The organism is Desulfuribacillus stibiiarsenatis (assembly GCF_001742305.1).
GTDB classification, from domain to species: domain Bacteria; phylum Bacillota; class Bacilli; order Desulfuribacillales; family Desulfuribacillaceae; genus Desulfuribacillus_A; species Desulfuribacillus_A stibiiarsenatis.
The window spans coordinates 173,015-230,685 of the sequence record NZ_MJAT01000035.1 but is presented as its reverse complement, the minus strand read 5'-3'; the positions used below and the strand labels follow the sequence as shown (position 1 = coordinate 230,685).

49 protein-coding genes and 1 tRNA gene (2 of these 50 running past the window's edge) are annotated in these 57,671 nt (G+C 37.7%); 7 read left to right on the top strand and 43 right to left on the bottom strand.

All coding sequences use genetic code 11. The features are described from left to right. From BHU72_RS11485 to BHU72_RS11450, 8 genes are all read right to left on the bottom strand, one after another. Window positions 1-531, bottom strand: partial view of a branched-chain amino acid ABC transporter permease gene (locus BHU72_RS11485; protein ID WP_069702756.1) — the 5' portion only. Its footprint begins 420 nt before the window's first position; only the first 531 of its 951 coding nucleotides appear in the window; it begins with the start codon at window positions 529-531; its stop codon lies beyond the left edge, outside the window. Window positions 532-539: 8 nt separating this feature from the next. Then, window positions 540-1,430: a branched-chain amino acid ABC transporter permease gene (locus BHU72_RS11480; RefSeq protein ID WP_069702755.1), complete on the bottom strand. Its 891-nt coding sequence runs from the start codon at window positions 1,428-1,430 to the stop codon at window positions 540-542. A gap of 138 nt (window positions 1,431-1,568) precedes the next feature. Then, entirely contained in the window at window positions 1,569-2,774 is a 1,206-nt protein-coding gene (locus tag BHU72_RS11475) for an ABC transporter substrate-binding protein (protein WP_245671895.1), read from the bottom strand. 176 nt (window positions 2,775-2,950) lie between these two features. Beyond that, window positions 2,951-4,528 carry a coiled-coil domain-containing protein gene (locus BHU72_RS11470; RefSeq protein WP_069702754.1) on the bottom strand — a complete coding sequence of 526 codons (1,578 nt, stop codon included), beginning with the start codon at window positions 4,526-4,528 and terminating at the stop codon, window positions 2,951-2,953. 37 nt (window positions 4,529-4,565) lie between these two features. Next, window positions 4,566-4,985: a PPC domain-containing DNA-binding protein gene (locus tag BHU72_RS11465; protein ID WP_069702753.1), complete on the bottom strand. Its 420-nt coding sequence runs from the start codon at window positions 4,983-4,985 to the stop codon at window positions 4,566-4,568. Window positions 4,986-5,068: 83 nt separating this feature from the next. Continuing rightward, on the bottom strand, window positions 5,069-6,124 hold the full coding sequence (selD, locus tag BHU72_RS11460) for a selenide, water dikinase SelD (RefSeq protein ID WP_083248429.1): 1,056 nt from the start codon (window positions 6,122-6,124) through the stop codon (window positions 5,069-5,071). Continuing rightward, complete coding sequence (gene selA, locus BHU72_RS11455) at window positions 6,117-7,508, bottom strand: L-seryl-tRNA(Sec) selenium transferase (RefSeq protein ID WP_069702752.1); 1,392 nt, start codon at window positions 7,506-7,508, stop codon at window positions 6,117-6,119. Before selA ends, selD (BHU72_RS11460) begins: the two co-directional genes overlap by 8 nt. Beyond that, the gene (locus BHU72_RS11450) at window positions 7,508-8,479 is read right to left on the bottom strand and encodes a stalk domain-containing protein (RefSeq protein WP_069702751.1); all 972 of its coding nucleotides are present in this window, start codon (window positions 8,477-8,479) and stop codon (window positions 7,508-7,510) included. The genes selA and BHU72_RS11450 overlap by 1 nt, the downstream gene beginning before the upstream one ends. A gap of 120 nt (window positions 8,480-8,599) precedes the next feature. Between BHU72_RS11450 and BHU72_RS15905 the strand changes: the two genes are divergently transcribed. Next, window positions 8,600-8,695: transfer RNA gene (locus tag BHU72_RS15905), tRNA-Sec, on the top strand. Window positions 8,696-8,791: 96 nt separating this feature from the next. Here the strand turns inward: BHU72_RS15905 and BHU72_RS11445 are convergent. The 7 genes from BHU72_RS11445 to BHU72_RS11415 form a co-directional block, all read right to left on the bottom strand. Then, on the bottom strand, window positions 8,792-9,346 hold the full coding sequence (locus BHU72_RS11445) for a class I SAM-dependent methyltransferase (RefSeq protein WP_069702750.1): 555 nt from the start codon (window positions 9,344-9,346) through the stop codon (window positions 8,792-8,794). Window positions 9,347-9,379: 33 nt separating this feature from the next. Further along, window positions 9,380-10,453, bottom strand: coding sequence for an MBL fold metallo-hydrolase (locus tag BHU72_RS11440; RefSeq protein ID WP_069702749.1), 1,074 nt, complete (start codon window positions 10,451-10,453; stop codon window positions 9,380-9,382). A 50-nt stretch (window positions 10,454-10,503) separates the two neighbouring features. After that, a complete protein-coding gene (locus BHU72_RS11435; RefSeq protein ID WP_069702748.1) occupies window positions 10,504-11,655 on the bottom strand; it encodes a methyltransferase family protein in 1,152 nt (383 codons plus the stop codon). A gap of 38 nt (window positions 11,656-11,693) precedes the next feature. Continuing rightward, the gene (locus BHU72_RS11430) at window positions 11,694-12,128 is read right to left on the bottom strand and encodes a Fur family transcriptional regulator (RefSeq protein WP_083248428.1); all 435 of its coding nucleotides are present in this window, start codon (window positions 12,126-12,128) and stop codon (window positions 11,694-11,696) included. Window positions 12,129-12,182: 54 nt separating this feature from the next. After that, complete coding sequence (locus BHU72_RS11425) at window positions 12,183-13,172, bottom strand: NAD-dependent epimerase/dehydratase family protein (protein WP_069702747.1); 990 nt, start codon at window positions 13,170-13,172, stop codon at window positions 12,183-12,185. A 68-nt stretch (window positions 13,173-13,240) separates the two neighbouring features. Then, on the bottom strand, window positions 13,241-13,855 hold the full coding sequence (locus BHU72_RS11420; protein WP_069702746.1) for a TetR/AcrR family transcriptional regulator: 615 nt from the start codon (window positions 13,853-13,855) through the stop codon (window positions 13,241-13,243). 304 nt (window positions 13,856-14,159) lie between these two features. After that, complete coding sequence (locus BHU72_RS11415) at window positions 14,160-17,447, bottom strand: leucine-rich repeat protein (RefSeq protein WP_069702745.1); 3,288 nt, start codon at window positions 17,445-17,447, stop codon at window positions 14,160-14,162. A 313-nt stretch (window positions 17,448-17,760) separates the two neighbouring features. Here BHU72_RS11415 and BHU72_RS11410 point away from each other — a divergent pair, with 313 nt between their 5' ends. Genes BHU72_RS11410 through BHU72_RS11400 form a run of 3 tightly spaced genes read left to right on the top strand, consistent with a single transcriptional unit; the run spans window position 17,761 to window position 20,473 of the window. After that, window positions 17,761-18,909 (top strand): coiled-coil domain-containing protein, encoded by a 1,149-nt coding sequence (locus tag BHU72_RS11410; protein ID WP_069702744.1) that lies wholly within the window; start codon window positions 17,761-17,763, stop codon window positions 18,907-18,909. Further along, a complete protein-coding gene (locus tag BHU72_RS11405) occupies window positions 18,906-19,580 on the top strand; it encodes a cell division ATP-binding protein FtsE (protein WP_069702743.1) in 675 nt (224 codons plus the stop codon). The genes BHU72_RS11410 and BHU72_RS11405 overlap by 4 nt, the downstream gene beginning before the upstream one ends. After that, window positions 19,577-20,473, top strand: a complete 897-nt coding sequence (locus BHU72_RS11400) for a cell division protein FtsX (RefSeq protein WP_083248427.1) — start codon at window positions 19,577-19,579, stop codon at window positions 20,471-20,473. The genes BHU72_RS11405 and BHU72_RS11400 overlap by 4 nt, the downstream gene beginning before the upstream one ends. Before the next feature lie 98 nt (window positions 20,474-20,571). Here the strand turns inward: BHU72_RS11400 and BHU72_RS11395 are convergent, their stop codons facing one another. Beyond that, window positions 20,572-20,790 carry a hypothetical protein gene (locus tag BHU72_RS11395; RefSeq protein ID WP_069702742.1) on the bottom strand — a complete coding sequence of 73 codons (219 nt, stop codon included), beginning with the start codon at window positions 20,788-20,790 and terminating at the stop codon, window positions 20,572-20,574. Between the two features lie 150 nt (window positions 20,791-20,940). On the opposite strand from BHU72_RS11395, the gene BHU72_RS11390 reads away from it, so the two are divergent. Then, window positions 20,941-21,669 carry a stalk domain-containing protein gene (locus tag BHU72_RS11390; protein WP_069702741.1) on the top strand — a complete coding sequence of 243 codons (729 nt, stop codon included), beginning with the start codon at window positions 20,941-20,943 and terminating at the stop codon, window positions 21,667-21,669. Window positions 21,670-21,948: 279 nt separating this feature from the next. Here the strand turns inward: BHU72_RS11390 and BHU72_RS11385 are convergent, their stop codons facing one another. After that, a complete protein-coding gene (locus BHU72_RS11385; RefSeq protein ID WP_069702740.1) occupies window positions 21,949-22,857 on the bottom strand; it encodes a LysR family transcriptional regulator in 909 nt (302 codons plus the stop codon). A 129-nt stretch (window positions 22,858-22,986) separates the two neighbouring features. Between BHU72_RS11385 and selD (BHU72_RS11380) the strand changes: the two genes are divergently transcribed. Continuing rightward, window positions 22,987-23,973 (top strand): selenide, water dikinase SelD, encoded by a 987-nt coding sequence (gene selD / locus BHU72_RS11380; RefSeq protein ID WP_083248425.1) that lies wholly within the window; start codon window positions 22,987-22,989, stop codon window positions 23,971-23,973. 96 nt (window positions 23,974-24,069) lie between these two features. On the opposite strand, the gene BHU72_RS11375 is transcribed toward selD (BHU72_RS11380), so the two are convergent. From BHU72_RS11375 to BHU72_RS11350, 6 genes are all read right to left on the bottom strand, one after another. After that, the gene (locus BHU72_RS11375; protein WP_069702738.1) at window positions 24,070-24,720 is read right to left on the bottom strand and encodes a response regulator; all 651 of its coding nucleotides are present in this window, start codon (window positions 24,718-24,720) and stop codon (window positions 24,070-24,072) included. A 1-nt stretch (window position 24,721) separates the two neighbouring features. Further along, a complete protein-coding gene (locus tag BHU72_RS11370) occupies window positions 24,722-26,155 on the bottom strand; it encodes a sensor histidine kinase (RefSeq protein ID WP_069702737.1) in 1,434 nt (477 codons plus the stop codon). Beyond that, window positions 26,142-27,074: a substrate-binding domain-containing protein gene (locus BHU72_RS11365; protein WP_069702736.1), complete on the bottom strand. Its 933-nt coding sequence runs from the start codon at window positions 27,072-27,074 to the stop codon at window positions 26,142-26,144. The genes BHU72_RS11370 and BHU72_RS11365 overlap by 14 nt, the downstream gene beginning before the upstream one ends. Window positions 27,075-27,214: 140 nt before the next feature. Beyond that, a complete protein-coding gene (locus BHU72_RS11360; RefSeq protein ID WP_069702735.1) occupies window positions 27,215-30,304 on the bottom strand; it encodes a molybdopterin dinucleotide binding domain-containing protein in 3,090 nt (1,029 codons plus the stop codon). Between the two features lie 17 nt (window positions 30,305-30,321). Beyond that, window positions 30,322-30,981 (bottom strand): 4Fe-4S dicluster domain-containing protein, encoded by a 660-nt coding sequence (locus BHU72_RS11355; RefSeq protein WP_083248422.1) that lies wholly within the window; start codon window positions 30,979-30,981, stop codon window positions 30,322-30,324. 202 nt (window positions 30,982-31,183) lie between these two features. After that, entirely contained in the window at window positions 31,184-31,732 is a 549-nt protein-coding gene (locus tag BHU72_RS11350) for a polysaccharide deacetylase family protein (protein WP_176720471.1), read from the bottom strand. A 290-nt stretch (window positions 31,733-32,022) separates the two neighbouring features. Between BHU72_RS11350 and BHU72_RS11345 the strand changes: the two genes are divergently transcribed. After that, a complete protein-coding gene (locus tag BHU72_RS11345) occupies window positions 32,023-32,724 on the top strand; it encodes a class I SAM-dependent methyltransferase (protein WP_069702734.1) in 702 nt (233 codons plus the stop codon). A gap of 121 nt (window positions 32,725-32,845) precedes the next feature. On the opposite strand, the gene BHU72_RS11340 is transcribed toward BHU72_RS11345, so the two are convergent. From BHU72_RS11340 to BHU72_RS11240, 20 genes are all read right to left on the bottom strand, one after another. Further along, the gene (locus BHU72_RS11340; RefSeq protein WP_069702733.1) at window positions 32,846-35,986 is read right to left on the bottom strand and encodes a molybdopterin-dependent oxidoreductase; all 3,141 of its coding nucleotides are present in this window, start codon (window positions 35,984-35,986) and stop codon (window positions 32,846-32,848) included. Continuing rightward, window positions 35,952-37,223, bottom strand: coding sequence for an NrfD/PsrC family molybdoenzyme membrane anchor subunit (gene nrfD / locus BHU72_RS11335; RefSeq protein WP_083248420.1), 1,272 nt, complete (start codon window positions 37,221-37,223; stop codon window positions 35,952-35,954). The genes BHU72_RS11340 and nrfD (BHU72_RS11335) overlap by 35 nt, the downstream gene beginning before the upstream one ends. A 15-nt stretch (window positions 37,224-37,238) precedes the next feature. Continuing rightward, window positions 37,239-38,111, bottom strand: a complete 873-nt coding sequence (locus BHU72_RS11330; protein ID WP_069702731.1) for a 4Fe-4S dicluster domain-containing protein — start codon at window positions 38,109-38,111, stop codon at window positions 37,239-37,241. Window positions 38,112-38,270: 159 nt separating this feature from the next. Next, complete coding sequence (locus tag BHU72_RS11325; protein WP_083248419.1) at window positions 38,271-40,532, bottom strand: molybdopterin-containing oxidoreductase family protein; 2,262 nt, start codon at window positions 40,530-40,532, stop codon at window positions 38,271-38,273. After that, window positions 40,501-41,739 carry an NrfD/PsrC family molybdoenzyme membrane anchor subunit gene (nrfD, locus tag BHU72_RS11320; RefSeq protein ID WP_069702729.1) on the bottom strand — a complete coding sequence of 413 codons (1,239 nt, stop codon included), beginning with the start codon at window positions 41,737-41,739 and terminating at the stop codon, window positions 40,501-40,503. The genes BHU72_RS11325 and nrfD (BHU72_RS11320) overlap by 32 nt, the downstream gene beginning before the upstream one ends. Further along, a complete protein-coding gene (locus tag BHU72_RS11315) occupies window positions 41,739-42,545 on the bottom strand; it encodes a 4Fe-4S dicluster domain-containing protein (protein ID WP_245671894.1) in 807 nt (268 codons plus the stop codon). Before BHU72_RS11315 ends, nrfD (BHU72_RS11320) begins: the two co-directional genes overlap by 1 nt. Window positions 42,546-42,556: 11 nt before the next feature. Continuing rightward, entirely contained in the window at window positions 42,557-43,207 is a 651-nt protein-coding gene (locus BHU72_RS11310) for a response regulator (RefSeq protein WP_069702728.1), read from the bottom strand. Next, complete coding sequence (locus BHU72_RS11305) at window positions 43,182-44,627, bottom strand: HAMP domain-containing sensor histidine kinase (protein WP_069702727.1); 1,446 nt, start codon at window positions 44,625-44,627, stop codon at window positions 43,182-43,184. The genes BHU72_RS11310 and BHU72_RS11305 overlap by 26 nt, the downstream gene beginning before the upstream one ends. Then, a complete protein-coding gene (locus BHU72_RS11300; RefSeq protein ID WP_069702726.1) occupies window positions 44,620-45,519 on the bottom strand; it encodes a PhnD/SsuA/transferrin family substrate-binding protein in 900 nt (299 codons plus the stop codon). The genes BHU72_RS11305 and BHU72_RS11300 overlap by 8 nt, the downstream gene beginning before the upstream one ends. Before the next feature lie 170 nt (window positions 45,520-45,689). Beyond that, window positions 45,690-46,262, bottom strand: a complete 573-nt coding sequence (locus tag BHU72_RS11295) for a DUF5714 domain-containing protein (protein WP_069702725.1) — start codon at window positions 46,260-46,262, stop codon at window positions 45,690-45,692. Window positions 46,263-46,305: 43 nt separating this feature from the next. Next, window positions 46,306-47,469 carry a selenoprotein TsoY gene (gene tsoY / locus BHU72_RS11285; protein ID WP_376797738.1) on the bottom strand — a complete coding sequence of 388 codons (1,164 nt, stop codon included), beginning with the start codon at window positions 47,467-47,469 and terminating at the stop codon, window positions 46,306-46,308. A gap of 81 nt (window positions 47,470-47,550) precedes the next feature. Beyond that, window positions 47,551-48,816 (bottom strand): MFS transporter, encoded by a 1,266-nt coding sequence (locus BHU72_RS11280; RefSeq protein WP_069702723.1) that lies wholly within the window; start codon window positions 48,814-48,816, stop codon window positions 47,551-47,553. Between the two features lie 344 nt (window positions 48,817-49,160). Beyond that, window positions 49,161-51,011 (bottom strand): asparagine synthase (glutamine-hydrolyzing), encoded by a 1,851-nt coding sequence (asnB, locus tag BHU72_RS11275; protein WP_069702722.1) that lies wholly within the window; start codon window positions 51,009-51,011, stop codon window positions 49,161-49,163. Window positions 51,012-51,137: 126 nt separating this feature from the next. Beyond that, entirely contained in the window at window positions 51,138-51,872 is a 735-nt protein-coding gene (locus tag BHU72_RS11270; RefSeq protein ID WP_069702721.1) for a glycerophosphodiester phosphodiesterase, read from the bottom strand. 149 nt (window positions 51,873-52,021) lie between these two features. After that, entirely contained in the window at window positions 52,022-53,293 is a 1,272-nt protein-coding gene (locus BHU72_RS11265; RefSeq protein ID WP_069702720.1) for an ATP-binding protein, read from the bottom strand. A 161-nt stretch (window positions 53,294-53,454) separates the two neighbouring features. Then, entirely contained in the window at window positions 53,455-53,853 is a 399-nt protein-coding gene (locus tag BHU72_RS11260) for a LytS/YhcK type 5TM receptor domain-containing protein (RefSeq protein ID WP_176720470.1), read from the bottom strand. A gap of 215 nt (window positions 53,854-54,068) precedes the next feature. Further along, window positions 54,069-55,127, bottom strand: a complete 1,059-nt coding sequence (locus BHU72_RS11255) for a sulfate/molybdate ABC transporter ATP-binding protein (RefSeq protein ID WP_069702718.1) — start codon at window positions 55,125-55,127, stop codon at window positions 54,069-54,071. Between the two features lie 15 nt (window positions 55,128-55,142). Continuing rightward, the gene (gene cysW, locus BHU72_RS11250) at window positions 55,143-56,003 is read right to left on the bottom strand and encodes a sulfate ABC transporter permease subunit CysW (RefSeq protein WP_069702717.1); all 861 of its coding nucleotides are present in this window, start codon (window positions 56,001-56,003) and stop codon (window positions 55,143-55,145) included. A 12-nt stretch (window positions 56,004-56,015) separates the two neighbouring features. Beyond that, a complete protein-coding gene (cysT, locus tag BHU72_RS11245) occupies window positions 56,016-56,849 on the bottom strand; it encodes a sulfate ABC transporter permease subunit CysT (protein ID WP_254006244.1) in 834 nt (277 codons plus the stop codon). 82 nt (window positions 56,850-56,931) lie between these two features. Next, window positions 56,932-57,671 carry the 3' portion of a sulfate ABC transporter substrate-binding protein gene (locus BHU72_RS11240; protein ID WP_069702715.1) on the bottom strand. Its footprint extends 301 nt past the window's final position, so only the last 740 of its 1,041 coding nucleotides appear in the window; its start codon lies beyond the right edge, outside the window; the stop codon is at window positions 56,932-56,934.

The following is a 57,671-nucleotide window of genomic DNA, read 5'->3' as shown; positions in this document are numbered from 1 at the left end:
GCGACCGTGGGATGAGTTAATGAAGTTACTAATTACCACAACACTTAGAACCATTAACCAAAATGCCCATGTCCAATCGATAGTCTTCGGTACAGAAAATCCGGTTGCACCGCCAAGATAGTCTACATTCAAAAAGGTAATACGAACAATTTCACCAAAACCTAGGGTCGCAATCGCAAGGTAATCCCCCCTGAGCCTTAAGGTCGGAATTCCTATCAACATTCCAGCAAGGCCGGCAAGAACCGCACCAAATATTATCCCTACAAGCATTGAGCCTTGAAACTTCACAACAACCATCGCCGACATATATGCACCGATTGCCATAAAGCCAGCATGCCCAATTGCTAATTGACCTGTAAAACCTGTAATCAAGTTTTGGCTGACTGCCAAAATAATATAGATACATACAAGTATCAATGTCATCATATAAAACTGGTTCAACGATTGAGTAACAAATAAATATTCAACAATACCATACACAGCGAAAAGACATAGTAGAATCACAGCGTTTTTCTTATTCAATAATCTCATGACCCCACCTACACTTTCTCGCGTGTATTCTTGCCTAGTAAGCCTGATGGCTTTACAATAAGCACGAGAATTAGTATGAAGAATGCTACCGCATCACGCCACATTGAAAATCCAAGACCACTTACTAGAGACTCAATAAGACCCATGAATAATCCACCAATCATAGCCCCAGGTATAATTCCAATCCCACCAAGTACTGCTGCCGTAAAGGCTTTTAGACCTGGCATAATACCCATCAACGGATTAATTGTATTAAAATACACTCCCATTAAAACCCCTGCAGCTGCCGCTAAGCAAGAACCGATAGCAAAAGTCGCAGAAATTGTGTTATTCACATTGATTCCCATTAAAGCAGCAGCTTCTTTATCGTGAGAAACGGCACGCATAGCTTTTCCAACCTTCGTGTACTTCACTACAAAATGCAAAAGTGCCATTAACGCAACTGCTGTAATGATAATGACGACATCTCCATATTTAAAAGTAATTGCCCCAAAAGGATTGTACACAGTTTGCGGGAAAACCTCAGGGAACGTGCGAACCTGTGGTCCCATAACAAGAATTCCGCCGTATTCTAAAAACAACGACATCCCAATTGCAGTGATTAAAGCTGCTAATCTAGTAGCATTTCTAAGAGGTTTATACGCAATTCTTTCAATAATCACACCAAGTAATGCTGTTAATATCATCGCCACAATTAGCGCTGGTAAAAACATCATTTTCAGCGTAGTTGTACAGAACCACCCAATATATGCACCAACCATCATAACGTCACCATGGGCAAAATTAATTAATTTAATGATACCGTAAACCATCGTGTATCCCAAGGCAATCAGTGCATATATACTCCCTAATGAAAGGCCATTGATAAATTGTTGCAATATCAAATCGACACTTTCCATCCTTCCACTCCCATTCTCTAGTAATTCATTTAGTGTATGTAGTAATAAAAGAGGGGGATAAGTCCCCCTCTTCAGTTTGAGATGTAAATTGATAATAGTAGTTTAATAGCTATCTTAAAAAACTTATCTTAAGATACTTTACTTAGGGTCAACCCTTGTAGCGAATACCTTCTCGCCATCTTTAAACTCTAGGATTGTAGCACTCTTCTTCGGGTTATGTGTAGCCGCATCGATATTGATTGCTCCACTTACACCTTGGAATCCGCTTGTAGTCTCTAAAGCTAATCGGATTGCCTCAGCATCTGTACTTCCAGCCGCTTCAATTGCAGCAATCAACATTTTCGTAGCATCATAGCCAAGTGCGCCGAAACTGTCTGCATCTTGATTGTATTCTTTCTTATAGTTCGCATTGAATTCAGCTATCGCAGGGTCATCTGATGCTACATGGTCAACATAATACGTGTTGTTCATCGCATCTTTGCCAGCAACATCTACGATTGGCCCAGATCCCCATCCGTCTCCACCTAAGATGGCAGCTGTAATACCTAATTCACGAGCTTGCTTTACAATCATACCAACTTCACCATAGTAACCAGGAACGAAGATGATATCAGGATTTTTAGAACGAATATTTGTTAAAATTGAACGGAAATCTGTATCTTGCCCAGCAACATATAGTTCTGAAGCAACAACTTCTTTTCCAGCAGCTTCAAAAGTCTTCTTAAAGCTATCAGCTAAACCTTTTGCGTAGTCACCTTTTTGATCGATTACTAATGCAGCTTTTGACACTTTTAATGTATCAAGTGCAAAGTTAGCAGCTACTTCACCCTGGAAAGGATCGATAAAGCATGCTCTGAATAACCATGCATTCACAGAACCATTGTCATTCACAGTAACCTTTGAATTGGTTCCTGTAGGTGTTACAAGAGGGATTTTATGTTCAGTTACAACTGGAATTGCTGCTAATGTATTTCCTGATGTCATCGGACCAACAATACCTACAACTTTATCCATAGTGATTAACTTCGTTGTAGCAGCAGTTGATTCTCCTGCCTCTGACTTATTATCAGCGCCTACATACACGATTTTCTTTCCGCCAAGGATACCACCTTGCTCGTTAATTTCTTTAATTGCAAGTTTTGCGCCATTTTCACCTTTTTTACCGAATTCAGCAACTCCACCTGTTAATTCGAAGTTACCACCGATTTTAATTACTTCTTCTGCAGTGCTCTTTCCACCTTGGTCTGGTTGAGAACTTGGAGTAGTTTTTGATCCACAACCGACGATTAAGACTAAGCTCATTACAACTACTAAAGCGTACAATAAAATTTTCTTTGTTTTCACTTTTTTCTTTCTCCCCTTTTAAGTTGCGATTTACTTTAATCCATTCACATGCTAAAGCACTGAATATTCTTAATATTATAATTATACGACTGTTGTGTCAATACAGTTTTTCTTCATTATTAGCTGATTTCATAGGGTTTAAGGCGTTAAACTTAATTCTTTTCTAAATTTTCCTATTATTTAGATATATTTTCTCTGCTTTGCTGCAATTTCACTATTTTTGCAGCTTGATTTACAATAATTTTCAAATTCGTGTGTCTAGTAAAAAGGACAGGGACACTACGCGATGAAGCGTGCGCTTTGATTGTCCACATGCAATTATGGGATATATGTTGCGTAAGTACGACGAGAACATCGCTTTTTTTCATAAGGCTTAGACCTTCAATGTCTTGAACAGATATAGAATTTAATATTCTAAAAGGTGCTTCGCCAGTATCTAAATCATCCTGCGAGAATTGAATATCGCCAAAAACCCCAATCGTTTTCCCGCGCAGTATTTCCTCATTAGATTCAATAGTAGACCCAAGAATATCCAATTCACGGACCTTCTCATCCAAAGTGTCTAATAATTCTTTCTCTGAATCTTCTTCCATCTTACGCACTACATCTTCTTTTAACTCTCGTAGTGGTACGAGGTCCGCGCGCAGTTCATCAATGATTCCTTTGAGTTCTTTAATTTTTCGTGTTTGTGCGGCGTCTGTACCTTGTTCTTCCCTAGCTTGTAATTGCTTAGTTATCGCATCATTTTTACTTTCGAGTTCTTTCACTTTATTTTCAAATAAAATAATTGATTCCTTCTGTCTAAGAATCGTATGTTTCATTTTCTCGATGGTTTCATTTGCTTTATCTAAATTCTTCTGAACTATATCGACAACCTCAGATTTCTTGCGATGACTACCTTTTGACTGGATGAGCTTTGATAATGCTTCTTCACGAAGGTAAGAGAAATAACTTGTTAATGGGAATTGCAATATCATATATAAAAGTAGTTTCTTGCCTATCATTTTCTGGTATTTCGGCACATTCCAATGCAAATAATAGATTCCTTGGATAAGCTCCCATTCCACAAAATACTTTACAATTAAGTAGTAAACAACCCTTGTACCTTCTTCGCCTTCATGTTCTATGATGGAACGAATTTGTTTTTTCACCCAATTCAAACGTGCTTTCTTGTCTTTTTTGTTTTTTGGATATTTTGTTTCTTTTATATGGATACCGAATGGCGTCTCAGCAATTGTATGAAATACATCGACAATTTCAGTTCCATCAATTTCTTGAATGATTTCCTCAAAGTGTATAGAAAAGTACGTGTAGCAAGTCTCATAAAACTCTTGTTGTTTTCGTGCAAGTAGACGATTTTGCTGATCTAACTGTTTCTGTATGTCGATTTGCTCCAGGTACGACCTTGTTATCGGGTACCCTAATGGCTCATTCGTGATGACAGGAACTTTAAGCGTACCAATGTGGTAACTTTGATGGTCTGCAAATAGCTCATCTTCTAGTTCTTTACTTATAACCGCTGTGTGCTTAATACGAATATGAGTTGGATACATGTTCTTACCACAGCAAACTAGCCCTGGCAATATATATAAATCCTTAAAAAAAAGCACCCACGGCAAGCTAGAAATTGGTAGCTTTTCAGGTGTTTTTTCGAGGCTTATTTCGTGTACCCCACCACATTCTGGACAATCCACATAAGCAACAGGGGTAACACCATAGAATTCTAATATATCTTTTGCAAACGTGTTGTCCATGAGCACCCCTCCATTCCATAAGCTTTCTCTTATTTTGTTAAAATTTCAATAAATTCAATCCGATTTCTTCACTAAATGCTCGATCAACAGAACCATTAAAAGTAATGATCACAATTTCCGCTGTTGCACTTACAGTAGCTGCATTTAAATGCCCTCCATACGTCGCATATTTATCATCTGATAAACATGCATGGAAATGCAAATAGGTCTCCCCATTCATCGTGGAAATGTTTCCAGTCAAGCTAGCAATTTCGAAATCCCCTGTAAGTTCTGTAGAGTGATATTTCTTAGTGCCTGTTTCAAACAAACCAATGGTAGCCTTGTTCACAGCACCAAGACCACTGACAAGACCTAATTTTATGTTTTGCTCTGTGCAGAATTTTTTCAAAGTCTCAATAATTTCTTCGCCTTTGTCAATTCTAACGACATAGGTGTTATCAATTTTTCTGAATTCCATGTGGATTTCCCTCCATTTTTTCTCATTCTATACGTCTATATATAAAGAAAACTTGGCATTCGCCAATTGGTCACATTTAAACCCTATACTACTTCAATCCAACATGGATTTGTTTTCGGAAGAACTTTCCCAATAATCGCCGCCTCAATCCCTTGTTCCATTAGCTCCTGCATTGCTTGTCCTGCAGCTTCAGGAGTTACACTTAGTAGGAGACCGCCAGAAGTTATGGCATCACACAATACATGCTGAAGTGGTAAATCGATATGTTGTGCATACGATACAAATTCGTTGAGCCACTCATGATTTGCTTTTGACCCACCAGGCACGATTCCCTCAGCCGCGTATGTCAGTGTATTTTCTAAAACAGGAACTTTAGCAGCCTCTATTTCCATAGAAACTTCACTCGCTTTAGCCATCTCATAGCTATGTCCAAGTAAACCAAAGCCAGTAATATCAGTACATGCGTGAACCTCATATTTCCGGAATACTTCGCTAGCTACTTTGTTTAAGAACGCCATAGTTTCGCTTACTCTCGCAATGTCATGCTGTGAAGCCCTACCGCGTTTAATGGCTGTCGTTATAATCCCAACACCGATAGGCTTCGTAAGGACTAGTACATCTCCTGCTACTGCACCTTTATTGGCCCAGAATTTTTTCGGATGGCAAAGGCCCGTCACAGATAGTCCGTACTTGGGTTCTGCGTCATCTATAGAGTGCCCTCCGACAATCACTGCACCTGCTTCTCGAACTTTATCCGCTCCTCCGCGAAGGATATCCGCTAACACATGAGCACCAATCGCTTTAATTTGGAAGCCAACAATGTTCATAGCCGTAATCGGCTTTCCACCCATTGCATATACATCACTGAGTGCATTGGCCGCTGCTATCTGTCCGAACATATACGGGTCATCGACTACGGGAGTGAAATAGTCTAATGTTTGAATCAAAGCAATCTCGTCGGTCAGACGATAAACCCCTGCATCATCAGAATAATCGATCCCTACTAATAAGTTAGGGTCTTCTAGGTTTGGTGGTAAATGACACAATACTTGTGCCAAATCGGCTGGGCCGATCTTACAGCCTCAACCAGCTTTGCTCGATAATGAAGTTAGTTTTATAGGCTCTTGCTCTTTATTCATTAGAACACCTCTTTTCAACAAATTTGAGTGTTTCAACCACTAACGGAAACTCCTCAGGCAAAATGGTACGTACGTCTAATTGAATTCTATCTTGGAATACCCTTGGAACCACAGGATTCGGGGCTTGTCTCATGAAATCCACTGCTCGTGATACACTATGATTCGGATATGCAATCGACACTAAATGGGTAGGTAGCTGCTCTAGCGGCAAAGCGCCACCCCCTATTTGTGAAAATCCAGGTATAATCTCGCATTCAATTGCTAGTTTACTTTCCTTAATTTGATTCACCAACATATGAGCTTTTTCTAACTGTTGCTCTTCTGTTTCTGTGATTAACTGTAAAGTAGGAATCTTCTCATATTCTTCTTTGACATAATGAAGTAACGTTCCTTGCAAGGCTGCCACTGTGAATTTATCAACACGCAATGCGCGATTGAGTTGGTTTTTCTTGATTCGATCTATGTACTTTTTCTTTCCGACAATAATACCTGCTTGGGGTCCTCCTAATAGCTTGTCTCCACTAAACGAAACAATGTCTACCCCTGATTTTACTACTTCCTGCACAGTTGGTTCATCACCAATTCTCCGTGCCTTCAAGTCAAACAGCATCCCACTGCCTAAATCCTCATAAACAGGAATACCCTTTTTGTTCCCAAGCTCTACAAGTTCCTCAGAGCTAACACTTTTCGTGAAACCGACAACTCGAAAATTACTCGTATGAACTTTTAATAAAAGCTTCGTTGCTTCAGTAATATGATTTTCGTAATCGTATAAATGCGTCTTGTTCGTCGTTCCTACTTCCACCATGGTGGCTTGACTTTCCTTCATCACTTCTGATACACGGAAGGAACCACCAATCTCAACAAGTTCACCGCGGGATACAATGACTTCCCCGCCCATTGCCATCTCTCGCAAGACAAGTAACACGGCAGCTGCATTGTTATTGACAACCATTGCCGCCTCTGCCCCAGTTAATTCACACAATAAATCTTCAACATGGGAGTATCGAGACCCACGCTTTCCTGAGTCAAGATTTAGTTCTAAGTTATTGTAGGACTCAGCCACTTGAACAATCATATCAGTTGATTCTTTAGATAAAATAGCTCGTCCTAAATTCGTATGTAAGACAACGCCCGTAGCATTGATGACCCTTTTGAGATTTGGTTGAAGATCCTTTTCCAACATTGCCTTTAAACGACGCAATACCACACTCTCTTGAAAATCATCTGGTAGCAATTCTTCAATCTCGCATCTCATTTGATCGACCAAAGAACTAGCTGCCTTCGAAATTTTAGAGAGTGGGTATTCTGATAGCCAACTTTTCACAATCGGGCTCTGCAACAACTTTCCTACTGCCGGTAATTTCCTATATTTCTGACTCATTATATTCCGCCTCCATATTTACCCGTTCCATTCTCTTTATTGTCTACTAATTGATGAGTAATTTCAACTATTATCCATTGTTTGTTGATCAGTTGAAATTCATACAAGGAGTGAACTTTATATGTGGCAAACATTTTTTGTTTCTTTACTACTGATAAAAAAAAGCTTTCTCCCGTTCTATCGTTGTTTTTTTGTAGTTTTATAGTCTCGATTTGATGAACAGGCGTGATTGAGATAGGGGCATCCGTTGGAACAATTGTATAGACTCCATTTGGACTTTTATGATAATAATATTCTATAATTGCATTGGACACTTTTGTGGAATAGTACGTTCTTAGTCGATCCTGGAGTTGCTTCAACTGCGTAGTTCGGAGGGTTTTCAAAGTATTCAAAAGGTGTTGATCTGCATCTGCTGCTCTCTTTAATAAGTGTTCCAACTGATGCTCTTGGGAAGGCTTTACATGTAGTAATTGCAACTCGGGGTCTTGATATATTTTTGAATTAATTAACTTTTCTACAACTTGGATTGGAACCATTGTACGTCCTGATTGCAAATGAATGTTTGCAACATTTGTTGGCAAGTCTTTCTCATTCATTTTGAACGTTACTACTTGGTGGGTAAGGGTATCAAATTGAATGTGAAAGGTTTGGTCTTCAATCTTACCAGTTACTACTTTGGTATAGGGCTCCCAATTCACAGTACCGCCTAAATTCTCAACAACAAAGCGTACAGGTATTGCAATATCTTCATTAGTGGGGCTAGGTGCTACATCAGGAAAAACATTTGTTCCATCAACAAACAGCGACCACTCATTCTCCTCAGTGGCATAGATAACATAGGAAGAGAATAGGAACATAATTCCCCATATAAAAATGCTGATTGTAATCATTTGCCAACTGACGATTCTACTTATTCTACTTTGAAGGTTCACAATATCATCACCCCAATATCTTTCTTTTTGGTACATCATATAGAACTTTCTATTGATTTATGCAGATTTTTTTAGAATGTTCCCAAGGTTTACAGGTTGAATAAGCATTATAAATATGGTATATTAAAAATTACTCTCATTAAACACATTCACCATTATGGGGGCGGTTAGGGTACTGGTGTCTCTCCCGGTCTTCAAAACCGCGCGTACGGCATGACTGTCGTAGCTGGGTTCGATTCCCAGACGCTCCCGCCAAATTAGTAGTACCAAAGCTTCAAGAGGTTTCGGCAAGTATGCCGAAACCTCTTTTTTGTGCCTGAAAAATAGTTGTCAAGCTATAATCTACTATGATTAACTCTTGCTTTTTAATACGATAGAACGACACATAAACATATTTGGTTCTTCTATAATCTCGAATCCCATATTACTTACTATTTCTTTTGTTTTTTGAAAGGATCTATTGCTGACATGGAAGAATGGCTCAACTACAAGGACCTTGCCATCTAGCTTGATTAATGATTTAACTTCTTGAAAGAATGTTTTTTGACAAGGAACTTCATGCACCATATAGAAAGCTAATATAAAATCTGCTTCAGCAGATAGTTCTAAACTTCTTTCTGAACATTGATGCGTTATAATGATTTCTTCAAGTTTTGTCCCGCGAATTTTATCCTTTAGGAATTCTAGCATTTTTTCTTGCAAGTCGATTGCAATAACTTTGCCTTTATCTCCAACTAGTTCTGCCATGGTAGTGGTAAAAAAGCCTGGACCACAACCAATATCTATTACCAACATACCTTTATTAATGTAATTCCCCAGTATTTTATTTGGGTTCTGGATGATTCCCCTCAATTTATTATCTAGGCTCTTTGCATGATCAATAGAGCATACTTGATGATTATTCATTGATAAGACCTCCCTATGTTTGGGTATACAAAATCACTCTACTTCTCGTTCATCTTCATCTACGGTTATTACATATCTACCTTCTCCAAACCCAAGTACCCAAAACTTTGCTTTTGGTAAGCCGTATTTTTCTAGCGCAATGAGTAAATCTTTCTCATGAGCATCGACAGCTTGTTCAGGATGTTCATTAAATGTGGCGTAATGTATTCCAATGCTTTGTAGTGATTCAAGTGTCATATGTGCTCGGACAGCATCATCTGGATTCATATGATGGTGAATCATATACCACCTTTTCTCATAGCTGCCTATAGGTAATATCGTTAATTGAAAGCTACCAAAACGTTTATTGATTTCCAAAAACAATTCATCATACCCTGTATCCCCTGCAAAATAGATGTTTCCCCCAGAACCTTCAATCACAAATCCTCCCCATAATGTGCGATTACGTCCAATAATCGACCTCCCAGAATTGTGTCGGGCAGGAACAAATGTGAACTTTATGTCCGTATAAGGCAATGTCCAATCTTGCCACCAATCCATTTCTGTGATCTTCGATGAACGTTTCGTACCAATTACCGATTTTACGCCTAATCCTACTAATATTTGAGGGTTATACTCTTTTATTAACTGGTTAATTGTAGGTAAGTCTAAGTGATCAAAATGATCATGACTAATCAGAATCACATCAATTCTAGGCAAATCCTCAAATGCTATTCCTGGTGCGCGAATTCGCTTTACTCCTACTCTGCCATCCCAACCGGCCCTTTCCGACCAGATTGGATCGGTAAGAATGTTAACCTCATCCACTTGAATCAATACGGTTGCGTGATTAATATACGTAACTTTTATTTCACCCATCTTCACATATTCTTCTGGAGCCTTTTGCAGTGGGTCATTAATCCAATCTGGCCAAATAACCATCTCCATTTCCCTAAGCCATTTTATAGTATCTCTAAATGTATTACTTTCTTTATAGTAGAATTGCCTCCCATCAAAATGTGCAGATACTGGTCCTATATAAAGTGGGCGCGTATAATAATACCAAATCACAATTCCGAAGAGTACAATCATAACCAATACTAATATTCCAATCCTATACCAACTCATCTTATGCTTTCACCACCTTGCTAATAGGGTAGTTCGAACGACTTGTAGCTTTAGTAAATGGCTACGGGTATATTGATATAAAACCTTTGTGTTAATTCTTCTACCAGTGACACTTCCCCACTTGCTGTGTTGACCCATACTTCCATAATCGGTGTCAGATTTGAAACTCGCGTTATGATGTCTTTTCCAATAGCTTCTGTTTCTCCACGTATTTCCGCCTTTATGAAGATTACCTTATACAAATCACGATCATAATCTCTAGGTGACAGATGGGGAGTAACGCCTTCTCTACCGTCTATTCCTTTCATTGGAATCTCTGATACATACCACTCCTTAGGTAGTATGTAGTTTAAATATTTTGTCTTATCTTCATCATTCGTACGTTCCAGCATCTTAAGTACTTGTTTATTTGATGTCACTATTTCAATAATTTTTTTCATTTTCTGTTCATCAATCTCACTTATAGATATATAGGCAGCATCAACTGTATAGTAGGTATATAGGCTATTTAATGTCATGTTGTCTAGCATTCTTGCCAGTCCAATCGCCCCTATAACCGTAATTATATAGATTGCAAATATCACAGCAATTCTCGCCAGCAATGGCCTATGAGCAAATTTTATTTTTCTAAATAAGTTAAATTTAATTGGAATAAACATATTTGTTTTGTTCTTATAGTCAAGATAGGATTGACCGAATTTCGCTTCACATTCCCTTTCCTCAACCCTAGCCAAAAGATAATAGGCAAATAGCATCGTGACAAACATGATGAGAATGATGTATCGTGGCCATAACAAAAGTAATCCAAAGCTACACACGATAAACGATGTGTATTGAGGGTGTCTTATATAGCGATAGATTCCCCCAGTTACTGCCCCTTTTTTAGCTAATTTGTAGTAATATACTTGTATTGCTCCGATACAGAAGAATAAGAAACCTAAAGTAGCCAGAAACCCTCCTATGAACGGGATAATATTAAATATAGGTATTGAGGTCTTAGCAATATGTGGCAAAAAGAAACTAATCATCCATGACCATGTAACGGACTGATTAAAAAAATCTAACGCTGGATTATATGCGGAATAAAAATAGATAGCGAAGGGGCTTGCCATATATAAAAACTCAAATGCTATGAAAACATAAAATATAGTTGCACCCCAAAAACTCCCCTTAATTGTTGCGTCTTTGTTATTACCACTCATACTAAGCACTTCCTCTCTCAACGTTAATATTTAAAAACTTAGCAACTTGCGCACAATCCATAAAAAACTATCTTTTTATCAACAATCATAAAGTCATGCTCTTTCTTAACGATTTCCTCAACATACTTTTTTAAGATATTTTTCCCCTCAATAACTCTCCCACACTTTTTGCATACTAGATGATAATGATCATATTTAGAAAGTTTAATCTCATAATAATTACGAATATCATCCAAAATTATTTTTGACACTACCCCTAATTTCATTAACATGCTTAGGGTTCTATACACTGTTGCTAATCCAATATCCTCACTTTTTTCCTTCACTAACTCATAGATTTCATCTACGGTAAGATGTTTATCATGATTCATTACCATGATTTCTATAACAACTCTACGTTGAGGGGTCATTCTGAAACCACCATTACTTAATTTACCTGCAATATTTTCACAAAACATTGCTAATGCCGCCACCTTAAGCACCTCCAATATACACCTATAGTTTGCGTTGCTATTATTACTTTAAGATTACTTAGTTTCGTGCTTAAACCAATACACCGTATCGCGTATCGTTTCAGGAAAAGGTCGGAAGGATATCCCTAGCTCACTCTTTGCTTTTTCCGACGAATAGCCTTTTGGGTCCTTCATCTTAAGTAGTTCGTCTCTTCTCGGAAGTGGAGAAGTCTTTCCTGTAATTTTAGAAATTGCTGAGAGGAAACCAGATAATATATAGACTACAGAGAAAGGCGGTTTTCTTTTAGGCAAGGGTTGCCCTGAAGCTTCCGATAATGTTTCGCAAATTTGTTTCATGGAGTAAACATTCCCACCAATGATATATCGTTCACCGCTTTTTCCATTTTGAATTGCTGAGATAATCGCTTTCGCAACATCTCTAGCATCTACAAGTACCATGTTAACGGGTAGAATAATAGGCAGTTTGTTACTTAAGAAGTTTTGTACAAAGGCTCCCATTCTGGTAGGTGTATAATCATTGGGGCCTATCATAATCGCTGGTAGAATCGTTAGTACTCGGACATCAGGATGGTCTTTGATGAATTCTTTCACTTTCATTTCGGCTTCTATCTTGCTATTAAAGTAAGGATTATCCGTTTCTGTATATGCTGTATTCTCCGTAGCGACAGATTTAGCTGACGTTTCTAAAACGCCCGTTGAGCTAACATAAATAATGTTTTTTACACCACGTTTGTACGCCTCTTGGAATAGCATTTCTGTAGCTTTAACATTGATTTCGTAAAGCGCATTATCTCTATTTCCCGATTGAAAAAATTCAGTGAAATATGCTCCTGCATGAATCAATACATCGCAACCTTCTAGCTTTTGTGCAAATCCCTTTACGTCTCGCAAGTCTCCCTTAACTATTTCTACATCCTTACCGTTTATTCGCTGTTCACTAACAAAAGACCTCACAAGCGCCTTCGTGTAGTAGCCCTTTTCCTTTAGCTCTTTAACAATATTACTGCCTAGCAATCCCGTACTACCAGTAAGAAATACCTTCATAAAAAAAACCTCCTTTTTTTAACCGAACATTCGGTTGATAAAATTGACAAAAAAATTTGATGCCAGTGCTATAATCTATGTGACTTGATATGCGAATCGATAAAGGATTCCATAAAGTACTCTAGCACTTTATCTTGGTCACAATTGAAATAGTTACACCACTTATCCTTTAAGGTAACAAAGGATATAACTGGCATTATCCCAGTGAAAAATTCATGGACCATATATCTTTGTAAGTCTTCTTCCGATAGACTTTCTACTTTTTCTTTCTCATGCATAAAGTGCAATTCCTTCTTAATTACCATCTCCATACATTTAATAAAGGAGTCCATTGATTGCCCACTTTTTAGAGTCTCCATAAGTAATATCGATAAGATTTGTTTCTTTTGATTTAAATATTGAATTTCTGATTTGATTTTATCTTCAATTTTCACTTCCTTTACTTGGCTTGCTCCCTTTGGCAATAGGTTGATATTGTCTTGTATCTCATTCATAATTTTCTGGAAAAGTGATTCTATAATGTCATTCTTATCTTTAAAATGATAATACAAGGATCCTTTGTTAACTCCCGCTGCCTTAGCAATCTTATCCACACCTGTTCCATCAAAACCATGCTCTGAAAATAGCTTCTCAGCCACTTGTAGTATTCGCTTTTTTGTGATATCTCCGTCTGTTTTCGGCATTTTGTCACCTCAAATATTTTTACTGAACGTTCGGTTAAATAAATCATAAAGCCTTGTCGTATTTTTGTCAATATGTTTTTAGTATTAATAATCGCATACGTAGTGAACCTCAACCTTTGTGCGTGAGGTTTAGAGTAAATAAAAAGGGAACTTAAGACATACATGGGCTACTATGATATTAATAGATATCAATGGAATGTAAAGAAGATGACTCCTGTTCAAATACAGAAATCATCTCCTTACTGTAGCATAGTCTTTTTAAAAATGTCTTTTACAAGGGTACACTTTTTCTGACATTGCTATTCTAAGGTTTCGCAGTTACATTTCTATCGTTGATAAGTTCTGCTCCGATTAACATATTACGTATGGCTGTAGCTGCTTCTGCTTTCGTGAATGTGCCTAACGGGTTGATTGTAGTTTCCGTTCTGCCCTTGAAGACTCCTACACTGATTGTTTTCTTGACGTATTCGTATGCCCACGCCCTGATGTCTGCAACATCGGTGTATTTAGATTCTAGATTGATCTCTTGCTCCAATAGTTCGACGATGTCCATAACTCTAGCGTACATGGTCATAGCTTCCTGACGGCTGATGGTTGCTTCTGACATGAATGTGCCGTCAGGGTAGCCTAGTATGATGCCATATCTGCTTGCCAAGGTGATGGAGTCAGCTAGTTTATGTGTACTGCTAACATCTTTAAATTGTTGTTCTTTGAATACTCCGACTCTATATAGCCCAAGCGCCCTGACGATGTAGTCGGCGAATTCTCCTCTAGTTATTGCTGTATCTGGGGTGAAACTTTCGTGATCCGCGATGATCACACGTGATGCCATTTCATTGACAATATCCCTTGACCAGTGATTCTCTACTGAAGTTACGGTTATTGGGTTCCAGATTACAGTATAAGTGGAGTTGGTCAAAGAGTTCAGATTCGCGTACCATTTGCCATCTTGTCTAAATACATTGGTAGGTATGTGAACAAAGGTTCCGTCTGGGTTGTACAGGATACCCGTGGTAATCTTGTTAGGGTCTACTCCTGGCGGCACTTCTATCACTCTGGATACATAACTTGTAAAATGACTCACTGCTGTCTCGAGCACCTCTCCGGTAATACTTGTAGTCCTAGCCACTAGCTGGAATTCCACTGGCTGCACTATTATTTCGATTCCTTGGGCTCTTCCTCGTTCGTTTATTTCATTGACTATGGTTGCATTGCTATTAGTTATTCGTACCTCTATTTCTATTTGCTGTAAGGATGTTGGTTCTACATTTAAGATGGCTGCTACTTTTTCAATGGCTATTTCTTTGGCTGGTATGATGTAGTCTACTTTTTCAGTATTAATGGCTAGTGTGAACTGATTGTCTTCCATTTTTTTGACTATGTCCCCTGTCAGTACACTGCGAATTTGATTGGCCCCTTGAGTTGCTACCGGTATTTCTACCACATTTTGAGTTTGTCTACCTTCTGCTAGATTTCGGGTGATAGCTTCGTCTATCTTCTGACTCAATACGTTATTGTCAGCCCGCAGTTCTACAATTTTTGCTCCGTCTTGTTCGATGACTGTTTCTTTGCCTGCATTCTGCTGTTCTCCGTTTACTATGACTATTACTTGTGTATCTGTAGCTGGTACAGGTGTCGGTGCTGGCGCTGTTGTGCCTCCTCCACTACCTCCTGTGTCACCTGAATCGGAGTCATAGCTGGTGATAATATACTGGGCACTCACAGTCAAATCATTGGTTATATTGCTAAATGCTATATTCCAGCCTGTAAACGTGTATCCTGCTCTTGTGGGATTCTCCGGCGCTGTTGCTGACGTGCCGTGATTAACCGTCTCGCTTTTCAGTACTGTGCCATTCCAGTCTAGGAAAGTTACTGTATGAGCTATCGCTACCCATTTTGCATAAATCATTATACTGCCTGTAATTTCAGTATTTTCAAAGTCAAACGCTTGTGTAAACGTATTATCGGTATACCATCCACCAAAGGTATATCCACTCTTAGTTGGACTTCCTGGTTGACTTGCCTTCTCACCTAATTTAACGATTTGAGGATTAATATCAGAACCACTATCGACGTTAAAGGAGACATTATACCTTAATAATAACCAATACCAACTATCATTAACAAATTGATAGCCATACGTACCAGACTCCCTGTTAAAATGATGATAATAAAAGCTCTCAAACCACCAGTGAGGGTATGTTAACGTTGTACTCCCTGTTGTTGTAATATCCACATTTTGTCCAATAGTAATCCGAGTTAAGGGATTTCCACCCAATGCCAGATCACCAATTGTTCTCACATTGTTAGGTATTACAACTTCTGTTAATTCATTGGTACGAAAAGCTCCCTCTCCTATAGTCGTTACACTAGTGCCGATCCCTACAGTTGTTAGCTTATTAGTAAAAAATGAATAAGCACCAATCGTCGTAACGTTGTTAGGAATGACTATGTTTTCAATCAAATTGTTTGCAAACGCATAATTTCCAATGGAAGTAATTCCACTCGGAAGTGTTATTGTTGTTATTTTATTACTGGCAAATGAATTGTTTTCGATAACAGTAACTCCACTAGGAATATCTACATTCGTAAGCTGATTATGTTCAAAGGCATGGGCTCCTATCGAGGTTAGAGTACTAGCTAACTGCACACTAACTAACTCATTATGATAAAAGGCCAATTCACCTAATGAAGTAACCCCCTCTGGGATTATCACTGTCGATAAGCTATTATTAGCAAAAGCTCCTTCCGCAATTGTTTCTACTGATGAAGGAATATTCATAGAATCGATACGATTTCCATTAAACGCATTATTACCAATTGTCTTTACCGTGCTTGGTATTGTTACTCCAGTTAATAACTTATTACGGAATGCCTCTTCTCCTATAACTTCAACATCTACTCCATTAATTTGTACTGGAATGGTAACAGGTACATTGAAATTCCCCTTGTAAGCTGTTATCGTTTTAGTAGAACTATTAAACTCAAAGACACTTTCAGGTAAATTAGCAGATGGTTCTGTGATTGTAAAGCTTACGAGTGAGAATAATTGGTGAGTTCTCGTACTATCAGCTATGTAGTGTACTCTAATCGCCGTAATTACAGGCGAGTTAATTACTATATTTTGATTGTTAGAATTTACTGTAACGTGCTGTGTGTGCACTACTAAATTCCCTACTAATCCTTCCACCCTAACCGTATACGATGGAGGGTGGTCACCAAACGAATCTAGAATTAACGAACTTAGTCTAAAACTTCCTGTTGTTTTTATTTCAAAAAATACGTTTTCCTCTGAACTAGGGGCTGGTTCGTCAATAAAAACTCCATCTTGATCTGCTTTAACATTCGTTACTTTTACTGCATGGCTACTTACCACTTTAAATCCCTCTACAATATAATATCCAGCAGGGTCTGTGCTAACCCATGTCCCCGGTTCAAGTGGTTTTTCAGTATAACTATTAAAATTTTGAATGCCAGGGTTTGGCACGTTTGTTATTCCCTCAGCTAATACACTTCCTACGGTCAAAGAAATTTGCAATATACTCAAGAACATGACTAACAGTAAAAACCCACCAAAACCTTTTCTTTTCATGTTTCCCTCTCCTAACTGTTATTGATTAACTCCATTGCTTACAGTTATCATAATTGGAGCAACTTTCCTCCTTGCTATTGTACCACAATATGTAAAAATTATATCCTAAATATATCCATAAGATTGTAACATTTTTAATTCTTCCTTTAATGTACAGATGCACCTCCCCTTCTTAAGTTTTGCTGTGCGAGTTTTGATATGCTCATCTAGTAATCAACATTTTTATAGAATATCTAGTAAGGAATCTTAAAGAATAGTATAATTTCTACTAAAACAGATGATATTTTGATAGAAATACAAAGGAGAGAGCAGAATGACAAGTTTCAGAAAATGGGGGCGCTTTTTTACCGCATTTCTACTAATTTCTTCTTTTATCATCCTTCCTTTCCAATCTCTTGCCTCTGTTAAACCAATCGAGGAGACAAAAGAAAAGCTTACAGGTATTTCCGCTGATGAAGAGGTTGTCCTAGAGAAACTCTTTTCTATCGCTCAAGATATTAAGGAGATGAAGCAGCAGGAAGAAAGAATTACTGCCGATATAGACGCTTTGCAGCAACAGATGAAACAACTGACGGAAGGAATCTCTAGACAGCAGCAGGATTATGATTGGCAGTTGGACATATTGGAGAAGGTTTTGGTCAATTACCAACGAAATGGCCCAGCTACTTACCTTGAAATATTGTTTAGTGCGGATAGCCTATCAAAATTCCTTAAAAGTCTCAATGTATTGAAAGATCTATCGCGTAATGTCGGCAATTTACTAAATGAGCTTGAGTCAGCGCAAAGTACTCTTCAGATAGAGAAGACTATTTTGGATGCAAAAGCAGGTCTTCTGGAGGATAAAAAAACCGAGCTCTTGGAAAATTTACATAAGATTGAGCTACTGAAGCTCGAGCAGGAACAATACCTAGCCTCCCTACAGGGAGATTTTGCTGTTTACCAAAAGCAACTGCTAAACCTAGAGACTATGTGGTTGGATTGCAAGAAGCTATTTGCAGATTTCTTAGAGGATATTACGCGGATTATCGAAAGTGATTATTTGACGATGGAGGACTTGAATCTAAAAATTGATTTTTTAAGGGCACAAGGAACTCTTACAGAGGATACTTTCAATCGTATACTAAAAGAACATTCCAAATATCCTAACACGGTTTTCCATTTTAAAAAGGACGAGGTCTTAATTGATTTTCCTGATAAGCATCTTTTGCTTGAAGGTAATTTTACAATTGTCGGTGATACTGCAATAGAGTATAGAGTTACAAGCGGCACTTTCTATGGGTTACCCTTGGATCAGGCCTCTATGAATGAATTGTTTCAAAAAGGACCGCTACTGATTGATTTTAAATCCCTAGCTGATAGTTTAATCTTTGAGTTTACAATCAACAATGTGCAGATTCATGAGGGCCGTCTTGTGTTTGAAATTAGACCGAATCTAAAGGGAGCGAGAGGCATATTACGATGATAGAGGCAAAGAACATATCATTAACTTATAAGGATGGAACGGTTGCTTTAAGAGATGTGAATCTAACAATAAAACGCGGAGAATTGGTATACATCACGGGCCCTAGCGGCTCAGGCAAAACTAGCCTGCTTAAGCTATTTCTAGGAATGGAGTACGTGACCAGTGGGAAGCTTGAGGTATCAGGAGTTTCGATGGTGAAAGGGAAAGCTGGCTCTATCCGGAATCTTCGTAAAACCATAGGGCCTGTATTTCAGGAATTTAAACTGATTGAGGGAAGGACGGCCTTGGAAAATGTTATGATGGGAATGCGTTTTCTAGGTATGTCACCTAAAAGAATGAAAGAAGATGCAATGGAAGCCTTAGTAAAAGTTGGGCTAGAGCATAAAATCTATACTTCTGTAGAGCATTTGTCTTGGGGCCAGGCACAAAGGGTAGCGATAGCCCGTGCTGTATCAAGAAAACCAGCGTTAATTATCGCGGATGAACCTACTGGCAACCTGGACCGTGAAAACGCAGTGAATATTTTGAATTTACTTGCCTCCTTTCAGGATCAGAATACGACAGTTATATTGACAACTCATGCCACGCATCTAATTGAAGGAAACCAAAAGGCTACCTTTATTCGTGTGAAATCGGGCGAAGTCAGGGTGGAACGAGGTGAACAGGAATGAAGACATTCATATACAACCTAGGTTATTTTATATCAGAAGCATTAAGAACTATTCGCCTTCACCCGCTGTCTAACCTGTTTTCCGTTATTGGCACTGGACTTATATTCTTTATTCTGGGCATGGTCTTTGCGGGTTGGTTCATCGGAGACCAATTGGTTTCTACGCTTAGTGAAGAAGCCGAGATAAGCGCTTATTTTTCAGAAGAAATCGATGAAGCTAAAGGGATGTCCGTAGTGGAAGCTGTAAAAGTACTTCCAGGGGTAATAGACGCGCGCTATGTCTCGGAGATTGAGGCCCGTATCCAAATGGAACAACTCCTTGGAGATGAAGCAAATATACTTACATTGTTTAAGGAAAATCCCTTTGAGCCTTTTGTTGAAATTCGCATCAATCTAGACGATATGGATTCAGTATTACATAATGTCCAGCACATTGAAGGTATAGAGTATGTTAGGGATAACCGAGAGGTTTTGGAACAGATTAAGGACTTCACCGAAGGGCTTAAATTAATCGGCTCGCTAATTATCATTGCTGTTGGAATTACTACCATTATTATAATCTCTCATATGATTCGCCAGGGAATCTATAATAACAGGGACCAAATTAATACCTTACGATTGCTTGGAGCACCTGAAACTTTTATCGGGATTCCGTTTGTACTTGCTGGGGTGTTACTAACCGTTACCGGAGGTGCCCTAGCTACACTTGGAATCGTTACCATAATCAATATCATTTTTACTCAATTAAAGGGGTTAATGCCGTTTATTCCTCTTCCATTGAAAGCTGATGTAATTAGCAATATACGCATTCTAATATTTGGTGTTAGCCTTATCCTGGGATTGTTAGGCAGTCTCCTAGGATTGACTTCCATAAAAATTAACGAATCAAAATGATAAACATTTGTTTATACCAATGTCGGGTGTATTAGGACGATATGATTGATACTAGTATTAAAAGGCAGCTCGATTATGAGCTGCCTTTTAATACATATTCACTGTAAGCGCTTGATTTTCTGTTCAATCATACGCTTTTGTTTCGTCATTAGTTCAATCGCCGAGTTACTTAACGAGCTTAACTCTTGATATAAATGAATGGACTCTTCTTGGTCTCCCTCTTCCACTTCTGAAACGATCTTCTCAGCTAACTCTCTTCTGCGATGTCCGATATCTCTCAATTGATCGCCTAAATCATTTAATTCATGCCAGTCCATATAATCCCTTCCTTTCTACATGTAGCTTCATTCATTATTATTTTCCCTAAAACTTAAATGAATATCCTACGCAGCAAAAATTAAAATGCTGTACTGATTATTAGGACAGGGGAATACAATGGAAGTAACATTTTATAGGAGTTGATTGTTTTGAGAAAATATCTGATTTTCATCCTAATCATATCGCTATTATTTCCAGTCACAGTATTCTCCCTATCACCTACAGAAAAGATCAACGCTGTAGTCAATCGCAACTTAAAAATTCTATGGAATGGCGAGCCCTTTACCCCATCCGACAAAGGAGTCCCTCTGTATCCAATTGTGTATAATGGATATTCATATCTCCCAGTTCGTCCTATCGCAGAAAAAGCTGGCATTACCATTGGTTGGGATGCCACAATAGAGACGATTCGGTTGGATCAAGATGATACACTGCAGTTGTATAGAGAAAAGGAATTGTACAATGACATTGCAAGTTTTGCCAAGGATCTGACGGACTTCACCTATCGGGTGCAGCTTGTTGATTATTCCTTAGCGCAAAAAGAGCAGAAAGATCAAAAGCACTTAGCCAGCGCCCAAGAGTTTATCAAAAATGCCAAGAGTAAATCAGACCGCTTAAAGTCCCAGAAAAACGCACTTGTCATTGTTTATGGAATTGACGTTAAACTATTAGACGAATTTTTGGTATTATTGAGCGAATCTATCCAAGCATACTCTGATGCAATAGACGGCCTTGTTCAACATCACCAAGCATCATCACCATATTCGATGTTCATACACCACCATACCAATGCTACCAAATTAGCTTACGATGTTTGGAGTGTTTCGTCAGAGAAGAGAGATACCCTATCGGAAGAGTTAAAGAGCGTACTTCAATAATTACTCAATTAGAGGAGGGCAAGACCTCCTCTAATTTAATTATCTTCACAAAATATATAACTATCCAGCAGGATTGTTATGTTCGTAATATCATCATTATATAAAGCCAAAAGGTCCGTTAAGTTTTTACCAACTGGAACATAGACGGCTTGTTGTTACTCTAATTTTCTAAACAATGTATACCCGACAACACTCCATCTGCACATTCTCCAGAAAGCGCATGAAAGGGTCGGTTCATTTACATATATGAAAAAGACCCCAACGGGAACTTGACGTATGTTACAAAGATGATTCAATAACATATGAATATTTATATATATTCTTTTTAAGAAACGAGTTAAAAATAAGAGCTACTGAAGAAGGGTATTTGCTTTTGGGATAAACTAGTGCAAACTCTCTATTGTATTTCATATTGCCTATAGGAACGAGACGACCACATTCCAACTCCGTTTTCATCACACACACAGGAAGAAATCCAATACCAAATCCGCTACTAACTGATTGTTTAATAGCTTCATTCGTCTGAAATTCGTTAATTCGAATTGGATTTAGTTGATTTTCTGCACAAATTTTGTCCGTACATTCTCTGGTATTAGACCCCCTTGCTCTTAGGAAGAATATTTCTTTTTCAATTTGATCAATGGCTGGATTTTCAATATTAGTTAAAGGATGTTCTTTACTACAAACTAATATAATTTCATCCTGTATAATTGGCTGGTAATAAAATTCGGGATGATTTAGAGATTTAGCGATAATAGCCATATCAATAGAGCCTTTTTTCATTTGTTCAATGATAGCAGTCGTATTATCAATTTTTAAATCAATATGAATATCTTGATAGCGATTCATAAACTCACAAATCAAAGGTGCAACAATATAATTACCAACCGTCGTACCAGCCCCTAATGAAATTTCTCCTGCTTCAATGCTACTATGATTTAGCATTGCTTTTTCTGTTTCTTCAGCGACCATGAGAATTTTTTGCGAATATTGTAGCAAACGATTACCAGCATCAGTCAGTTTGACCCGTTTCCCCGATCGATTGAATAAAGAAACATTGAATTCTTTTTCTAATGATTCTATTTGCCGCGAAACTGCTGGTTGACTTAATGAAACCTTTTCCGCGGCTTTTGAAAAATTCAAATAAGTAGCGACATAGTAAAAAGTTTTTAGTTGATGAAATTCCAAGATTCTCACCTCAACCGTAAAATGTGTTAATATAATACAAGAATTACTTTTTCGAAGGAGCTAATAGTCATGAAAAACTCATCGATTACACTGACCTCGTTCTCCCCTGGTTCTGGATGAGCTTGTAAGATACGGTCGACTGACCTTACGCAGGTCTTGCGTACACTCAATCCAGAAACAGATCAGAATATAATTGCAGGCGTTGGCGAAGATGCTTTAGCATATTCATACAAGAACTCTTTACTCGTCCAAAGCGTAGATTTTATTACTCCAGTAGTTGATGACCCATACATTTTTGGGTTGATTGCTGCCGCTAATTCTTTAAGTGACATCTATGCCAAAGGGGCAACCCCATTGATTGCTCTCAATATCGTGTGTTTTCCAACAAATACTTTACCACTTCATTACCTGGAAGACATCCTCAAGGGTGGTCAAGATAAATGCAAAGAAGCGGGAGTCATAATAGGTGGGGGCCATACAATCGACGATTATTGCCCAAAATACGGTCTATCTGTAACCGGTAAAGCAGAATTAAATCACTTTTATTCTAAATCAATGGCAAAACCTGGTGACCATATCTATCTAACAAAACCATTAGGTTTTGGTATATATACAGCAGCTATTGATCGAAAATACATTAGTGAGCAACAAACTGAAGAATTCATTACCCATGCTGTTCAATTAAATAAATACGCCTCTGAAGCTATGAAACAAGGAACAATCCATGCCAGTACCGATGTAACTGGCTATGGTTTAATCGGACATTTGTTAGAAATTGCTATAAATAGTAATGTTTCAATGAATATCGATTGCAGGTATATCCCTTACCTATCTGACACATTTTTTTTAGCAGAAAAAGGAGCTGCTTCAGAAGGCTTGCGAAATAATTTATTGGCTTATAGACATCAAGTAGAGCATCTGTCCCCCTTATCTGTCATCGAGGAATGGTTGTTACACGATCCACAAACTTCGGGTGGTTTATTGTTTACAGTCCCAGAAACTGAGGCTCTCGAACTTGAATACCGTTTTATAAAGAACAATTTGCCGTTATATAAAATAGGTGCTGTAACGGAAAAAAGAGAGTTACCGATTTATGTTCAATATCGGTTTCTATAATTATAAAAAATGCATTGCCCTAAATGTTTATGCTACTAAAACGGACCCAGCAATGTAATCCATTACATTGCTGGGTTTCATGGATTACATATTGAATTAAATGAATCCTCGATCAACAGCATAACGTATAAGCTCCGCTAACCTTTTAACTCCTATTTTCTTTTTTATATTTGTTTTATGCTTTTCAATTGTTTTTACACTAATGTACAGCCGATTTGAAATTTCTTTATCCGTATATCCCTTGGCTACTAATTTTAAAATTTCGACTTCTCTAGATGTTAATGAAACTGTCAGATTATCATTCGGATGTGATTTATGCGTCTCAAGATTCCCCAAAAAATCCTCTTGAATATATTCACTAATTCCAAAATCTATTGCAACCTCACCGCTAACAACTTGCTTAATGGCATTTACCAATTGAACTTCACCTGTGCTTTTCAAAACATATCCATTAGCACCTAAACTGATTGCTCTCTGTAAAAATTCAACATCCTTATGCATGGTTAACATGATGATTTTAATGCTATCAGATATTTTCCTAATCTCTTCAATAGCATCTAATCCACCGAGCTTTGGCATTGAAATATCAAGTATAACAACATCAGCTTTAGAAGTTTTCAAAACCTCTATCAGCTCTATCCCATCACCTACTTCAGCTACAATTTGAAAACCATGATTTGACAGCAAATTTACTAAACCCTTACGCAAAACTACGTGGTCATCTGCTAGAATTAAGGAAATTTCCATATTATTCAATCTCCTCCACATTTATCTCTAACGACAATAATACAGTTGTCCCTTCCCCAACGTTAGAGTTTATATTCAGTTTACCACCTATTAATGTAGCCCTTTCATGCATCCCATATATTCCTAATGATTCTTTATCATAATGGTCAAAACCAATACCATCATCATCTATAGTTATAATAATATTTTCTTTACTTTTTTGGATTGCAACTTCAATTTTCTTTGCATTTGCATGTTTGATGATATTTATAAGTGCCTCTTGTACAATACGGTAAATTGAAATTTTATGAGTATGCGGAACAGGGATACTGTCAACATTAGATGTAAAACTAATCATCAAGCCATATTGCACACGTAAATATTCTAAATATTTTTTCATAGCTAATACAAGTCCAAATTCATCCAACAACTTTGGTCTTAATTCCCATGCTAAAGCACGCAAACTATCGGATGCTTCTTTTACAAGAACTTTTAGTTCCTGCGCTTCAGCTTTTATTCTATCTATATCATTTATATGCCGTAAGTTATCTAATCCATAGTTTATAGCCGCTAAATGTTGATTTGCCTCATCATGTAGCTCTCTAGCAATCCTCTTCCGCTCATCTTCTTGGGCATTAATAGTTTTTTGAAGCAAGTTTTTTCTCGCCTTCTGCGCATTCTCTTCTTTTTCACGTAAAGTCTTTAAATTCTTAACCATTTCATAAAATGCACTATTTAAGCTATTGATTTCTTTTCCAGCCCATATGTCTGGTTTTATAAGTATATCGTATTTTCCTTGTCCCAGTTGTTTAGTAAAGTTGTAAAGCGTAAATAAAGACTTTGTCAAAAGGCGGGTTAATAGATATGCCAATATAAGTGATATAAACATAATTACAAATGAACTTATAATAATATTCTTAGTTACTTGTTTGATACCAAGTACCCGATACTCGTCTGTAATCGCAATACGTAATGTGCCTGCCAACCCATCGGCAATAGGTGCCGCTAAATCCCATATTATTCCTTCGTCTGTTTGTAGCCTTTTAATAGAAATCTCATTATTTACTGTTTCATTGATTTCACGAAGCCCTTTCGGTAATTGTTCCGGGAGACTGCTCACAACGATGTTATTGTTAGTATCTAATATAAAAATATATCGGACATGAATATCATCTCGAATCGTCCTATCAATAATATTATGAAGTTCGTAAAGATTATTCGTAAGAACCGGATCGGCAACTATAGCAGATAAATTCTCACCAAGAGACCTAGCATGTTGCAGTAATTGCTCTTCAATAAGATTGGATAGATTTTTAGTAATAACATAATGATTTGAATATCCAAGTAATAAAACCATCAGTACAACAATACCCATAAATTTTATACGAATCGACAATAGCCTATTAAGCTTTATTAGTTCATAAAGTTTATATAATAAATTATTATTTTGATTCATTTAGAACCTCATGTACTAAATCTTTAACTACCTTATAATTAACAGTTTTTTCATCATGGTACCCCGTAATGCCATACTTCTGAAACAGTTCTTTATCTTCAGCACTATCGTTAATAGAAATAAGTGCATCAATTAAACGTTTCTTAATATCGGGACTTAAATTTTTACTTGCTACTATTGGCGAATTGCAATAATAAGGTGAACTATTTATGACACGAAGTTTTTCTAATATCAAGGGGTCTTGTTTCGTTAATTTCCGAAAAATTGTACTATCAACAGCAGCCCCATCTGCTAAGCCATTTATAACACTATAAATAGAATTATCATGACTGTAAGTAAAAAAATAATTCGCAAAATAACTATCCATTGTATGATTACTCTTTAACAATAGGGATTTAGGATAAAAAAAACCTGTTGTAGATATTGGGTCAGAAAACGCAAACGTTTTCCCTTGTAATTGATTAAAACTATGAATATCACTGTCCGACTTAACGATTATAAATGATTGGTATTGATGCTCTCCATGAAATTCAGGAGCAACTAACAAATCAACTTCATTTTCGAGAATAACATAGCTAGAAGAGCAAATTAGTGCCACATCTATTAAATTTAAGGATAACAAATTATTAATCTCTGAGTAACTTTTCCGTTGAATTACTTCTATATGAAATCCTGTTTTCTGTTCAATAAAATGCATTAAATCAGTGTAATATTGCAAATTGCTTTTTGGTGATATACCAGTAGCTAAGGCGACTCTGAGCTTTTGACCTTCTATATTTTGCTTGCTATTATATTCTTCTAGATCAGCAAAAACAACATCATATTCTTTATCATTACGATTTAATACTTCATACAAGAAAATTGTGCCCAACAATAACGGAATAATCGCCATAAAAATCATTGTTTTCCTATTTAACATAACGAATCCCCCTTGCAATCTAGTATACATTAATATCTATAAATGCTCTATAACACTAAAGTAAGAAATAATAATAGTAGGAATTACATTCCTACTATTATTATGGAAAAAAAATATATACTTACTTAGAAGGGAGAAATTTAAACCTTTTCAATCTTTACTTTGTGATAATAATAGTTTGGTGCTCCATTTGTTGGATCAACGCTTATGGTTCGATTCCCATTATACTCAAACAAACCACACAACTCGTTTGCAAAGATACCTTTGCCTCTTCGGGAGTCCTTGATTACGTGATTCCCATGGATAAACCCTTTAAGCTCTTCACCAAAGAGATTATCGTTCCATTTGCCTAGTTTCATACCTTGGATTGCTTGCTCAGCTCCATCTATTTGGACATCCGTAGCACCATAGCCTCTTTGTCCCCACGAGTGGTAGATACCAACAACACCTTCAGCAACTAGATTTGTGACTTTAGCATTTCCTATTGCGCCCTTAGGTAATACTGTAGATGACACCTTTACCTTGTCACCATCATTTATACCAAGCTTCTGAGCATCATTCACATTGATTTCCACGTAGTTTTCCGGCGTAATTTCTAATGCCCAATAGAAATTCTGTGATCTCCCCTTCGTCATCGTCGGATGTTTTGTTGATGTTAGATAAAAATTGTATTCAGGTCCATCCAATTCATCAATGGATCTTCCAAAGAAATCTTTTCCTGGCAAATCAATGCGAGGTAAATCTGGCCACAGCTCGCCAGTCGCTGGGTTTTTAGTTTTTGCCAACCGATCACTATAGAAGAAAAACGGTTGAGCAGGAGTGTGTTTATGAAGCCCATCAGCATCAAATGCGTCTTCATAGTTCTCAAAGACTCCACCCCTAGCTAATAAATAACATACTTTTGCCCACTCTTCTTCTGTGATCGATTTTTTAAATAAATCCGTGCAAACGTGATTTTCCTCAACAAACTTGATTTCTTCTGCTGATGCACTCGGAGTTTTAGCATTATATGCAATGTTGGCATATGCCTTTGCACAATAGTCTTCACTTATATGAAACGGATGCAATTTTCCATTTTTATCAGGTATTGCTCCTTCACCAAAACCTACCATACCTAAACGTTTAGCAGTGTCTGCTAAAAAGGTCTCTAATGTTACTCCGGCAGGATTTGTCACAGCAGGTGCTCTAAGAGCATTTACTTTAACTGGTGAGAAATGATATCCTAATGTGAAATACATTCCATCTAAATAGGTGCAATCAGGAACAATGTAGTCAGCCAATCTTGCCGTCATTCCATATTGTGTACTTACTGCAATATGAAGCGGTATCTTATCAGTGTCACTAAATGTTTCCTCAAATCTTGTCCCTGATGGGCTATTATAAACTAAATCAGCCCAATACGTGATTGCAATCTTTGCTGGATATGGATACTTATGATCTGCACCCATAAACATTTCACACCATGCACCACCTCGTATATTCAGCGGATACCAAGGCAGCTTTGATGGGTATGGATTTTTGTTAGCGGCGACTAAATTCTTATATTCCGTTGTGTTCTCATATTCAAACTGTCTTCTATCAAGTCTTACTCCCTCTTTTTTAGGAGCTCCTGACAGCTTAAGATCATAATAACCTTTTGTATAATCAAAGTTTCCTCCAGCTTTTACAAGTCCGCCTTTATGGCCGATATTCCCAATTAGGTTGTTCATCATCCACATTGCCCAACCAATGTATGCGCCACCTGGCTGATGTCCAAGCCCTCTATAGCTATCAGTAGCTGCCTGTTTACCATAACTTGTAAACTCTGTTGCTAATTCTATGATTGTAGCTTTAGATACACCAGCATCTTCTGCATATTCATCAAGCGTATGCTCATATGTCAGTTCTTTCCAAACAGTCAGTCCCGTCTTGACTTGAGTTTTTTTGCCTTCAAGTTCCAATTCTCCTGTATAGAAGAGTTCTCCATGATCAACTTGGTCAAATAATTTCATTTCTTTGGTTTGTGGATCTAGAACAACATATTTTTCTGCATCGTCCCCACTATAACCGATATCTTTACCTCGCACATGGCGACGTTTTTCCGGCATAACCAGATAAGTCGCTCCTGAATAAGTCTTTTCCTTATCAGCTTTGGCAGCTTTTTCGGAAGTATTCTCAAGGAATTTGGTATCGAACTTTCCATTTTCAAAAATCCAACGAGTCATACCTAACAGTATCGACATATCTCTACCTGGCTTAACTGGAACCCATTTTGCCAACTTCGTTCTTGGTGCCTTAGGATCGATAGTTACCATTTTAAGTTGACCTTCTTCTACCCGTTTTGTAGCTAGAGATGAGATACCTATTAACCCAGGCTTTCCGCCTGTAAACACAGTAATACCCATTGTCATAATGAATTTCGCATTAATATAATCAGGACGCCAGTTATCTGCTTTGAAATCATTGGCAAAGCGGAATCCCATATACCATCCTAGCTGACATGCATCTGTGTGATCCACATAGTTAATAGTTCCATATGAATCAGTCCAACGAGTAATGAGTCCTGGTCTAGGTTGCTGATAACCTCCACCGCCATTGGCAAAGAGTACTTGGTTTGCCTTAGGGCCTAATTCTGGTTGTAATGGGTCAACCGGATCGAAACTTCTAACCTCTCTTAATCCTTCAACATGTCGATCTTCTCCAATATGTTTAAAAAGCTTACCACCTTCTACTACTTCTTCAATTAATTGATTCCAAGAGATAACTTCCCACTGATCAGATCCCCTTGGACCTTTTCTTTTTAAAGGTTTAATAATTCTATAAGGATCATGCGCTACGTGTGCTGCTGATCCACCTTTTAAACATATCCTACCAGCCTTTTTTAAAGATTCCTTAGCAGGAGTTGCATATTCAATCTCGTCAAACGCCATATTCTGTGGGCTGTACGGATTGCCTTGGACTCTAGTAATTCTATCATCTTCTACACGGACACGTACCCCACAGCGATGATCACAGCCTAGACAATTTGTGTATACGTTTCTTACATTGTGATCTAACTCAGTACCTATCGAATCTAATTTTTTGTTTGCTTTTCTATCCTGATTGGCTCTTACCGGAAAAGTGCTTGTTGCCAATGTTGCCGCTCCAGCAAGACCTGCCATCCCAGCTTTCTTCAAAAAATCTTTTCTCGAAGCCCTATCTTTATCTGTTGTTTCTTTTTCGATTTCAAATTCTTTATTATCGTTAGTCACTACATTCACCTCCTAATCTATATTCCAATATAATAAATTTGTGGTTTTGTATTCAGTTCCGGCTTAGCTACACTTAGGTCCGATCTTTTTAATAGTTGCGCAAACTTTGTATCTTTATCAGTGACTTTACCAAATATTCTTGCAGCTGTTGTACATACTTCAGCACAAGCCGGCATTAAACCTTGCTGTCTTCTTTTTTCACATAAATCACATTTGTCTGCTGAATTCGCCATTTTGTGAATAAACCTAGCACTGTATGGACATGCCTGTACGCATAGTCCACAGGAAATGCATTTGGTTTGGTCAATCACTACTAACCCGCGCTCGTTTTTAAAAGTTGCGCCCACGGGACAAGGCTCAATACATGGAGCATTCTCGCATTGGTTGCATAATTCTGGTTTGAAGATTCGATTTCCATTAGGATAGCTACCCTGCTCTCCATCTACTACTCTTGTTCTGCTAACTCCCAATGGTACGTTATTTTCAGATTTACATGCCGCTACACAAGCCATACAACCTATGCATTTTGAAGCATCCATAATCATTCCACAATGTGCTTTGATTGGAACTTGTTCCTCGAGCTCGCAACCTGAAACCGTTAAAGCAGCACCTGTTAATAAAACACCACTAGTAGCATGAAGAAATTTTCTTCTATTCAAGACTAGCTTATTTTTCATTCCCACACCTCCTCAATTGGCAATCCAAATTATGAATTTGCCTTCATATTTAGTATAACGCCTTGCAATCTTGAAGAAAATGTGGGGTCATCCTTATTTGATGGTAGGGTTTCCCCTACTCTTTTGTAAATAAAAAAGGTCCTGATATGCCTCAGGTGCCTTCAAACATAAAATCATCTCATTTAGACAGTTTATTTTTCTATTAGAGTAGCGTAAAATGAAACCCTTGTTTTCGGATTTCATCGATAAGCCGAGGAAGAATAGTAACCGTTTGTTTTAATTCATGTAAAAGGATAATCGAACCATCAGAAATATGACTAATCACATTACAAATAATGTTCTCGGGTGCTTCCTTATTAATCCAGTCACAAGAGGAAATATCCCACATTACAGGTAGAACATTTAAATCTCGTAAAATTACCATAGTATCTTCATTGAATCTACCATATGGAGGTCTAAAATATTTCACCTTGATTCTTGTAATATCTTCTAGTATTGTAATGCTCGTTTTAATTTGTTTATACTGTTGCTCTTTTGTTAAATTATCTAATTTTTTATGGCTATGACAATGAGTAGCTATGATATGCCCTTCTCGTATTACTCTTTGCCATGGCCGTTCCTTGTATAGCAACTTAGTATTCCAGAAAAACATGGCTCTCACGCGTTTCTCTTTTAATATATTTAATATCGGTATAAGTTGGCGACTAGGCCCATCATCAAATGTTAAAAGCACATGTTTTGAAACAGGCATTATTTGAATACAATTTTTTATCCATCTTGAATCACTGGGATCGTACACGATCTGTTCTTTCACTACTCATGGGTTTATCATGCAACCACCTCTTATTTTATAATTATAGACTCTCAAAATATATCATTTGTTAGACGAGTTATTGATGTGATATTTTATTATTAGAGCTACAATGTATCTATTATTGCGTACTATATCACGTAAGTTCTGTTACTAGAAAATGCAAATTTCTAATATTATCTATGCAAGATTGGTATAGAGTCCCAAAAACTATAAAAGGAGGTCCAAAAATGAGTGCGTTTGATAAAGTTGCAAGCAACTACGATATTTGGTTAGAACATGCAATTGGTGGATTTGTGTATACGGTCGAGAAAGAATTATTATGGCATGCTTTACAGCCAACTGAAGGACAAACATGTTTAGACCTTGGTTGTGGAACTGGAATTATATCTATGTATTTCGCAGAAAAAGGATTGCAAGTAACTGGAATTGATATTTCTCAAGCAATGATCGATGTCGCAAATTCAAAAATACTTCAATACCCTCATCTCAGTGTAAAATATCAAATTGCTGATATCTCTCTTCTTCCTTTTGATAATGATACTTTTGATTATGTAATTGGCAACACGGTTATCGAATTTGTACAAAACCCAAAAAAAGTTATTACAGAAGCCATGAGAGTTGTCAAAAAAGGTGGACGCATCTCTATAGGTTGCATCCAGAAAGAAAGTCCTTGGGGCCTTTTATATCTCGATCAAGGGCAAAATCCTGACAGCATTTTCTCTAAAGCGAAGTTTTATACGAAGACGGACATTGATTTTTTTTATCATAAAACACCTAAGTATTCATATGGTTTAATGCTTCATCCTAACGAATTAATCAATATGAAAGATACCGATATACACGATCTGAAAGAAATAGAATTAGCACGAAGCGGGAAATATCCTGATAGTAATGCGGGGTTCCTTGTTGCTACTTGGTTCAAAGAGTAATTATCAAAAAAATACAGCCTACAAACTAGACGCTACCCATAAAGGAAGTGCTTATGTTTGTCGCTGTATTTTTATTATTTAAAGCTAGAGTTAGAGGGGATCATACTCACGGCTTTATACGTTAAACTTTTCTTATGTTAACACGTGAATCAAAGAACGATACACTACCACCAATTGGCTCACTCAGGGGAGTTCCGTTCAGATGCTCATCCAATCTAAACAACGGATTTGGATGGATTCCCAGTCCTCTGCGCGCGTCTCCTTTAATTACCTGATTATCTACATTTACGTCATTTGAACCATAGCCCCAATGACCAAAGTGTGTAGAAATCCCTATTACACCTGGACGGATTCCTTGAATCGCTTGAACTTTACCTACGATTGGTCTAGATTTTTCATTATCTAGCAAGTGTGTTCCTTCTGGATTACTTGTAGAAGTTACTCTAACCATATCGCCGTCAGAAATATTTAATGCATCAGCATCCATTTTATTCATAACCACGTAATTTTCAGGTAAAATGCTCAATTGACCCCAGTAGTTTGAAATAGTTCTCGATTGTGTTCCCCATGCCTCCTTATAGGTGACAAGTTGGAATTGTTCTTGATCTTTTACTTCATTACCCATCGAATCTTTGATTGGCTCATAGATTGGATAGCCATAGAAGTATTCGCCCGTCATTGAATGTCTTGCATTGGCTACATCTTCTATATAAAATCTCGTATATTTGAATTTACTCTTTATGAAATCACCGTCGTATGAGTCTTGATAGGATTGAAATCTTCCACCGCGATTCATGATATAGACGAACTTTTTCCACTCTTCTGCTGTTATCGTTTTTTTCCAACGATCCTCATCAAACACATATTTCGGGAAAAAGCTTCGAGTTTTTCGGAATAATTCCATTTCTGTTTCATTCGCATCTGGTACTTCATCCCCAGGACCATTTCCATAGGCGATGTTTGTTATTAACTTGAAGTAATAATCCTCAGGGCGATACAAACCGGATCCTTTTGCAAATGCATCTTTACCAAAACCTGATAGATTCAGTTTTTCTGCCACAGCCATCATTAGCGATTCTAAACACAACGGTACTTCTTCTCCGAAAACAGTTGTTGTATCCGTTAGTGGAGCAATGACTGGCTGTCTTACGTGACTTGATCGTACACGAGTATGATGCGATTGCTGAGGAGTTCCCCAACGCTCTAAATATGTTACATCTGGGAAAATATAGTCCGCATACATACTTGTATCACCAATTACGATATCACAAGAAATTAATAAAGGAACTTTTTTCACATCTAACAATGTCTTTAATTGTGCTTGCCCACCAGGAATTGAATATATAGGTGTATGCGAGCTTATTAATACAGCTTTCATCGGGTATGGGTATTCATCGTTAATGGCTGGCCACGTTTCTTGCGCAACGTTTCCACTAAATGGGTACCAAGGACGCTTCGCTGGGTAGCCACTAAATAGGGTTGATTCTTCGTACTGCCAGCCTTCTTTCGTGATCGGAATCCCAAAGCTCGAAAGTTTATTGGTATGCAACTTACCTATAGGATATTGTTGTCCTTCTTTACTACCATCGTAAGTCCAGCCGCCACCAGGACGTGCCGTACCGCCCTTCCAGTCAAAATTTCCAATGAGAATGTTTAATGCTATTAATGCTTGTGCAGCATGCCAGCCGTTAGTGTGCTTGTAAACACCACGATTAAATTCAACACATGCTTTTTTCCCGTAAGATGTAAACTCACGTGCAAGCTCAACGATATCTTTCTCTTCTGCGCCAGCAATCTCAGCCCATTCTACAACAGACTTTGAATACGCTTGTTCCTTAATTAGTTGCAACGGTGTTTTAACTTGAATGCCTGTTTCTAATAACGCATCTACAAATAATTCTCCTCGAATAATCTGTTCTGAATCATTCGGATTGACTGCTACAGGCTTACCATCCACTAGAACAACTAACTGATCTTTTGTCCCAATTCCAATTTCATCAGCTCTGAGTTGTTTTGTGGCGCGTCCTCCTTCAATTTTTACTAAATAGGTAGCATCGCTAAGGCCTGGCTCTCCCGCAGCCTTTGCCGCTGCCGCAGTTGAATTTTGTAGAAAGTTCTTATCATATCTTTCATTTTCTAGAATCCAACGAATCATACCAAGTCCAAATGCTCCGTCACCACCTGGTTTCATTGGAACCCATTTCCAAGCTTTTGACGCAACTTTTGTCATTCGTGGATCAACAACTGCTAGTTTCAATCGTCCACTTTCTAGACCTTCTGTAATTGGCTCCGATTGTTGAACAGGTCCATAGTTTGCTTCAAATATTATTGAGCCGAATACAATTAAAAATTCCGTATTCGCATGATCAGGACGCGGTGTTTTAACTCCACCAGTCCATTTGCCATTTTCAAATGTGCTTGTTGATTTAGTCCAAGCCTTATTAACTGTTTGACTACAAAGAGTAGTTTTCTCAATCCAGTTGACACTCCCAAATGAATCTTTTACAAATCGAGTTGTGAATTCTTTGCGACCGTTGTGTATTCTACCAACCTGGAATAAGAATTGGTTGTTTTTCGGCCCTTTATCTGGGTGTTCAGGATCGATTAAAACGTGCAGATTGTCACGATGCTTATCTTGAAACTCTTTTACAGTCATTTCTTTTTTTCGTATCTTAGCAATATCCGCTGCCATTTCTTTCGCAACTTTGGCGTCTCTTAGAGTGTAAATATCTTTCAGACCTTCTACTTCTCTATCTTCTCCGATGGCACTAAAGAGTTTGCCACCATTGACAATTTCCTCGATAGCTTGATCGAATGGAATTGTAATCCATTCATTAGAGCCTCTAGGGCCATTTCTTTTTAATACCTTTCTGACACGGTAAGGGTCATAAACATGTTGAATCCCTGCTTGCCCTTTAGCACATAACTTGCCATCTATATGAGTCACGTCTTCAGGTGATAATTCGTATGGTATGTTTTTAGCGAATGTCATGGGACTATACGGGTTTCCGTCAATCTTCATAACTACACCATCATGAATTTTTGTCTTTATACTACAAGCCGTTGTACATTGCAAACAAGATGAGTATAGTATGTTCTCTGAATTTGTATATGGATATTCGTTTTTAGATGTTAACTGGCTAGCATAACTTTTCGTGGCTAGCGGAAAAGTTGTTGCTAGGAATCCAGTTCCACCTAAAAAAGCACTTGTCTTGAAAAAATCGCGTCTAGATAGCGTGCACTCTTTCGGCTGTTTGTTCATAGCTATGTTCAACCTCCTTATTCTCCATAATTGGTAGTAGGTTTAAAGCCCAACTAAATAATAGTACTACAATCGAAATTAGTCCAAAACTTACCACCCATTCCATCATGTTTGGTGTATATTCATATAGCAAGCGACTGTTGACATAAGCTTCATCCAGTCCATACAATTGTGGTTTTAGGTATGCTGGTACGACTAAGTTCCAGCGGACACACAGGATACCAAGAATTGTCGATATCCCTGCTAGGCCGTAGACTTTTGAGCTCTTATTACTCTTGCTCAGCAAAGCAATTGGAATTATCGCTCCTAAGGTAATTTGTCCTAGCCAGAAGATATACCAGCGTTCCCCAAATAGCATATCAAGAAGAATTCCTCTCTCATCTGGGACATAATTGTATAACCCCACTACGTATTCAGCTGCAACCAGTAATAAATCAACGGCAATAAATAATATCAGTAAGCTTTCTAGGCTCTGTAACATACTCTTATCTTGTCGGTTTTTATCTACTAAGAATGCATATAAAATCATCATTAGCGCTGCTCCAGACACGAGTGCCGATACTAAAAATATAATTGGTGTTAATGCCGTATTCCAAACATGTTTCGCCATAACTACTGCGAACAACGATCCTGTTCCAGCGTGAACACCGATTGCCGTTGGAATGCCAACAACTCCTAATATCTTCATCCATTTATGGGATTTAGCACGATCAGCAGCTAGTTTCTGCTGGCTATTTGGAATTTTGTATCCTAATGTTACTGCTTTTAAAAATGTTTGTTTTACTCCTGAAGTAGTAGCAACTAATCTCGCCGCATCTTCACGAAGTAAGTACCATAATTCCGCCACTATGATTGCCATGTATAAGAGGTAGAAATGGATTTCCCACGATAATATAGATCCTAGTTGTCTATACGCTAGTGCATGCCAGAATCTCTCTGGATGTCCTAAATCTATAAAAACGAATAGCAAACCTCCTAATAAAGCGAAGAACGCTGATACTAATGCCAACTTACCAATTTTCTCAAATTGCTTCATTCCAAATACATATACCATTGTCGATAAAAGGAATGACCCTGCTGATAGACCAATAAAAAAGATATAGAATACCACCCACAGTCCCCAACTTACATTACTAGTTAGCGCTGTCATCGTTAAACCTTCTGTTAATCTATAGTAAATTGCCCATAATCCAACTAAAGAAAATAAACCAATCAATAAAAAGTAAAGACGTTTCAATGATTCCACCTCCTACTATGTTAGATAGTACACACTTGGTTTTGTGCCTAGTTTTTCTAATAATCTTGTAGCTCTCGGGCTACCTACTAAACTTGCAACTAAGCCTTTTGAGTTATTCAAATCTCCAAAATATGTTGCTCTTCCGATACAAGTCGTCACGCAGCTAGGTAACATACCATTTTGTAATCGGTGAACACAGAAATGACATTTACGAGCATTTCCTACAGGTGATACTCCCTTCGAACGAGTTCTTGCTTCACCATATTCGTACCCTGGCTCCATCTCATATGGCATAACCTCTGGTGTATTATCTGTGTGATGCTCACCCCAGTCAAAGCTTCTAGCTCCATATGGACATGCTGTAATGCAATAACGACATCCTAAACACTTATCATAATCAATGGATACGATACCGTCTTCTCGTTTATATGTTGCTGCGATTGGACATACTTTCACACAGGCTGGATTTTCACAGTGCATACAAGGACGTGGTGTAAACTTTCTTCTAACATTCGGATACGTCCCAACCTCTTCTTTGATAACCGGTCGATATACCACACCTGGTGGCAATGCGTTTTCAGAGATACAGGAAACTGTACATCCATCACAAGCAACACATTTTTTCTGATCAATCACCATTACCCAATGAACTTGATCAATCGGTTTTTCTAGAGCCTGATGTAATTCTCTTTGCATACGGATGATATTGTCTTCCTGCGATAGCGAATTTGGTACAGGTTTAACACTTGTTGTTGTATTTGCTTCTGCTGCATTGATAAGAGGCTCCACTGTTAGCAATTCATTGGCTACTAAGAGTCCCCCTCCTACAAGTAAACCCTTTTTGATAATGTCTTTTCTAAAATGCTTCGGCTTTTTCTTATCTTCCATTGCAATCACCTCCGTTAAGTTAAAAAATATATATTGGTTCTGAAATAATTGTATACAATTATGAATTAATTTCATATTCGGGGAACCTTTAAATTAATTCGTTAAAAAATAAAAAAAACCCTGATATTTTATCAGGGTTTTCCCTTAGATGATATTTGTTTAAAACCTTTCTATTTTAACACATATTTCCTTATGCGCTGCTTGACCAGTTACTTGATCTACGATAAAGTCATTTAGTTTATTAACTGCGAACCCTTTCCCTTTTGCGTAATCACCGAATCCCCAATGGCCAAAGCCCCAATCTGTGCCTACTACTTTAGGATGCATGCTTGCGCTGAACTTTAAATTTGCTCGCAAACTTCCATATGGTGAAGTTACACGTACTTCATCCCCATCTTCGAAACCCATCGATTTCCCAGTGTCGGGATTTATATAGAGATGGTTGTAATCTTTTAGCTCTGACAAATAAGGATTGTTTTGTGTGCGAGAATGTGTATGTGTTACATGTTTCCATGATAGTAAATAAAACGGATATTTATCATCAGGCTCCCATATCCGCCTATGGTATTCAGGCAATAGAATATGGGGCATCTCTGCATACTTCTCTTTATCTAAAACGAATTGGAATTTCCCTGATTCTGTTTGGATAGGTTCCGTTACATACTGCCGATACGGCGTTTCTTGCTCAGAACGCCAAACAGCTCCTGGCAATTCCTGTAACTCCTCTAACGAGATATTCGCTATACTCCCGCGTAAACGATAATCCAGATACTGTAAATAGCCAATCTCTTCAAATGGTAAATTACCATTGTCATCCCGCAAATGTAGCCGTTTAGCTAATTCGATAAAAATATCTGACTCTGATAGTTGTCCATACAATGGTTGTTTCACAGGCTGTCGCAGTGCTACATACTGCCAGTGAATACCCCTAGTTACAAGACCAAATCGTTCTAAATATGTTGTTCCTGGCAATACAATATCTGCCATTAACGCCGTCTCGCTTAAATAATTATCAATTACGGTAATGAATTTTAGCCGTTTCAAGCCCTCGATTACCTGTAACGTATTCGGTACTGATAACACAGGGTTGCTCATGGTAATGATTGCAGCATCCACTGGATATGGTCCATTTTGCTGTGCTAGCTGTCTAAATGTTTCTACATATACTCCTGACTTATGACCAAAGGGATACTTTTCTAGTTGATCGTAGCGCTTGATATTTGAAGAAGACTTGTTAATCATTGATGGACCCAATTGTAATTCCTTCGTTAACAACATACCGCCTTTTTTGTCTACACTACCTACTAAGACATTTAACAAAAAAACAGCACGTATCGCATTAAAACCGTTCGATTGCTGCCCAGGCCCAATCCATGCATCTGCAATCGCAGGTTGATTCGATGCAAAATCGATAGCTAATTTTCGAATATCATTCGCCGAGACACCGCAAATTTTTTCAGCCCATTCTGGAGTTTTATCTTGAACGTATTTCTGATATTCCGAAAATCCCGTCGTCCAATTGTTTATAAACTCTTCATCATAAATCTTAGCGTTTATAATTACATGGGCCATAGCAAGGGCGAGGGCCCCGTCCGTTCCAGGGGTGATAGGATGCCACACGTCTGCCTTTGCTGCTGTTTCACTATATCGAGGGTCAATTACCACTAACTTTGCGCCGTTTTGCTTCCCGTTCAAAATAATTTGCGGTAAATGTGACCATTTAACAGCGGACAATGGATTCCAGCCAAAAAGTAACATATATTTACTATTCTGATAGTCCCCAAGTGGTTCGTCTACACCTAAAACGGCTTTTGCCGCTCCCTTACGAGTCGCACTACATATATTTGTATGAAAACCAGCATTGGGTGTTCCAAACAGCTTACAAAAATCTTTTTGTATATCAGTAACTAGCGAATTTTCCGAAACGGTAATTAACGCCTCCGGACGTTCATCCTCTAGTAGCTTTCGTAATTCAGTTGTTATCTCAGAAAGGGCTTCGTCCCAACTAATTTCACGCCATTTAGGGTCAACGCCAATTCCTTTCTCTGGATTCGTTCGCATCAACGGCTTCGTTATTCGGTCAGGATCATATAAAGCCATAATCCCGGATAATCCTTTTGGACACATAGCTCCACCATATTGGCTGTTATTTTCATAACTGTCCGCTACATTGCAAACTCCAATTGGGTTATGAACATTCGGTTCTAATCCTGCTACAACTCCATTTCTAACTGTGGCAATAACCCCAGTTCCACCACCGCACATATGACAGCATGTGGCGACCTGTTTCTCCTCAATGATCTGAGGTTCATTGGCATTCACCGTCAAGTTCTTACCAACCAAAAAGGATGCCCCTAAAGATACCGTACCCCTGATAAATTGCTTCCGACTACAATGGGAGAGATTCATTCGTACCATCATCAATCACATCCTCTATCGATTGTTTGTATATGGCTTCATGAACAGCCGGAATCTTGTGCACTCCAAACAAAAATATAATAATTCCTGATAAAATTATGAAATAACTGTACATCCATTCCATGAAGCTTGGCTTGTACTTAAACGATTCAGCAGATCGGTAAATACTTTCTGATAAACCTTCAATCAATGGAACACTTAACGCAGGCGCGATAAAATTCATACGGATAAACCAGATTCCAATTAAACATGTAATCGCACTACACCATAGTATTGTTAGATTTCTTTTTGTGAATAGCCAATACACGCCAAACAGTACTAATGTTAGAATGATACCGATTCCTATCTGACCTAGCCAAAATGATTTGGCATAATCGCCGATTACAAGTAAATTAATTACAGCCTTGCCATCGCTAATGTCAGAATAATAATGTACAAAAAACTGCATCATTACCGTAATGAAGTCTATGATTAAGAGAAACAAAAAGGTTAAACTAACTAACCGCTGTTGTTCTTTGGTTATTGTTAGCTTTCGAAAACACCCCAATAAGAAAATCAAGAAAGCAACTCCTGACAGCACTGCGGAAATCAGAAATACGATTGGAAAAATTGCCGAGTTCCAGAATACGCGTGCCTTAATTACAGCAAACAAAGCACCCGTTCCACCATGAACAGCAATTGCTAACGGAATCCCCAAATACGTGATATATTTTATAACCGTACCTTTATGCTCGTTAATCTTCGCTTTCAATCGATGCTGCAATAGTTTCTCTTCTATATAATGCCAATTTTCTAAAATTAAAAGTAGTACTATTGTTGTGAAATATATTACATAAAGATGTAGTTCCCAAGACAATATAGAACTAATATTACGATTGATAAAAACCGTCCAAAACCTACCTAAATGTCCTATGTCAATAAATATAAATAGCATCCCTGTTACTAACGTTATTAACGAGGAATACAGAGCGACGATGGCAATTTTTCGAAAATTTTGTAACTGAAATATAATATAAATTCCATAAATTAAAAATAAGCCAACACTAATGCCAAGAAAATAAACGTAAAATGTAACCCAAAGGCCCCAACCAACTACATTATTTAGGTTTGTGAACGAAAGTCCTTCATTAATACGTATATACATAAAGAAAAATGCCATTATGGCTATCGAAGAGAATAAAAACCACCATACTTTGTTAGAGTGATTCATTATATCTCTCTCCTTTCACCTAGATAACGAGTTCTGGGTTCCGTGCCTAAATTATTTTTCAATCCCCAACTCTTTGTTACTACTCGAGATATTATACTGTCTTTATCATTTAAATCGCCAAATATGCGCGCCTTTCCTAAGCACACCGTCACACAAGCAGGCTTTTTCCCCTGTTGAAGTCTATGTGAACAATAATGGCACTTTCGTACATTGTTCTGTGGAGCTTCTCCTTTTTCTCGTATATAAGTATTTTCATACTCATAATATACAGATGACTCAAACTGCGTAGGCTCCTTGTAATAATTGACACCAAAATCAAAGCTCCTTGCACCATACGGACAAGCCGTCATGCAATATCTACAACCTATGCATGTAGCATAATCAATATCAACAATCCCGTTATTTCGCTTACGAGTGGCACCTACAGGGCATACTTTAACACATGGCGGTTTATCGCATTGCATACAAATTCTCGGCAAAAACATTTTTCTAACGTGCGGAAAAGTACCTTCTTCTTTTTCTATGACAACATTATAATGAATTTCTGGAGGGGTATTGTTTTCCTGCTTACATGCGATTGTACATGCATTGCAACCAATACAACGGTCTAAATCAATTACCATACCATACTTGCTCATACTCGTATCGACTTTTGCTATTACTGGGTCTCTATCATTACCGCGTCTAATTAATTCTCCCATAACTAAGCCTAACGCGCCCAACATAGAGGTTATTACAAGTTTTTTGCGTGTCACTTTAGTGGTGTTTTTTGCTATTTTCGGGTAATTTTTTTGCTCTTCTTTCATGCTACCACCCTCTAATTGTCTAATAGTTCATTATCAATACTGTAACGAATCAAATCTGCCAGTCGCCTTACTTGTAATTTTTCCTTGATGTTGTATTTATGAGCTTCTACCGTTTTTACGCTAATCACCAGCTTATCCGCTACTTCCTTATCAGTTGCGCCATTAACAACTAATTGCAATACTTCTTTTTCTCTTTTCGTAAGTTCATTCTTCTCTTTTATTTCGCGTTTCGGAGTTTTCGTTTTATTTACCATCGCGTGAACAAACGTTTGAGCAAGACTATTATCGACATAAGAGCCTTCTCTCATAATTTTTTTGATGGCAAAAATCAGTTCTTCTTCAGGAGCTTTTTTCAATACATAGCCATTTGCCCCTAACTCAATTGCCTTCACTAAAAAATCTTGATCACTATACATAGTTAGCATCATAATTTTTATAGTAGAATCGTGTCCGCGTATTGCTTTAAGAGTTTCATACCCGTTCTTTTCAGGCATATTGATGTCTAGCAATACGATATCTGGATGTGTTTCTTTTAATAGCTGTATTACTTCTTCTCCGTTCTCCGCTTCTCCTACAACTTTAAAATTCTCTACTTGGTCTAATAGAATTTTCAAACCTGAACGTACTAAATTATGGTCATCCGCTAGCAGTATGCGTATCATTAATTATCACCTCAGTTAAGGGTATTCGAACATATACCGTTGTACCTTCTCCAATAACAGATTCAACAAGGAAAGTTCCACCTAATAGTGCCGCTCGTTCCTTCATGCTAAAAAGCCCCATGTTTTTACTAGAGCTCATTTTTGAAAATTCTTTCTCTGCCTCAAATCCGACTCCGTTATCTTCAATAATGAGTAAAAGATGCGTTTTTATAACTTGCAATGAAATGAATAATTCTGTAGCTTTCGCATATTTCGCTGTGTTTGTCATCGCTTCTTGCATAATTCGAAATACGGATGCTTTAGCTTGATTAACCAGTTCTATTTCCACTATTCCTTTTAATTCTAGGGAAACTTGAACCTTATATCGCTGCTGATAATCGTTCACATACCTTTCAAGAATCTTGCCGATGTTCTCACCTTCTAAATATCTAGGTCCAATATCGACAATCAAATCGTGGATATTCGATAGCGATTGCGAGACTTGAGTGTGAAGTTTTGCCACTTGTTCTTTTATTATTGGGTCTTCTACTGACTGTTCCAAAGATTTCAGATTTAATTTTACACCTGTCAGAGATTGACCTGTCTCATCATGGAGTTCCATAGCAATAATTTTGCGCTCGTCTTCTTGTAAATTTATTATTTTTTCGAGCAGTAACCTTCTTTTTTTCTCTAAATTATCTGTTTCTTTTTTATATTTCTCTAAGTCATCAATCATTTGGTTAAATGAGGAAATAAGTACCCCCATCTCATCGTTTTTATCGTGGTGAGGAACACGATACTGGAAATTACCCTTTGATAGGTTTTGTGTAACTTTAACTAATTCGGTAATCGGTTTCGTTAATATCCGGTGTAGAGAGGTAACAACAATAGCTGAGATAAAGAAAAATATCATTAAACTAACTAATATGTTTGATAAAATAGTCTTGACGATTCCAAGTTGCTTTGTTTCAGAAATCCCAACCCGTACTGTGCCAACATAGTATTCTGTAATTGGTGTCGCAAATTCCCAAACATTCCCACGATCTGTTTTTATAACTTGAAGACTTTCATTATCTACTTCTAACAATTTACTAGATGGATTGACAGGCAAACTATGCGCAAATAAATCTAGATTCCAATCAAATACTAGAATATACTCTATATTTGAATTGGCCGCTTTTTGCTCTAGTAATAGTCGTTTTAGGCCGTGTACATTCTCTGTTAATACATAATTCACACTTATATCTGCGATGTTCTTAGCAATCGCGTGCCCTTGCTCCTCTAATTGATTCTGCAAATGAACCTTTAGCAGGGATTCTGTATAATAGCTTATCCATAGAGATAATAGCACGGCAAGAATCAAGTAGATTCCAAAAAGTTTACCACTTAAATTCAATGACTCATTTAGAAATTTTTTTATTGGAACTAGCTTATTATTCATTATTAATCAACCTATCATTGATTTTTTCTTCTTTAAAAGAAGCTATATGAAGACGGGTACCTATTGTTTTTTGTTTCTCATTATCAGGAAAATGACGAAAGTAACGTTTCACTTTATCTTTTATATCATCATTCAAATCATTTCGCATTAGCAATACCGGTTCCTTAATTGCTGAATCTAGTTCTAGCAAAATACGAAAGTTCAAGTCAGTTGATTTCGTTTGTGATTCTTGATGATGATTTGAGAGAATCGCATAATTTAGAGAGTCAATAACTACGCCGTTAACAATTCCCGAATGTAATACGGATACAGATTCGTCTACATAAAACGTGTAAAAATAATTTTTAAAAAAAGCCTCCTTGCTTTGCCCTAAGCCTTCTAAATATTGATCAAAAGCCATGCTATTATAAGAATTCGGCTCTGTATAACTAAATAACTGATTCTGCAAGTCACTAATATTATTAATATTGCTGTTTTGATTCACCACAACGATAGATTTCATTTGCGATTGTAATTCTGAAGTAAAATAAATTGTATAATTTTCTTGGTAATCTTCTAAAATACTTTCATTTAAATAAATGTACGCAACATCCAACTTACGGTCTTGTAGTAATGAATGGATCTCTGAATAACTCTTTCTCAAAGTAATGCTTGTACTTAAATTCGTGACTTTTTGAAAATCTTTAATCAACTCATCATATAATAAATAATTCTGCAATGGTGATAGTTCATTATAAATCCCAAAATGGATATCAGAATCTGTTTTACTATATTCGTTCTCTTCTGAAGTTAATGGAACAACATTTTCATCTGTATTATAATCGCAACCTGTAAAAATGATTACTGATATAAGTGATATTATAGCGATTCTTACAATAGAATTAGTTAACATAATCATCACCTTCTTAACAATTAGTATAACACATTTTAAAAAAGTCTGTACCTTATCTATTGTAAATACATACATTTAGAAGGCTGCCATAAGAAAGTAGAATAAATAAAAATACATCCTTTTTATCTATTTATAAGGATGTATTTATACGCTTTTCTTCTATTTGTTTGTTATGGATAATACTTACAATATTTCTTATTGCACATTTTATTCATTTCAAAAAACTGACATCTAAACGTGGCTTCTTCTAGTTTGGGGAAAGTAACACCTAATGTTGCTGGTAAATAATTAGCCGCTAACGTCAAAGCAGTAAATGTGCTTCTTTTACAGCATCGAGCTCCACTGTTATTGGCAATCGCCAGCATCCCCATTCCTGTTAATGTATGCGATATAGTGCGACCTACGCTTGATCCTTCATCAACAGTATTTCCCAATATGACACTCACTGTAATACCGAGCGATATAATAGCTGCATCAGATCCAAATCCCGCGCAAAATCCCGCTGGTAAAGAATCGGATCGTTTGATTACGGCATCTAACTTATGTTCATCCACTTTTTCGTTCAATGCATTTGCATACGCTGTTAATAAGCTGGCAGCAATCAGAGGATGATGCGCCTGCCCCGCAACAGGGAAACCCTCTATTCCCATTATTTCATTCGCTAGTATCACTGGATTCTTTTCTTTGCTTTGCAAACAATACTCTCGAATTGTTTGTGCATAACCCTTTTCTAAAGCATTCATGTTTGTTCCTCCCCTTATAACTGGCTTGTTTTCAACTCTTACGCTAATTTGCAATAGTACTGCTCGAGTTAGTCGTTACGATTTCTAATTCTTTTTTATTAGCTCGATGAAATTTAACAAAAATCATAAAGTAGACAATCATTGCCAAAATAATACTTACAAGGTTAATGCTTGAAAGTACAACTCCTGCAAAATAAAAACCTTGTACATAAACCCCCAGAACCTGGGAGCCAACCAAAGCTCAAACGATTCCCCATTGAGTAGGGGAATAATCCGCCTTTATAAAATCTTTTCTTAAATAATCAAAAAGTATATAGATAACATACAGTACCCAACTAATAGCCAATATATAGGATGCGTTGATTAACACTAACGCTGCTCCGGAAGCGTTAAACCCATAGGTTCCTTCCATGAACAATAGTAGCCTGTAGAAACTAATTCCAAATAGACACGTGATAGGGACAACGAGAAAATATGCTGGCATAATAGGTTTGTTTGGCAATTTGGGGACCTTTACATGTAGATAGAATAGATATCCCAGTTTTGCAACTAACAAAGCTAGACCAACAACCATTAAGATCACCGACCCAATGGCAGCTATTGTTGCAATATTAGAATTATCAGCCATCGATGCTATGCCCGTTCCAGTCAAACTTACCAGTCCAAATGCAAAGACATCCAGTAACCAGACAAAGTTTAACTGCTTCAAATTTGTTGATTTTGCCATTAACACTTTAGCAACTTTATACTCCAAAATTAATAGCGGAAACCATAGAAAAACAAACAAAATTAAGCTTGGTAGCATCCATGGTTGTACTGAAAAATTTGGAACAAAAAATCCTGAAGGACCCCATAAAACATTAGTAGACATAGACAGCGAAGCAAAAGGAATAAATATCGTAATATTTGTCTTTGGGTCTTGTAAAAAACTCTGAAGCTGATTTTTTCTTATGAGCCACTTTATAAATCCAAACACAAGAAAAACAGTTCCAACAAAATGCATCGCAGAGAAAATTCCCATCACAACAAATAAAAATAGGTATAAGCTCGTTTGTGCTAAACTGTATTCCCCCCACTCGATGTTGATTATATTAACGAGTCCGCCTTCATGGGGCAATACCATTTGCAGATAGTTAAAAGCCATGAGGGATATCCCTCCTGCTGCTAAAGCAGATTGAAACTTGATTGGTGTAAATGTAAATTTCACTCTATCTTTTCCTCCTAACGAATACTTTGTTATTCCCTATTACATCTACATATTTTTCTATACATTTGTCCTTAATGAGTGCTAATCTGCATAGCGACGCGACCACACTATGACTGCAATAAGAACCAAAGACAAAATCCCACCAGCAATTGATAGTATTGTGTAACTTGAACCGGCAACTATCATACCAGATATAGCACCACCCGTTGCTCCTGACAAAGCAATAAGCACATCCACTTCACCTTGAGTTTTGGCACGTTTGGAAGGAACTGTTGAGTCAACGATTAATGCTGTACCACTAATTAGCCCAATATTCCACCCTATACCAAGTAATGAAAGAGCTATGATTAAGGTAATCAATGTATCACCTGGTGTAATAGCTGCTAATAGACCTGCAAAAAGCAAAGTAATTCCTGAAGCTATTGCCATAATCATTCGGCCAAGCTTATCAACGAGGATACCTGTAATTAGTGAAGGCAAATACATCGACCCTATATGTATTCCAATAACTAGTCCTATCTCATTTAATCCATGTCCATGGAGCTCCATATGCACAGGTGTCATTGTCATTATGGCAATCATAATCATTTGAGTAACTACCATAATTGTTGCTCCTACAACAATACCGTTTTTATTATTTACTTGTGGAGTCTCTTCTGAAGGTTGCTCATTCTGAAGATTATTATCTTTCAGTGTTTTTCTGATTAAATATGGATCCGGACGAAGCATAAGGAAAATTACCAGACCCGCTAGAAAAAAGGCAGCTCCTGATAATATAAAAGCACCTGCAAGTTCAGGAATACCAATTGATTTCGCAAATTCCCCCATTACCCCGACTAAGCTAGGACCTGCAAATGCTCCTAAGGTAGCTGATACCATCGCTATACTGATTGCCGTACCTATTTGTTTCTTTTCTGCTAAATCCGTACCTGCATAACGAGCTTGTAGGTTTGTCGCAGTGCCCGCACCATATATTAGCAGGGAAAGAAATAAAAGTATAATACTATTATTTATAGTCGCAAGCACAACACCCAGCGCCCCTAAGCCGCCTGCTATAAAACCAACTGTCAGACCTATTGTTCTGCCGTACCTATGTGAGAGCTTTCCCACTATATACGCAGCGCCTGCTGAACCTAGAGTAAACAAAGCAACAGGTAACCCAGCAAACGCAGTAGTTCCCATCATTTGTTGGGCAAGAAGAGCCCCTACAGTAATACCAGCTGCCAACCCCGCCCCTCCAAATACTTGAGAAATACTAACAGCGATTAATGTACGTTTGTATAATTTTTTTCGTTTTTCTGGAGAATCTATGTAGTTTTTCGCCATATCATAGGCAATATTAGTCATGTTACACCTGCTTTTCAACTTCTCCAATTTAATAACCAACTGCTTAGCCATTTAACTAAATCAAAACAAATAACTTTTAAATTTTGATTCCTTCTCTTTTGCAACCATTAGTAAAGCGAGTTAACTGATATCACTAGTCTAATTGTAAGATTGATTAAACCATAAGTAAAATGCATTATTTTTATCACAACAATGCACATAACGCATACTAAACCTGCCAATACTTAGAATAATTCCTTTAGAAGTTTTTAGGATAAGGTCGACAATGAAAAATACAGCATACAAATTTTAAGACGTAGTCAAATAACTACAACTTCATTTTTGTCGCTGTATTTTTCTGTTTTTTACTTTAATTTAATCTGTACCTTATACTCTCTCATCCAAGTATCTAATTGCCCGAGGTATGCTAAGAATTGTGGCAAATTCATCAATTGACCAAACCAAGGCATATTGGATTCAGGGGTAACATTATCTAATAGACTTTCTACTTTTTTCTTATTAATAAACGGTAAGATTGGCGAACTTGGATTGTGTATGATATCACTGACCCAGTCTTTCATTGCTATCAGATACGCTGGGTCATGGGTTTTGGGGTATGGACTCTTTTTCCGATATAGCACATCGTCTGGGAGAACTCCCTCAAGTGCTTTTCGCAGTAATCCTTTTTCAATTTTATTATGATATTTCATTTCCCAAGGCACATTCCATAAATATTCTACTAAACGGTGGTCACAGAATGGCACACGAATCTCTAGTCCTTCTGCCATACTCATGCGATCCTTGCGGTCGAGAAGTGTTGGCATCCAGCGAGTTAAGTTAATGTAGAACATTTCGCGCATTCGTTCATTATTCCCTGTTTCACCTTGTAATCGCGGCACTTCATCCATGGCTTCTTGATAACGATTTGCCATGTATTCATGCGGTTTGATGGTGTTTGTAATATCATCATTATATAAAGCCATACGGTCCGTTAGGTTTCTTACCCACGGGAACATATTCGGCTGTTGTTGATCTAAGTTTCTAAACCATGGATACCCGCCGAACACTTCATCTGCACACTCCCCAGAGAGCGCTACCGTTGCATGCTTTTTAATTTCATGACTGAACAACATGAGTGAGCCATCGATATCAGCCATACCTGGAAGGTCCCGGGCAATGGCCGCTTTCTGTAGGGACTCAATGAGGTTCTCATTCTTCAATTTGATGGTATGAGATACACTCCCCAAAAACTCTGTTACGCGCTTAATGTAGTATTCATCGGTGTTTGGTTGAAATTCATTGGGCTTGAAGTTCTTATCATTATCTACATAATCGACGGAGAATGTATGCAATGGACCCATGCCTTTTGCTACACTTGCATGGTGCGCGTAGGCAGTAATTGCACTTGAGTCAAGCCCTCCCGACAATAATGTACATAACGGCACATCTGAAACTAGCTGACGTTGCACGGCATCCTCGAAAATGTTTTTTACCTTTGTTACCGTTCCAGCAAAATCCTCTTCATGTGGTCTGCTTTTTAGAGACCAATATTGTGTCTGTTTTACTCCTTCTCTATTCAACTGCATAAAGTGACCGGGCTTTAGTTCAAACACGTTTTTGAAAATACCAACCCCTGGTGTGCGTGCAGGCCCCATTGTCAAAATCTCTGATAAGCCCACTTGGTCTATAATTGGTTCTACCGCTGGGTGCGATAAGATGGACTTCAGTTCGGAGGCAAACACGAAGGAATTTCCAGCCTGTGTATAGAACAGTGGTTTTACCCCTAATCGGTCACGAGCCAAGAACAGCGATTGATCACGCTCCCGCCAAACGGAAAAAGCAAAAATCCCATTTAAATAGTCAACGCACTTCGGTCCCCACTCAATATATGAAGTCAGTAATACCTCCGTATCAGAATGCGAGCGGAATTTGTGGCCTTTATTTTGCAGAACATTTCTTAAGTCGTCCGCATTGTAAAGCTCACCATTGTATACGAGGACAAACTCTTCACCCTCATAATCTTTGGTCATAGGCTGCAACCCCCCAGCAGGGTCGACAACCACCAGTCTTCGATGGGCGAATACCGCATTTGGCGATACCCAAGTGCCTTTTGCATCTGGCCCACGGGGAATTAACGTCTGCCCCATGACTTCTACTACATCTATATATTCTGTAAGATCAACTTCCCAGTTGACCCAACCTGCGATACCACACATAAGAAAAACCTCCAAGCACTAATTACTCCTTTTGTATTTGTGGAGCTTATCATATGCTATGCCAAAGTTGGGCTCTTATTGCTTGTATTAGTGAACATTTTCATAAGAATCGTAGAGAAAGGTGTATTATTCCATCCGATTCATAAACGGAAACATATTTTGCGGGCAGTTTGTGCAAATCTGAACCCCCGGACTCATTTGCATCAGCGAAGCTATATCTTCTGGGTCATCTACCGTCCATGCTACTACCTGATAATTTCTCGATAACAGAGCATCGACCATTTCTTTCGTAATGAATGGATATTCCATCGATAATACATTAGCCCTTGAACGAATGAGCTGCGCCGGTAACAAAAGTGGCCTGCCTGCTACAATAATCCCTGTGGTAACTCGATTTCTCTGGCTTAAATTGATATACCGAATCAATTCATGATTGAAGGATGTAATCATGACCTCGTCACTCATTCGATATCGATCAATTAAAGAAATGATTGGCTGCTCAATTTGCCGATAGTCAGGTGCAAGTGATTTGATTTCAATATTTAGATGGCATCTGCCCCGTACTAAAAGTAGCACTTCCTCTAATGTCGGAATCCGCTGCCCTCTGAACTCTTCCGAAAACCAACTGCCTGCGTCTAGATATCGTATTTCGTCATATGTGTATTGTTTAACAAAGCCTTTACCATTGGTTGTTCGATTCAATGTATAATCATGAATCACTACAGGGATGTTGTCTTTAGTTAAATGAACGTCTATCTCTACTGCCTGAATCCGCGTGTCGTTCACAGCCAACTCGATGGCGGCCATCGTATTCTCCGGTGCTATGCTCGACCAACCGCGATGTGCCATACATATATTCAATGTGATCGCCTCCTTCATTTTTATTAATTATATATATTTTCTAGAATACCTTTTCAGCATTCTTTGAGAAATTAAAAAGCCTATACAATCACGTTGTATAGGTATACTTGTATCTAGAATGAATTATGTGAACTTTTGAAAGACAGCCATCATATCGTATTTTTAGGCAGCATAATGACGAATTTAGTTCCTTTGCCAATCTTACTATCTACATCGACAGTTCCTTTCATAGCCTTTATAATATTAAAAACAACCATCAACCCTAGCCCCGTTCCTTTTTCTTTAGTTGAATTATAAGGAATCCCTAAGCGTTCGATTTGTTCTTTGCTCATCCCGCATCCCGTATCTTCAATCATCACCTTTGCAAAATTATTTATTTCCTCTAATTTAATTGCTACATGTCCACCGCTCTTTATAGACTCTATTCCATTTTTTATAATATTTAATAGAGCTTGATGTAGCTTCTGCTTTTCTCCTTTAATGTGAATATTTCCGGTTTGACTAAATTTTATCTGGACATCATGTAACATTGCAAATGGTGAAACAACAGACAAAATATATTTTATCTGTTCATTTAACTCTAGTATTTCTATATTATCTTTTGATGGTTTTGCAAAAGCTAAGTAATCATTAATAATCGCTACAGCTCGATCTAACTCTGCCAGTGATAAATCTATGTATGTGGTACGTTTTTCGTCTGATAATTTCGTGTTTTGTAGTAACTGCAAGAAACCCCTCGTTACTGTCAGTGGGTTTTTTATTTCATGCGATATACTAGCGGCTATATCGCTGACCGAACTTAACTTTTCCAATTTCATGTGCTCGTTCGCTAGCTCTATATCCATTTTCGTCTTTTCTAAATAATAAATAGATGTAGATATCGCTAAAATTTCTATTGCCACAAAAAGTATTAAGAACGTCATAAAGGATACGTCAAAATAATTTTGAGAAAAAGAAAAGCTGATAATAACTAACAACAGGCAACAAAAAAACACTATTCTAGCAATTCTAAACGCCTTTAACTTTGTCTTTTCACCTTGTTCATGAATATAAGTTAGATAGAATAAAACAAACACTAACGTTAACACACTAGTAATAATAGCTAAATAAAATCCTTCCCCACCTAATAAATATCGATACGCGATAATAAGAATGAATAATATAAATGCGGTTTGCCTACCGCCATATAGAGAACCAATAACAAAAGGGACATAACGTAAATCTAATCGATACCCATATAGTATATCTACCGAAAATGACATACATAATAAGATAACCATGGTAGAAATACTCGCAACAATAAAGTCATACCAACTATTATGCTTCCCTTTTATAGTAAGCGACTGAATTATAAAAAGATACACAGAAACACTTAAAACGTTTATGAGAATGGCAATAAAGTTTTCCATCTGCAAGTTCATATTTCATCTCCCTAAAGGTGTACTTTTAGCAGCTATGATCTTACTTTTTTCCATATCTCTATATTTTTATATCGTTACATCAACCTAGTAATATTGTATTATGATTTCATATATTTGCCAATAGGGCATTTGTCAACCAAGGGAACTATTATGAAATTTCTTCAATTTTTAATTAATACTGGGTACTTTAACGATATAATAAGGCTATGAAATTCTATGTTCTTTTTCTTTGTGATATCTCTTGAATTTAAAAACACTAACAACATAGTAAGTCCAAGTGACGTACCAATTAAAGTTAAATATACTCCTACTCCCCCTATATAAAAACGATATGCGAGAATTGTAAAGAACAATACTATAGCAGTCCTCCAACCACCATATAATACACCAATGGTAAATGGTATATATCGAAAATCGAAAATCATCCCTTTATCTATTTCAATAGGAACTGACATGCATGCTAGTATTGTAATTACTGATATACTACCGAGAAAAGTTTGATGCGTTAATATTTGAATCTTCCCTTGTATTTGATATTGATATAACGCTATATATGACAAGATAAAAAAAATATTTGCCATAGTAGAAACAATATTCTCAATGTTGTGCCATTATTGTTCCTCCCCAAAACAACCCTTTACTTTATCCTTTGGTACAAAAGTATCAGGTCTTTAGACTCATTATAATCCCTTTCCATAATGTTGCAATAGCAATGCAATCAATTTGCTAGCAGTTGGCCATATAAAATTTATTTATGGGTACAAAAAAACCAGTGCTAAATATACACTGGCATTGGGTCTGCTTTTAATTGGTTTTCTATCATTTCCGATTGATTTTCATTAAATTGATAGAGTCGATGAACTAGTACTAAGACTGACTCACCCTCTTGCAAGGAAGGCTGCTCTAATGTCCGATACGCATAAAGTGAAATTGCACCGACTTCTACTTCTATTAACCAACTGCTACCACGGAATATAATATCTTTCACAACTCCCGTTTCTGCAGCAGATGGGTAGGCGATCTCATTACGTGTTCCCACTTCTACATATTCTGGTCGAATAATCGCTTTTGCATTCGCTAATGTTGTAGAGAACCCTTTCAATATACTGAAATCGTCAACTATATTGGACTCTCCAATGAATCCTGCAACAAATGGACTCTTTGGTTTCTTATATATATCTACTGGTGTACCCATTTGCTCTAAACGGCCTTGATTGATAATAATAATCTCATCTGCTACTTCAACTGCTTCTTCTTGATCGTGAGTGACGAAGATACTTGTAATTCCAAGCCTACGAATCATATCCTTCAGCCAAGTGCGTAACTCCTTACGTACCTTGGCATCGATGGCAGCAAACGGTTCATCTAATAATAATAGTTGTGGTTCAGGCGCTAGTGCCCTAGCAAAAGCTACCCTCTGCCTTTGCCCACCAGATAGTTGGTTAGGATATCTGGACTCAAGTCCCGTTAGCCCAGTCAATTCTATCAATTCCATCACTCGATTTTTAATCTCCTGTTTAGGTCTCTTCTGTACTTGTAAACCAAATGCTATATTATCGAATACCGTCATGTGACGAAACAGTGCATAATTTTGGAAAACAAAACCAATGCCGCGCTCCTGTGGTGGTTGGTCGTTAACGACTCTACCATGAAGCAATACATCTCCTGAATCTGGTTGCTCAAGTCCAGCAATCATACGTAAAATAGTAGTTTTTCCACCACCGCTTGGACCAAGCAATCCAATAAGCTTTCCTTGCTCTATACCAAAGCTGACATCTTTTGATGCTTCAAATGAGCCAAAGCTTTTTCGTAAGTTTTTAACTACCACATGCATCGTTGTATCCTCCTTTTACCGTAAATGGTAGTGATCTATCAGACTTTTCGCTACTAACGTAACAAGGGCAAGCATTACAAGTAAGGACGACGCTGCAAATGATGCCGCAAACTGGTACTCGTTATACAAGATTTCAATATGAAGTGGTAGAGTGTTGGTCAGGCCGCGGATATGACCAGATACGACTGATACCGCTCCGAACTCTCCCATTGCCCGTGCATTACATAGGATGACTCCATATAATAGTGCCCACTTAATATTCGGTAGCGTGATCCGCCAAAAAATCATCCACCCACTAGCTCCCATACTAGCAGCTGCTTCTTCTTCATGGATTCCCTGGGCTTGCATAACTGGAATCAATTCTCTCGCGACAAAAGGAAATGTTACAAACACCGTAGCAATGACAATACCAGGAAGTGCAAAAATTATCAGTATATCATAATCCATTAACCAAGGACCTATATAGCCATGAGCACCAAATATCAGTACAAAGATTAGACCAGCAATGACTGGTGAAATAGCGAATGGTAAATCTATTAGAGTAAGTAGTAGGTTTTTCCCTTTAAAAGAAAACTTCGTGATTGACCAAGCTGCTGCCAAGCCGAATAATAGATTCAACGGAACGGCAATTGCTGCTGTTTTTAATGTTAAAAGAATTGCTGACAGGGCATCCGGATCTGTAATAGAAGCAACGTAGACTTCCGCACCTTTTTTAAAAGCTTCTGCAAATACAACAACAAGCGGCATGATAAGCACTAGGGCTAAGAACACCATAGCAATGGAAATCAAAATCCATTTTACTAGATTCGACTCTGTAATATGTGCAGGACGTATAATCGTATCTGTTGATGATTGGACTGAAACATAACCAGCCATAAATACGCCCCCTTATACCGAAATCATACGACGGCTACTACGCCATTGTAAGTAGTTGATAAACAATAACAATACAAATGATATAATTAGCATCCCGACGGCAATTGTAGTCGCACCAGCATAATCATATTGTTCTAGCTTGGTCATGATAAGTAACGGTGCAATCTCTGTCTTCATCGGCATGTTTCCAGAGATAAACACGACTGATCCATACTCTCCAATTCCTCTTGCAAAAGCTAAGGCAAAGCCTGTCAGTACTGCTGGAAATACTTCTGGAAGAATCACAGAACGAAAAGTTCTCCAACGATTCGCACCTAGCATAACAGATGCTTCTTCGACTTCTTTCTCTAACTCTTGTAGAACCGGTTGAACTGTACGTACAACAAATGGCAATCCAATAAATATCAGCGCGATGGAAATCCCAATTGGAGTAAAGGCAACCTGAATCCCAAAGTTCGTAAGGATACTGCCCATCCAACCATTTGGGGCATAAATTGCAGTTAACGCTATGCCAGCTACCGCCGTAGGTAGTGCAAAGGGCAAATCTACTATGCCATCGATTAACTTCTTTCCAGGAAAGTTATATCGAATCAGGACCCATGCAACCAGGAAACCAAAGATGGCATTGACTAGTGCCGCGAAAAAGGCCGTAGTAAAGCTCAATTGATACGATGCAATGACCCGTTGGTCAGTAAAAATCCCCCATATTTCACTCCAACTTAAAGTTGCAGTCTTCAGAAATAGACTCGCTAATGGAATGAGCACTATCAGCCCTAAATAAAACAATGTAAAACCCATACCAATTCCAAAGCCTGGTAGTATGCTTTTCTTCTTCTTTGCTGCCACGGCACTCACTCCTATTACATTACATCGCATTTAAAATCTAAATTCATACCCTATCTGAAACTCCATCTGAATTCAGGCCCAGTTATCTCACTGGGAGATAGATACGGTCAAAAATACCCTGATCACTAAAAAACTTATCTTGGGCGGCTTTCCATCCACCAAAAGCTTCTTGAACGGTCGTAAGGTTCATTGGTGGAAACTTCGACTCATATTGTTCAATAACTGATTGCATTCTTGGTCGGAAGTAATGCTGTGCTATAATCTGCTGTCCTGGTTCCGAGTACAGATACTCCAAGTACGCCTGTGCGACTTCTTGTGTTCCTCTTCGCTGAACGTATTTATCCACCACCGCTACTGGTGGTTCCGCCAAAATACTGTAAGAAGGTACTACGATTTCAAACTTATCTGCACCTAGCTCATTGATTGCGAGAAACGCTTCATTCTCCCAAGTAATAAACACATCACCTATATTTCGTTCGACAAACGTTGTAGTAGAACCCCTTGCTCCAGAATCTAGCACTGGTACATTTTTATATAGCTTTGTAACAAAATCAACAGCCTTCATTTCATCGTTGTCATATGATTTCATTGCATAGACCCATGCAGCGAGAAAATTCCATCTAGCCCCACCGGAAGTCTTAGGGTTTGGTGTAATGACAGAAACATCTGGCTTAATTAAATCATCCCAATCTTGAATACCTTTCGGATTTCCAGACCGTACAAGGAAGACAATCGTCGACGTGTATGGCGCACTATTGTATTCTAACTGGCTCTGCCAATTTGTTGGAACTAGTGATAACCTCGTCATTTCATCAATATCAT

Bases quoted from the DNA above. Each gene is read 5' to 3' on its own strand.
- BHU72_RS11480 (WP_069702755.1), bottom strand. From the start codon at position 1,430: ATGGAAAGTGTCGATTTGATATTGCAACAATTTATCAATGGCCTTTCA.
- BHU72_RS11470 (WP_069702754.1), bottom strand. From the start codon at position 4,528: ATGGACAACACGTTTGCAAAAGATATATTAGAATTCTATGGTGTTACC.
- BHU72_RS11465 (WP_069702753.1), bottom strand. From the start codon at position 4,985: ATGGAATTCAGAAAAATTGATAACACCTATGTCGTTAGAATTGACAAA.
- selA (WP_069702752.1), bottom strand. From the start codon at position 7,508: ATGAGTCAGAAATATAGGAAATTACCGGCAGTAGGAAAGTTGTTGCAG.
- BHU72_RS11450 (WP_069702751.1), bottom strand. From the start codon at position 8,479: ATGATGTACCAAAAAGAAAGATATTGGGGTGATGATATTGTGAACCTT.
- BHU72_RS11445 (WP_069702750.1), bottom strand. From the start codon at position 9,346: ATGAATAATCATCAAGTATGCTCTATTGATCATGCAAAGAGCCTAGAT.
- BHU72_RS11440 (WP_069702749.1), bottom strand. From the start codon at position 10,453: ATGAGTTGGTATAGGATTGGAATATTAGTATTGGTTATGATTGTACTC.
- BHU72_RS11435 (WP_069702748.1), bottom strand. From the start codon at position 11,655: ATGAGTGGTAATAACAAAGACGCAACAATTAAGGGGAGTTTTTGGGGT.
- BHU72_RS11425 (WP_069702747.1), bottom strand. From the start codon at position 13,172: ATGAAGGTATTTCTTACTGGTAGTACGGGATTGCTAGGCAGTAATATT.
- BHU72_RS11420 (WP_069702746.1), bottom strand. From the start codon at position 13,855: ATGCCGAAAACAGACGGAGATATCACAAAAAAGCGAATACTACAAGTG.
- BHU72_RS11415 (WP_069702745.1), bottom strand. From the start codon at position 17,447: ATGAAAAGAAAAGGTTTTGGTGGGTTTTTACTGTTAGTCATGTTCTTG.
- BHU72_RS11410 (WP_069702744.1), top strand. From the start codon at position 17,761: ATGACAAGTTTCAGAAAATGGGGGCGCTTTTTTACCGCATTTCTACTA.
- BHU72_RS11405 (WP_069702743.1), top strand. From the start codon at position 18,906: ATGATAGAGGCAAAGAACATATCATTAACTTATAAGGATGGAACGGTT.
- BHU72_RS11400 (WP_083248427.1), top strand. From the start codon at position 19,577: ATGAAGACATTCATATACAACCTAGGTTATTTTATATCAGAAGCATTA.
- BHU72_RS11395 (WP_069702742.1), bottom strand. From the start codon at position 20,790: ATGGACTGGCATGAATTAAATGATTTAGGCGATCAATTGAGAGATATC.
- BHU72_RS11375 (WP_069702738.1), bottom strand. From the start codon at position 24,720: ATGGAAATTTCCTTAATTCTAGCAGATGACCACGTAGTTTTGCGTAAG.
- BHU72_RS11370 (WP_069702737.1), bottom strand. From the start codon at position 26,155: ATGAATCAAAATAATAATTTATTATATAAACTTTATGAACTAATAAAG.
- BHU72_RS11365 (WP_069702736.1), bottom strand. From the start codon at position 27,074: ATGTTAAATAGGAAAACAATGATTTTTATGGCGATTATTCCGTTATTG.
- BHU72_RS11355 (WP_083248422.1), bottom strand. From the start codon at position 30,981: ATGAAAAATAAGCTAGTCTTGAATAGAAGAAAATTTCTTCATGCTACT.
- BHU72_RS11350 (WP_176720471.1), bottom strand. From the start codon at position 31,732: ATGCCTGTTTCAAAACATGTGCTTTTAACATTTGATGATGGGCCTAGT.
- BHU72_RS11345 (WP_069702734.1), top strand. From the start codon at position 32,023: ATGAGTGCGTTTGATAAAGTTGCAAGCAACTACGATATTTGGTTAGAA.
- BHU72_RS11340 (WP_069702733.1), bottom strand. From the start codon at position 35,986: ATGAACAAACAGCCGAAAGAGTGCACGCTATCTAGACGCGATTTTTTC.
- BHU72_RS11330 (WP_069702731.1), bottom strand. From the start codon at position 38,111: ATGGAAGATAAGAAAAAGCCGAAGCATTTTAGAAAAGACATTATCAAA.
- BHU72_RS11325 (WP_083248419.1), bottom strand. From the start codon at position 40,532: ATGATGGTACGAATGAATCTCTCCCATTGTAGTCGGAAGCAATTTATC.
- nrfD (WP_069702729.1), bottom strand. From the start codon at position 41,739: ATGAATCACTCTAACAAAGTATGGTGGTTTTTATTCTCTTCGATAGCC.
- BHU72_RS11315 (WP_245671894.1), bottom strand. From the start codon at position 42,545: ATGAAAGAAGAGCAAAAAAATTACCCGAAAATAGCAAAAAACACCACT.
- BHU72_RS11310 (WP_069702728.1), bottom strand. From the start codon at position 43,207: ATGATACGCATACTGCTAGCGGATGACCATAATTTAGTACGTTCAGGT.
- BHU72_RS11305 (WP_069702727.1), bottom strand. From the start codon at position 44,627: ATGAATAATAAGCTAGTTCCAATAAAAAAATTTCTAAATGAGTCATTG.
- BHU72_RS11300 (WP_069702726.1), bottom strand. From the start codon at position 45,519: ATGTTAACTAATTCTATTGTAAGAATCGCTATAATATCACTTATATCA.
- BHU72_RS11295 (WP_069702725.1), bottom strand. From the start codon at position 46,262: ATGAATGCTTTAGAAAAGGGTTATGCACAAACAATTCGAGAGTATTGT.
- BHU72_RS11280 (WP_069702723.1), bottom strand. From the start codon at position 48,816: ATGACTAATATTGCCTATGATATGGCGAAAAACTACATAGATTCTCCA.
- asnB (WP_069702722.1), bottom strand. From the start codon at position 51,011: ATGTGTGGTATCGCAGGTTGGGTCAACTGGGAAGTTGATCTTACAGAA.
- BHU72_RS11265 (WP_069702720.1), bottom strand. From the start codon at position 53,293: ATGAACTTGCAGATGGAAAACTTTATTGCCATTCTCATAAACGTTTTA.
- BHU72_RS11255 (WP_069702718.1), bottom strand. From the start codon at position 55,127: ATGCATGTGGTAGTTAAAAACTTACGAAAAAGCTTTGGCTCATTTGAA.
- cysW (WP_069702717.1), bottom strand. From the start codon at position 56,003: ATGGCTGGTTATGTTTCAGTCCAATCATCAACAGATACGATTATACGT.